The organism is Anoxybacillus sp. LAT27 (genome assembly GCF_022030075.1).
GTDB classification, from domain to species: domain Bacteria; phylum Bacillota; class Bacilli; order Bacillales; family Anoxybacillaceae; genus Anoxybacillus; species Anoxybacillus kestanbolensis.
The window spans coordinates 1-57,426 of record NZ_JAIWYK010000423.1 but is presented as its reverse complement, the minus strand read 5'-3'; the positions used below and the strand labels follow the sequence as shown (position 1 = coordinate 57,426).

Genomic DNA, 57,426 nt, shown 5'->3' with positions numbered 1-57,426 from the left:
TGGGATCGTTGTCATTTGCATCAGAAACAAAGAAAGAATTAACGGGTATTGACGTGAAACCTTGTTGTTTAAAAGCAGAGTTGTCTGCTTTAATTCGAATGAACGGTTCCATTTCATTTTCTAACCGCCGTTTGTTGCTAAACATTCAAACAGAAAATGCCGCAATCGCACGGCGCATTTATACGTTATTAAAAAAAGGGTATGATGTAGTAGTTGAGTTGCTTGTACGCAAAAAGATGCGTTTAAAGAAAAATAACGTATATATCGTACGGGTGGTGGAAGGAACGCACGAACTATTATCAGATTTAAAAATTATGGAAGAAGGATTTTCGTTTGTTCACGTCATTTCGCCAGAACTCGTGCAAAAAAAATGTTGTAAACGTTCGTATTTGCGTGGAGCGTTTTTAGCGGGTGGATCTGTTAATAACCCAGAAACATCGTCTTATCATTTAGAAATTTTTTCGTTATATCGTGAACATAACGAATCGCTTTGTGAACTGATGAACACGAATTTTCATTTACATGCGCGCACGTTAGAAAGAAAAAAAGGGTTTATTACGTATTTAAAAGAAGCGGAGAAAATTGCAGAGTTTTTAAGCATTATCGGAGCGCATCAAGCGCTATTGCGTTTTGAAGATGTGCGCATCGTGCGCGATATGCGTAATTCTGTCAATCGTCTTGTTAACTGTGAAACAGCGAACTTAAATAAAACGATTGGCGCAGCGTTGCGACAGGTGGAAAACATTCGTTATATTGACGAGACAATCGGGCTTGATCAGCTCCCCGAAAAGCTTCGCGAGATCGCAAAATTGCGCATTGAATACCAAGATGTGACGCTCAAAGAGCTTGGAGAAATGGTTTCTGGTGGGAAAATTAGCAAATCGGGTATTAATCATCGCCTGCGTAAATTAGATGAAATTGCTGAACGACTTCGTGCAGGTCAGCCGATCGATTTTCATAAATCTTTATGAACTATGGGAGGAATGCAAAATGGTAGAAAAGCAAGTGGAAGTACGGTTGAAAACAGGGTTGCAAGCGCGTCCAGCAGCGTTATTCGTTCAAGAAGCAAACCGTTTTTCAGCCGATATTTACATCGAAAAAGATGGAAAAAAAGTAAATGCAAAAAGCATTATGGGTTTAATGAGTTTAGCGATTCATACAGGGGCAGTTATCACCATTTATGCGAATGGATCAGATGAACAAGAAGCGTTAAACAAACTTGTTGAGTATGTACAAAAAGAAGCATAAAAACAAGGCGGGAAGGCCGCCTTGTTTTTATTTTTCATCGACGCGTGTTAATACGCGGTCAATTAAACCGTATTCTTTCGCCTTTTCAGCTGTCATAAAGTTGTCGCGATCGGTGTCGCGCTCAATGACTTCGATTGGTTGTCCTGTATTTTCGGATAAGATGCGGTTTAATTTGTCACGCAAGAATAAAATGCGTTTGGCTGCAATTTCGATTTCTGTTGCTTGGCCTTGTACGCCACCGAGCGGTTGATGAATCATGATCTCGCTATTTGGCAATGCAAAACGTTTTCCTTTGGCACCTGCTGCCAGCAAAAACGCCCCCATAGAAGCTGCCATACCGATACAAATCGTCGATACATCTGGTTTAATAAATTGCATCGTATCGTAAATCGCCATGCCTGCTGTAATCGACCCACCAGGGCTGTTAATGTAGAGAGAAATATCTTTTTCAGGGTCTTCAGCGGCTAAAAATAAAAGCTGAGAAACGATTGAGTTTGCGACATGATCATCGATTGGGCTTCCTAAAATGATGATGCGGTCTTTTAATAAGCGAGAGTAAATGTCATATGCACGTTCTCCACGGCTCGTTTGTTCAATAACTGTAGGAATTAAGTTCATACTCTTCCTCCTCCGATAATTCATTTTTTATGTACTTTTATCATACAGGAAAGGTCAATAAAGGTCAAATGAAATACCTTTCATTCATATGTATTCGCCTTTGTTCTTCTGCATCCCTTCTTTCATCGTTTCCGCTTTTTTAAATTTTAAACGTCACCGCTATTGCATTTTTTTTTCTTCTTCACTATAATGGTAAGTGCATTTATCACTATGCCCTCGTAGTGTAGTGGATAGCACGAGAGATTCCGGTTCTCTTAGCGTGGGTTCGAATCCTGCCGAGGGCGTTAATTAACCCCTGCTTGCTATGCAAGCGGGGGTTTTTGTATAAAAAAATAAAGTCCGGTGTACCGCACCGGACGAATAGATGAATTTTGCGAGGCTTGCTCGCTTGTTCTATAAGAATGATAACATGCCTTCGATGCATATGCATAGTAGAAAAAACATCCAATATGTTTTTATCGTCTCTCCGTTAGAGAGATGATAAAATGAGGATGAAGGGAGATGGCATGAATGGAGATGCAATTAACGCAAAGGCAAGAGCTAAAAGTTGCGTTGACAAAAGAGCTTGTTCAAGCGATTGAACTGCTGCAATATTCAATGATCGAACTACAATCGCTTTTACATGAACAAGCGCTTGAAAATCCATTTGTTGAGTTGCATGAACGAAAACGAACAGCTACAAAGCGACGCGATCAAACGAACCGGATGAATTATATTGAAAATGTAAGCGCTTTTAATTGTTCGCTTGCTTCACATTTACATGGCCAACTCGTTGGTATGCGTGTATCCGACGAGGAGAGAAGAGCACTTGATTATTTAATTGCGTCACTTGATGAATATGGTTATTTGCATACAACAATTGCCGAGGCAGCTTGCCATCTTCAGTTAGAAGAAACGACTATATCGCGAGCACTTCATATGTTACGGTCACTTGATCCTGCTGGGGTAGGAGCGGAAAATTTGTCGCATTGTTTATATTTACAACTCATCCGTCTTCCACAAAGGGATGAGCTAGCGGAAACAATTGTGACGGAGTATTTCGAACCGTTTGTCCATAAAAAATGGAAAGAAATAAAATCGAAACTAGGTGTAGAGTTAGCGGACTTACAGCGGGTGTGGGAACTTATTCGTACGCTCCATCCACGCCCAGGAAGTTTGTATAACGATGAACAAATGACGTACATTGTCCCTGATGTCATCGTGTCATATAGTAATGGGGTGTGGAATGTAACGATAAACGAAGAAATTATTCCAACTGTTGTATGGAATGAATCGTATGAACGGAAAGTACGATCGGATGATCCGCACGTTCAAAAATATATCGAGGAAAAACGTCAACAGTTTCAATGGATCCAACGTTGTTTAATGCAGCGAGCAACAACGATTGAGCAAATTGCCTGTGAGTTAATTCATCGACAACGTGATTATTTTGAAAAAGGTTTGCTCCATATGAAGCCACTTACGATGCGCGAAGTGGCAACAGCATTAAACATTCATGAATCGACCGTCAGTCGCGCGGTGAAAAATAAATATATGCAAACGCCTCATGGTTTAATTGACATGCGCCGCTTTTTTACAAGCGGTGTTGATGAACACGCATCGCAAGAAAAAGTAAAAGGTTTAATTGCGGAATTAATTAAGCAAGAAAATGGGCAAAAACCTCTTTCCGACCAAAACATTGCTGATTTACTCGAGCAACGATACAATATTTGTGTAGCGCGGCGGACGGTCGCGAAATATCGTGAACAGCTTTGTATTCCACCGGCTTCGAAACGAAAGCAATATGCATAAAGGGGACAAAACATGAAAATCGTGTTATATTCGAAAGAAAACTGCTGTCTTTGTGATGAAGCAAAAGACATTCTTCGCGAGTTACAAGTCGAATGGGAAGAAGTAGATATTTACAAAGATGAGCGATTACTTGAACGATACCATCTTATGATTCCTGTCATTGAAATGAACGGAGACATCGTTGCGTACGGTCGCATTCACAAAGATGTCATAAGAAAGCGATTACAACAAATACGAAGCAGTTGAATAACGTTTCACTTCCTGTTACAATAAAGTTGTAGCAGGGGTGAATTTTTTTTACGTAAAGTGGGACATAATACGTCATAGCGGGACTTAAAACGTCCTGAAAAAGAAAAAGAGAGTAAAGAAGGAAGAAAAGAGCATGCGACAATGGATTGATGTTCAACGAAAATTGTTGCCTGATCTTCTCGCGATTATGCAAAAGCGATACGAAATTTTGCAGCACATCCGCTTAATGCAACCGATTGGACGCCGAACATTATCCTTAAACTTAGGCATTAGCGAGCGCGTCTTACGGTCGGAAGTGCAGTTTTTAAAAGAGCAAAATTTGCTTGATATTACAACTGCGGGCATGAGTGTTACATCGGAAGGAAACGATATGCTCATTCAACTTGAAGATATGATGCGAGAAGTACTCGGGTTAAAAGAGCTGGAAAGAAAAATAAAAAAGAAACTTCCTGTCAAAGATGTCATTGTCGTTGCTGGAGACAGTGATCGATCCCCTTGGGTGAAGAGAGAGATGGGAAGAGCTTGTGTCTCACGTATAAAACATTCACTAACGGGGAAAGACGTTGTAGCAGTAACTGGTGGAACAACCCTTGCTGCTGTTGCTGAAATGATGACACCAGACGTCAAATACCGAGATGTGTTATTTGTTCCAGCACGCGGTGGACTTGGAGAAGATGTAACGAACCAAGCGAACACGATTTGTGCGCGCATGGCGGAAAAAGCAATGGGACATTATCGTTTGTTACATGTCCCTGACCAGCTAAGTGCTGAAACGTATCAATCAATTATTGAAGAACCAGCTATTAAAGAAGTGCTTGAATTAATTAAGTCATCAACGGTCGTCATTCATGGTATAGGTGACGCAAAAACGATGGCAGAACGAAGAAAAACGCCACCAGAAGAAATGAAAAAAATTGAACACAACAAGGCGGTGGCAGAAGCATTTGGATACTACTTCAATCAACATGGGGAAGTGGTTCATAAAGTAAACACCGTTGGCATTCAGCTCGAAGATGTGCGCCACGTTCCTTGCGTCATCGCAGTGGCAGGAGGCGCTTCGAAAGCAAAAGCAATTCAAGCGTATATGAAACAGGCACATCAGTGCATCTTAATTACAGATGAAGGTGCAGCAAAACAGTTAGTACGGGATGATTCATCCCTCTAAAATATATCTCTATAATCCAAAAGGAGGACGAAAACGATGGCAGTAAAAATTGGTATTAACGGTTTTGGTCGTATCGGCCGTAACGTATTTCGCGCAGCATTAAAAAATCCTGAAATTGAAGTGGTTGCAGTTAACGACTTAACAGATGCAAAAACGTTAGCACACCTTTTAAAATATGACTCCGTTCATGGCACATTAGATGCAGAAGTGTTTGTAAACGGCAATAACATTGTTGTAAACGGAAAAGAAATTATCGTCAAAGCAGAGCGCGATCCAGCAAACTTAGGATGGGGCGAACTTGGTGTTGATATCGTTGTTGAATCAACAGGACGCTTCACAAAACGCGAAGACGCAGCGAAACATTTAGAAGCAGGCGCGAAGAAAGTCATCATTTCTGCACCGGCGACAAACGAAGACATTACAATCGTGATGGGCGTAAACCAAGACAAATACGACCCAGCAAACCATCATGTCATTTCAAACGCATCTTGTACAACAAACTGCTTGGCGCCATTTGCGAAAGTATTGCATGAAAAATTCGGCATCATTCGTGGTATGATGACGACTGTTCACGCGTATACAAACGACCAACAAATTCTTGATTTACCACATAAAGATTTACGTCGTGCGCGTGCAGCAGCTGAATCGATCATTCCAACATCAACAGGTGCGGCAAAAGCAGTAGCACTTGTATTGCCTGAATTAAAAGGAAAATTAAACGGTATGGCGATGCGTGTACCAACACCAAACGTATCTGTCGTTGACCTTGTTGCTGAACTTGAAAAAGAAGTTACTGTTGAAGAAGTAAACTCAGCATTAAAAGCGGCGGCAGAAGGTGAATTAAAAGGCATTCTTGCTTACAGCGAAGAGCCATTAGTTTCTCGTGACTACAACGGCTCAACAGCTTCTTCAACAATCGATGCCCTTTCAACAATGGTTATGGAAGGTCGCATGGTGAAAGTTCTTTCTTGGTACGACAACGAAACAGGATATTCTCACCGCGTTGTTGACCTTGCTGCATACATTGCATCAAAAGGTTTATAATTTTTTGGATTGTTTGCCCAAAACGGTTTATAATAAATAGTTGGACATACCGAGAAGGGGAGCGGGGATCATCCCCACTCCCTTTCTATGTATCACACGAATAAGGAGGCCTTTCCGTCAACTACTCCCACTTAACTAACGCTTGAAGTGGGGGCTTGCAACTCCCCAGAAGTGCAAACGGACTTCATCCTCCTTCCTTGACTTGGGGTTGCATCAGGGGCAGGTTGACGACTACCCAACGACGCAGGTCATGCCTGCATCGTTACCGATTCTCTCGGTGTGTCTGTTGGCAGTACTTGACTTCCACACACAACAGACGGACCTACGCTCGATGTTTTACGGTTACAACGTTTCCTGTAACCAACTCCATACATCGAGTAGCAGTTATTGGAGTGCCTTTATTTAACGGTTTTCTCCACGCCTTTATTATATCATACACAAAAGAAAGGGGGAACGCGCATTCCTCTCCCACTTACTCCCTTTGGTCGTTGAAGTGGGAGTCTCCTGCGCGAAATAGGATGAATAAAAAAACCGTCCGTGACATTGATGTGAAAGGAAAACGTGTATTTTGCCGCGTCGATTTTAACGTGCCGATGCAAGACGGTGCCGTGACAGATGACACGCGCATCCGAGCGGCGCTGCCAACGATCCAATATTTAATGGAACAAGGAGCGAAAGTCATTTTAGCGAGCCACCTTGGTCGTCCGAAAGGAAAAGTTGTTGAAGAGATGCGCTTAAATGCTGTGGCAGAACGTTTAAGTGAATTGCTTGGCAAGCGCGTCGTGAAAACAGATGAAGCGTATGGCGATGCAGTGAAAGCTGCGATTGCTGAAATGAATGAAGGCGATGTGTTATTGCTTGAAAACGTACGTTTCTATCCTGGTGAGGAGAAAAACGACCCAGAATTGGCAAAAGCGTTTGCCGAATTAGCAGATGTATACGTCAACGATGCATTTGGGGCAGCACACCGTGCGCATGCGTCCACAGAAGGCATTGCCCATTATTTACCGGCTGTTGCTGGGTTTTTGATGGAAAAAGAAATCGAAGTGTTAGGAAAAGCATTGTCGAATCCAGACCGTCCGTTTACGGCAATCATCGGCGGCGCCAAAGTAAAAGATAAAATCGGCGTCATTGAAAATTTATTAGATAAAGTGGATAATTTGATTATTGGGGGCGGCTTAGCGTACACATTCGTGAAAGCGCTCGGCCATGAAATTGGCAAATCGTTATTAGAAGAAGATAAAATGGAATTAGCGAAATCGTTCATGGAAAAAGCGAAAGAAAAAGGCGTCAACTTCTACATGCCTGTGGATGCAGTCGTAGCTGACGATTTTTCAAACGATGCGAATAAAAAAGTTGTTAACATCGATGAAATTCCAAGTGATTGGGAAGGACTTGACATCGGTCCGAAAACACGCGAATTGTATCGCGATGTGATTTTAAAATCAAAACTTGTTATTTGGAACGGTCCGATGGGTGTATTCGAAATGGACGCGTTCGCTGAAGGAACAAAAGCTGTTGCTCAAGCGCTTGCTGATGCGAAAGATACATACACGGTCATCGGTGGCGGCGATTCAGCAGCGGCAGTTGAAAAATTTGGACTTGCAAACAAAATGGATCACATTTCGACAGGTGGCGGTGCGTCGCTTGAATTTATGGAAGGTAAACAACTTCCAGGTGTCGTTGCTTTAAATGACAAGTAAGAAAGGAGCGAAAAGCGATGCGAAAGCCGATTATTGCAGGAAACTGGAAAATGCATAAAACGTTAAAAGAGGCGCTTCAATTTGTAGAAGAAGTGAAACATGCCGTTCCTTCAAACGAGCAAGTGGATACGGTTGTATGCGCCCCAGCGTTATTTTTAGCCCATTTAGTTGAGGCGACAAAAGGAACAAATGTAAAAATTGGTGCGCAAAACATGCACTTTGAAGATCAAGGGGCATTTACAGGCGAAATTAGCCCTGTTGCGTTAAAAGATCTTGGTGTGGAGTATGTTATCATCGGGCACTCCGAACGCCGTGAAATGTTTGCCGAAACAGATGAAACAGTCAACAAAAAAGTGCTTGCGGCGTTTAAGCACGGACTTGTGCCAATCGTTTGTTGCGGGGAGACATTAGAAGAGCGTGAAAGCAATCGCACAAATGAAGTCGTTCGTGTACAAGTTGAAAAAGCGCTTGAAGGCTTAACAGAAGAACAAGTAAAGCAAGTTGTCATTGCCTACGAGCCAATTTGGGCGATCGGAACAGGGAAATCGTCCACAGCAGAAGATGCCAACAACGTATGCGGCTACATTCGCCAAGTCATTGCGAACAAATTCTCACAAGAAGCAGCTAATGCGGTACGCATTCAATACGGTGGTAGCGTAAAACCAGAAAATATTGCTGCGTTTTTAGCGGAAGAACATATTGACGGAGCGCTTGTTGGTGGTGCGAGCTTACAACCACAATCGTTTTTACAACTCGTGGAGGCAGGAAAATGAGCAAAAAACCAGTAGCATTAATTATTTTAGATGGCTTTGCTCTTCGTGAAGAAACATTTGGCAACGCGGTTGCACAAGCGAAAAAACCAAATTTCGATCGTTATTGGAACGAATATCCACATGCGACATTAACGGCATGCGGTGAAGCGGTCGGTTTGCCAGAAGGACAAATGGGGAACTCGGAAGTCGGTCACCTAAACATCGGTGCTGGTCGCATTGTGTATCAAAGTTTAACGCGTGTGAATATCGCCATTCGCGAAGGTGAGTTTGAGCGCAACGAAACGTTTTTAGCAGCGATGGATCATGTGAAAAAACACGGAACAAATTTGCACATTTTCGGTCTTCTTTCTGACGGTGGTGTGCATAGTCATATTAACCATTTATTCGCTTTACTCAAGCTCGCCGCAAAAGAAGGCGTCAAACATGTGTATATTCACGGCTTTTTAGACGGACGTGACGTTGGTCCACAAACAGCGAAAACGTACATTCAACAGTTAAATGAACAAATCGCACAAATTGGTGTCGGTGAAATCGCTACATTATCCGGTCGTTATTACTCCATGGACCGCGATAAACGTTGGGAGCGCGTCGAAAAAGCGTATCGTGCGATGGTGTACGGTGAAGGTCCATCATACCGTGATCCGCTTGCGTGCATTGATGATTCGTACGCAAACGGCATTTACGATGAGTTCGTCTTGCCGTCTGTGATCGTCCGTGAAGACGGAACGCCAGTCGCAACAATTCAAGATAACGACGCGGTTATTTTCTACAATTTCCGTCCTGACCGTGCGATTCAAATTTCAAACACGTTTACAAACGATGATTTCCGTTCATTCGATCGTGGACCGAAACATCCGAAAAATTTGTTCTTCGTATGCTTAACGCACTTTAGTGAAACAGTAAAGGGGTACGTGGCATTTAAGCCAACGAACCTTGATAATACGCTCGGTGAAGTATTGTCACAAAACGGGTTAAAACAGTTGCGCATTGCCGAAACAGAAAAATATCCGCACGTCACATTCTTTATGAGCGGCGGACGGGAAGAAAAGTTCCCTGGTGAAGAGCGCATTTTAATTGACTCACCAAAAGTAGCCACATACGATTTAAAACCAGAAATGAGCGCATACGAAGTGACGGACGCTTTACTGAAAGAAATTGAAGCAGACAAATTCGATGCGATTATTTTAAACTACGCAAACCCTGACATGGTCGGTCATTCAGGAAAATTAGAGCCAACGATTAAAGCAGTCGAAGCGGTCGATGAATGTTTAGGAAAAGTCGTCGATGCGATTATCGCCAAAGGTGGTATTGCGATTATTACCGCAGACCACGGAAATGCGGACGAAGTATTAAATCCAGATGGCAGTCCGAATACGGCGCATACGACAAATCCGGTTCCGGTCATCGTGACGAAAAAAGGCATTACACTTCGTCAAGATGGCATTTTAGGGGACTTAGCGCCAACGATGCTTGATTTGCTCGGATTACAACAACCGAAAGAAATGACAGGAAAAACGTTAATTCAAAAATAAACTAAAGGAGAGATGAACGATGCCAACAATTATTGACATTTATGCTCGTGAAGTATTAGACTCTCGTGGCAATCCGACAGTAGAGGTAGAAGTATACACAGAATCAGGTGCGTTCGGACGTGCCCTTGTACCGAGTGGAGCGTCAACAGGTGAGTATGAAGCGGTTGAATTGCGTGATGGCGACAAAGGTCGCTACCTTGGTAAAGGTGTATTACAAGCAGTGAAAAACGTAAACGAAGTCATCGCGCCAGCATTAATTGGTAGCTACGATGTGACAGAGCAAGTTGCCATCGACCGTGCATTAATTGCATTAGACGGTACAGAAAATAAAGGAAAATTAGGTGCAAACGCAATTTTAGGCGTTTCAATGGCTGTTGCACGCGCAGCTGCTGACTACTTAGGCGTTCCTCTATATCAATATTTAGGCGGATTTAATGCAAAAACGTTGCCTGTTCCAATGATGAACATTTTAAACGGCGGTGCGCATGCAGATAACAACGTTGACATTCAAGAATTTATGATTATGCCAGTTGGCGCACCAAACTTCCGTGAAGCGCTTCGCATGGGAGCAGAAATTTTCCATAGCTTAAAATCAGTGTTAAAAGCGAAAGGCTACAACACCGCTGTTGGTGATGAAGGCGGATTTGCGCCAAACTTAAAATCAAACGAAGAAGCGCTCGAAACAATTATCGAAGCGATTGAAAAAGCTGGCTACAAACCAGGCACAGAAGTGATGCTTGCGATGGACGTGGCGTCTTCTGAGCTGTACAACAAAGAAACAGGCAAATACCATTTAGAAGGCGAAGGCGTTGTAAAAACGTCAGAAGAAATGGTTGCATGGTACGAAGAGCTTGTTAACAAATATCCGATCATCTCGATCGAAGACGGCTTAGATGAAAACGACTGGGCTGGTCATAAGTTATTAACAGAGCGCCTTGGCAAAAAAGTACAACTTGTCGGTGACGATTTATTCGTAACAAATACGAAAAAATTAGCACAAGGCATCGAACAAGGTGTCGGCAACTCAATCTTAATTAAAGTGAACCAAATCGGTACGTTAACCGAAACATTTGAAGCGATTGAAATGGCAAAACGCGCAGGCTACACAGCTGTTATTTCTCACCGTTCTGGTGAAACAGAAGATAGCACAATCGCCGACATCGCCGTTGCAACAAACGCGGGTCAAATTAAAACAGGTGCGCCATCACGCACAGACCGCGTCGCAAAATACAACCAATTGCTTCGCATTGAAGACCAATTAGGCGAAACAGCGGTTTACCAAGGAATCAAGTCTTTCTACAACTTGAAGAAGTAAGAAACAAGGATGCCTTCGCATGAGGGCATCCTTTTGTCCGTTGCACAAATGGATGATATTATGTTAAAATAAAACTATTGTGATTGATGTGCGTGGGTGGAGGTGTTGGACATGCATGCGTTGCTTGTTACGTTGTTAGTGATTGTTTCGCTTGGGATGATTGTTGTTGTGTTATTACAATCCGGTCGAAGTGCAGGGCTTTCTGGTGCGATTACCGGCGGTGCTGAACAATTGTTCGGCAAACAGAAAGCACGGGGCATTGATGCGGTGTTACACCGTCTGACTGTTGTCCTTGCGGTGTTGTTTTTCGTATTAACAGTAGCTGTCACTTATTTTGAACTGTAACAGCGGTCCAGCGATGCGGATCGCTTTTTTCATGGAGAAGGGAGGAATCATCTGTGAAACTTGTTGCACCACAACCGTTTACGTTTGAAGCTGGTGAACGCGCTGTTTTATTATTGCACGGATTTACTGGAAATTCGGCGGATGTTCGGATGCTTGGTCGTTTTTTACAATCAAAAGGATATACGTGCCACGCCCCAATTTATAAGGGACATGGCGTGCCGCCAGAAGAACTTGTGCATACCGGCCCGGAAGACTGGTGGCAAGATGTGATGAACGCTTACGAATATTTAAAACAAAACCATGAAAAAATCGCTGTTGTTGGATTATCGCTTGGCGGTGTGTTTTCGTTAAAACTTGGCTATACTGTTCCTGTCGTTGGCATCGTGCCGATGTGTGCCCCGATGTATATTAAAAGCGAACAAACGATGTATGAAGGAGTTTTAGCATACGCTCACGAATATAAAAAGCGGGAAGGAAAAAGTGAGGAGCAAATCGAGCGAGAAATGGCGGAGTTTGCGAAAACGCCGATGAAAACATTGAAATCACTGCAACAACTTATTGCCGAAGTGCGCGATCATCTTGATTATATTTATGCGCCTGTTTTTGTTGTACAAGCGCGTCATGATGACATGATTAACCCAGATAGTGCAAATATTATTTATAACGGCGTTGAATCTCCAGTAAAACAAATGAAGTGGTATGAGGAGTCAGGACACGTCATTACGCTTGATAAGGAAAAAGAGCAATTACATGAAGACATTTATGCATTTTTAGAATCATTAGATTGGTAATCCTCGAAAGGAGGAAGTAAATGAAGGAAAAATTATTGGCGTTTATGCGCGACGAAGCGTATAAACCTCTGACTGTTCAAGAGCTAGAAGAAGCGTTTCATATTACAGACGCAGCCGAATTTAAAGAACTTGTCAAAACACTTGTCGCGTTAGAAGAAGAAGGACTGATTGTTCGGACGAGAAGCAATCGGTATGGACTGCCGGAAAAGATGAATTTAATTCGCGGCAAAGTAACAGGGCATGCGAAAGGGTTTGCGTTTGTCATTCCAGAAGATCCGACGCTTGATGACATTTTCATTCCGCCGTCGGAATTGAAGAATGCGATGCATGGCGACACCGTTCTTGTGCGTGTCAACGGACAAGCAACGGGGGCGCGTCAAGAAGGGACGATCGTCCGCATTATTGAGCGTGGTATTACAGAAGTCGTAGGAACATATACGGAAAGCAAAAACTTCGGTTTTGTTATTCCAGACGATAAAAAAATCGTCAACGACATTTTTATTCCAAAACATGCCGCAAACGGTGCGATCGAAGGGCATAAAGTTGTCGTTCGTTTAACGACGTATCCAGAAGGGCGGATTAGTGCCGAGGGAGAAGTTATTAAAATTTTAGGTCATAAAAACGATCCGGGGGTCGATATTTTATCGATCATCCATAAGCACGGCTTGCCGCTACAATTTCCGGAAGACGTCATTGCCCACGCCAACAGCATTCCGGATACGATTTCTGAAGAAGATTTGCAAGGACGGCGTGATTTGCGCAATGAAATGATTGTCACGATCGATGGTGAAGACGCAAAAGATTTGGACGATGCCGTAGCAGTGACGAAATTAGCAAACGGAAACTATAAGCTTGGCGTTCATATTGCCGATGTCAGCCATTATGTGACGGAAGGGTCGCCAATTGATCGCGAAGCATACGAACGCGGAACGAGCGTTTATTTAGTCGACCGCGTCATCCCGATGATTCCGCACCGTTTATCAAACGGTATTTGTTCATTAAATCCGAAAGTCGATCGATTAACGTTATCGTGCGAAATGGAAATTAACGATCGTGGCGAAGTGGTCAGCCATGAAATTTTCCAAAGTGTCATTCGCACGACCGAACGAATGACGTATTCCGATGTCAACCGCATTCTCGTTGATCACGATGAGGCACTACGAGAAAAATATGCCCCGCTTGTGCCGATGTTTGAGTTAATGGCAGAGTTAGCCGATATTTTACGCAACAAACGCATGAAGCGCGGTGCCATTGATTTTGACTTTAAAGAAGCGAAAGTACTCGTTGATGAAAATGGAAAACCGTATGACGTCGTGTTGCGTGAACGTTCTGTTGCCGAACGATTAATTGAGGAATTTATGCTAGCAGCGAACGAAACGATCGCGGAACATTTCCATTGGATGAACGTGCCGTTTATTTATCGTGTGCATGAAGATCCGAAGCCAGAGAAGTTGCAACGCTTTTTAGAGTTTATTACGAACTTCGGCTATATTGTCAAAGGAACGGGCAATCAAATTCATCCGCGTGCCTTGCAAGAAGTGCTAGAGGCGGTACGTGGTGAGCCAGAAGAAATGGTCGTTTCAACCGTCATGCTGCGGTCGATGAAGCAAGCGCGCTATGACGCTGAAAGCCTCGGTCACTACGGATTATCAACGGAATTTTATACACATTTCACATCGCCGATTCGTCGCTACCCAGACTTAATTGTGCATCGCCTTATTCGCACATACTTAATTAACGGGCAAATCGATGAACAAACGCAACAAAAATGGGCGGAGAAGTTGCCAGAAATTGCGGAGCATACGTCGAATATGGAACGCCGTGCGGTCGAGGCAGAGCGCGAGACAGATGACTTGAAGAAAACCGAATTTATGGAAGATAAAATTGGCATGGAGTTTGACGGCATTATTAGTTCGGTGACAAATTTCGGGCTGTTTGTTGAACTGCCAAATACGGTCGAAGGGCTTGTGCACGTCAGCTATTTAACAGACGATTATTATCATTATGACGAGCAACATTATGCGATGATTGGTGAGCGAACAGGGAAAGTATATCGCATTGGCGACCAAATTACGGTGCGTGTCATTAACGTCAATAAAGAGGAACGCATCGTTGACTTTGAAATTGTCGGTATGAAAGGGCGAAAAAACAAACAGCCAAAAGCGGCGCCTGTTGTCATTGAAGGAAAGCGGAAAAAGAAAAAAGAAGAACAATGGCCAACAAAAAAAACGAAGAAAAGCAAGAAGTTTTTCGAAGACATCCCAAACATGAAAAAGAAGAAAAAGAAAAAACGATAAGGAAAGCCTCCACCGATGAGGCTTTTCCTTTCCTCTCATTTTTGCTAAAATATTCGTTGTCTGAAGGGAGGGAAATCGATGCCAAAAGGGGAAGGGAAGCTCATTGCCCAAAATAAAAAAGCGCATCACGATTATTTCATTGAAGAAACGTACGAAGCAGGACTAGTGCTGCAAGGAACGGAAATTAAGTCGATTCGCGCAGGTAAAGTGAACTTAAAAGATTCATTTGCGAAAGTGGAAAAGGGAGAAGTGTTTTTGCATAATATGCATATTAGTCCGTACGAACAAGGAAACCGCTACAATCACGACCCGCTCCGGACGAGAAAACTGCTTCTTCACCGCCGCGAAATTAATAAACTGATCGGCTATACGAAAGAGCAAGGTTATACGCTCGTCCCGCTCAAGTTGTATATTAAAGACGGTTTTGCGAAATTGTTGCTTGGCGTCGGTAAAGGAAAGAAAAAGTACGACAAGCGCGAAGATATGAAAAAGAAAGAAGCGCAACGCGAAGTCGAACGCGCTTTCCGCGAACGGCAAAAACTGTAGTGACAATATGTTACAATTGCAAACGAGCGGAAATGTGCTATAATAAATGATGTCAGCCAGTTATGAAAGCTTAAGCTGTTTCGTACGTTTCTCTACGGGGACGTTACGGATTCGACAGGGGTAGATCGAGCTTAAGCTGCGAGCCGAGGGGATCGTCCTCGTAAAAACGTCACTTAAAGATAACTGGCAAAGAAAACTACGCTTTAGCTGCTTAATTAACGCGGCTAACTCCTACCGCCATCGCCCATGTGGCGGCCTAGGGGTTCATAACAAGTGGGCTACGCCCAAGTCCGCCGTCTGAGGATGAGGGAAGAGAATAATCAGACTAGCTGCTCGGATGCCTGTCGGTAGGCGGAAGAAGCGGCGAAAGTAAAATATACCGACTACGCTCGTAGACGCTTAAGTGGCGATATCTCTGGACGTGGGTTCGACTCCCACCGTCTCCATACGCTAATGAGAAAACGCTAGAGAGTAAATACCTCTCTAGCGTTTTATGTTTAATAATACCATCCGCCACCATATGGATAAAACGGATATGGACGTGGTGGGTAATAATATGGGCGTGGCGGATAAAACGGATAAGGCGTTAATGCGCTACCGAGCAATCCACCTAAAAAGCCCCCAAAAAACGGTGCACCGAAAAAACCGAAAAACGGTCTGCGACCATACATTTGAGCATTCCCTCCTCGCAAATTCATCATTACATTAACACGATATGCAAGGCGTTTGTCCAATGGTTGGGCGACTTATCGTTTTCTTGAGAAATCAATCACCGTTCCATCATGTTTTTGAACGATGGGGCGCAATGGAGCATGGATATAGTCTGTAAATCCAATGATCGTCGCCCACTCGTACGGACGGATTTGGATCGCTTGACCAACTTTATATAATGTTGTTTTATCTAAAAAAATGCGCAATATGTGAGGGTCTAATTTTTTTCCTCGTTCGTTCCATACCGCTTCTAAAGCTTTAAATGATGTATAACTTTTTTTACCAATATAACCGCCGACAAGTTCATCATAGTATTGTGCGATGGCGATAATGCGACCGTATAAGTGAATCGCTTCCCCCGATTTTTTGTTCGGTGAATAAACGCCATCAAAATGCTCATGATGGTCAAGAATGCCGTAAATGATTTCTTTCTGTCTACAATATGTCGATGTCGAAATAAGTTCAATGGAACGTTTAAGGTGTGAGTGAACTAACTCTTTATCTGCTTTTTCATTATTTAAGTAAGTAACAAATTGTTCTTTTGGGACTTCTGTAAAACCGATATCTGCAAATAATGTCGCTAAACAAAGATTGAGTAAATCTTCGTCACGCAGTTCTAAAGTTAAGCCGATCATTAAAGCGATGGATGTCGTGTTAATGCTATGGATAGCTAGCACGTCGTGGTATCGTTTTATTTTTTCATATAAATTTAAAATTTCCTTGTCTTTTGAAATGATAAGATTTAGCCGTCCATCAATCTCTTTTGCTCGCCGTAGTAAACGAGTGGAATCTAATGTTTTTTCAATCAATCCCCATGTAGGAGCGAAGATGTTTAATTCGGATAAAAAGATTGGTTGTACATCAGTTTCGTCTGCTATTTCTACATCATACATCGCGGCTGTAATGGGAAACTGAATAAATTGTTTATGTACATCAATCAGTTGTTTCATTGCTTCGATAAACGCGCGACTCGCATGTTCGCGAGCAAGCATAAACTCGGCTAGCTGCTGCTCAGATGAAACGACGAGAAATGGGAAATAGTGAGGATAATGTTTTTTTATATGTTGAATAACAGATTCGCTTAGCTTTTTATGTTTTTGGATGAATAGTAATCCGTCTGGTCGATATAAAGGGTGCAAAAGAATGTCGCCTGGAACGAGTTCGTAAGTTTGTTTTCGTTGGAACATATCGATCCCTCTCTCTAAAACATTTACCTTCATTATACAAAAAAACCGACTGCATAAGCAGCCGGCTTTTCTTATTGCATCATATTGTTGTACGGGAATTGGCTCGCATATCCTTGAAATTGTTGATACGATTGTTGTAATTTTTGCTGATCTGCCTGTTCAAGTGCATACCATCCTTTTTTGAACATTAAGTTGTACAATTCACGTTGACAGTTTTGTGTTTCGGTAAACATATGCAATATTTCGTCATACAAATGTTGATGGCTTGCTTCGTTTAAAAATGTACAATAACTATCCGTCATATATTTTTCAGTTGATAACATATCATTAATAAAATCGCGATCGTTCATTTGGGGTGTTTTCGGAATTTGTGTTTCAGTATTTTGCACTTTCATGTCATGGCCTCCTTTATTGCATGTGTGCTGATGGCTGTAATTGATGCAAAAGCTGTTGATAATGGCGTTGATGCATTTGTCCAACACGCTCTATCGCCTGTTTAATTTCTTGATCTTGACATTGAGACGCAAAAAAATGTGCTTTTTTCATCGCAAGCAAATTCCATGAGAGCGCATCTGTTAAATAAAGCGCATCTTTTGTTGAAATCATTTCAGGTGGTTGAGCCATCATCGCATGTTGTTGTGTATTCATTTGTTGTTGCACAATCATCCCTCCATATAAAATCATGTTCGACTGTATATTGCCCACGTGCTGTATAGTTATACGTACGTAGACAAAAAATACGATTATTCGACAAAAACATATTCAATTCATTGAAAACGTGTTACAATACGGGTGGATGCGCTTGCAAAGGGGGTAAAACAGCGATGGAACAACTTATGCGCGACTTTTTCTTATTTTTGTCAAAAAATAAAACGTTAACAAAATTGGCGAAGCGGTACGGTCTTCGTTTCGGTGCGTCGCGTTTTGTAGCGGGAGAAACGATTGAACGGGCAGTAGACGTGATTAAAGAACTCAATCGTAAAGGACTAGCGGTCACCATCGATTATTTAGGGGAATTTGTTGATAACGAACAAGAAGCAAATGAAATGGCGAACCATTCGATTGAGGCGATTCGTGCAATTGGTGAAAACCAATTAAATTCCCAACTGTCGCTGAAAATGACATCGATGGGATTAGACATTTCCGATGAGCTTGTGATGAAAAATATGCGTCGCATTTTAGATGAAGCAAAAGCCTATGACGTATTTGTGACAATTGATATGGAAGATTATTCTCGTTGTCAAAAAACGATCGATATTTTTAAACAGTTGAAAAAAGAGTATGACAATGTTGGGACGGTATTGCAAGCATATTTGTATCGCACAGAAAAAGATATTGAAGATTTAAATGCGTATCATCCCAATTTACGTCTCGTGAAAGGCGCATATAAAGAGTCGCCGGAAGTCGCTTTTCCAGATAAAAAAGATGTAGATGAAAACTTTAAAAAAATCATTAAAATGCATTTGTTAAATGGTAACTATACAGCGGTTGCGACGCATGACGATGCGATTATTGAATATACGAAACAATTAGTCAAAGAACATAACATTCCAAATAGCCAATTTGAATTTCAAATGTTATACGGCATTCGTCCAGAGAGACAAGAACAATTAGTACGTGAAGGATACACAATGCGCGTCTACGTTCCATATGGAACCGACTGGTACGGCTATTTTATGCGTCGCTTAGCAGAACGCCCAGCCAACGTGGCGTTTGTGTTAAAAGGTATATTCAAAAAATAAAGGTGGGCACATCCCACCTTTATTCATTTCCCATATTTTCTTTTCCATATTGTTGATTTTGGCTCGTTTTCTTTCCGCCTCCATCACGTTCCACCGTTGGACCTGCATTTCCTTTCACACTTGCAGCACTTACACCTGCTTTAGACGGGTGTTTTTTCATTTTCATTGCCTCATCACCTCCTTTCGTATCATGTCCTAAATCGTTGACAAAATTCGCTACATTTATTTGTTGCGAAAATTTAAAATATAATTTATATTTAAGATAAAGAAAAAATGAATGACCATTCATTCAATTCGGATAAGGGGGAACGAGCATGCGAATTAAAAAAGCAGCGGTTCTCGGTTCCGGAGTTATGGGATCGGGGATTGCGGCACATTTAGCGAACGTCGGTATTCCGACATTGTTGTTAGATATTGTACCGAAAGAGTTGACAGCTGAAGAACAAGCAAAAGGATGGACGCTTGAACATAAACAAGTGCGCAATCGCATCGTCAATCAAGCGGTTCAACGTTTATTGAAACAAAAGCCAGCGCCACTTATGTCGAAAGCCAACTTAGCATTAATCGAAGTCGGTAACTTTGAAGATGACTTTCATCGCTTAGCCGAATGCGATTGGATTATTGAAGTCGTTGTTGAGCGGCTTGATGTGAAAAAAAGTGTGTTTGAAAAAGTGGATGAAGTCAGAAAGCAAGGAAGTATCGTCAGCTCAAACACGTCCGGCATTTCCATCGAAGCGATGGCCGAAGGACGCTCGGACGATTTTAAAAAGCACTTTTTAGGCACGCACTTTTTCAATCCACCGCGCTATTTAAAATTATTAGAAGTCATTCCGACAAAGCACACTGATCCAGCTGTTGTTACGTTTATGAAACAATTTGGTGAAAACGTGCTCGGTAAAGGGGTTGTGCTTGCGAAAGATACGCCAAACTTTATCGCCAATCGCATCGGTACGTACGGTTTGCTTGTGACGGTACGTGAAATGATGAAAGGCGGTTATAGTGTTGGCGAAGTCGATTCTGTGACAGGGCCATTAATCGGTCGTCCGAAAAGTGCAACGTTCCGCACGCTCGATGTCGTCGGTTTAGACACGTTTATTCATGTGGCCAACAACGTATTCGAAAAAGTAGAAGGTGAGGAAAAAGAAGCATTTACTGTTCCATCTTTTATGAAGACAATGGTTGAAAAAGGATGGCTTGGCAGTAAATCAGGGCAAGGATTTTTCTATAAAAAAGGAAAGGACATTTTTGAATTAAATTATGAAACGCTTGAGTATGAACCAACGAAAAAACTAAAGGCACCGTCCGTTGAAATGAGCAAACAAGCAAAAGGAACAGCGAATAAATTGAAAGCGCTTGTATATGCGAATGACCGTGCGGGGCAACTACTTTGGAACATTTTAAGCCCAACGTTATTATATTCTGCCGAGTTACTAGGAGAAATCGCAGATGACATCGTAGCGATTGACCGTGCGATGAAATGGGGCTTTGGTTGGGAGCTCGGTCCTTTTGAAACATGGGATGCAATTGGCGTAAAACAGTCTGTTGAAAAAATGAAAGCGGAAGGTCGTCAAGTACCATCGTGGGTTGAAGATATGCTTGCGAGCGGACACGAAACGTTTTATAAACACGAGCACGGTCGCGTGTCGTACTACGATCGTGGACAATATAAGCCGGTTGAAGAAAACGAAAAAGTCATTCACATTTCACGTTTAAAAGAACAAAAAGGGGTCATTAAGAAAAATAGTGGGGCAAGTTTAATTGACCTTGGTGACGATGTAGCATTACTCGAATTTCATTCACCGAACAACGCCATTGGGTTTGACATCGTCCAAATGATTAACTACGCGTTAGAAGAAGTTGATCGCAACTATAAAGGACTTGTCATCGGAAATCAAGGAAAAAACTTCTGTGTCGGCGCGAACCTTGCGATGATTTTAATGGAAGCACAAGATGATAACTATTTTGAAATCGAAATGGTCGTTCGTCAATTCCAACAAGCGATGATGAATATTAAATATAGCTCAAAACCGGTTGTCGTTGCGCCATTTGCGATGACGCTCGGCGGTGGAACGGAAATTTGCTTACCAGCTTCACGCATTCAAGCAGCTGCAGAAACATACATGGGGCTTGTTGAGGTAGGTGTCGGTCTCATTCCAGGCGGCGGTGGAAATAAAGAGTTATACATTAAACATTTAAGCGGCATGCCAAACGGTGTGGAATTTGATTTGCAAAAGGTTGCAAATAAAGTGTTTGAAACGATTGCGATGGCGAAAGTATCGACATCGGCAGCAGAAGCGCATGAGTTAAATTTCTTAAATGCACAAGATGGTATTTCGATCAATGGTGATCATCTCATTCATGACGCAAAACAAGCGGTATTAGCGCTATATGAGAGCGGATACAAACCGCCGGTGCGTAAAAAAATCCCGGTTGTCGGAGAAACAGGGTATGCGACGTTACTACTTGGTGCCCAAGGTATGTATCATTCCGGTTACATTTCGGAGCATGATTTAAAAATCGCGAAAAAACTTGCTTACGTCATTGCTGGTGGAAGCGTACCGTACGGAACAGAAGTGGACGAACAATATTTGCTTGATTTAGAGCGCGAAGCATTTTTAAGTCTTGTCGGTGAGCCGAAAACGCAAGCGCGCATGCAACATATGCTTCTCAAAGGAAAGCCGTTAAGAAACTAAGGGGGGATTGACGTGAAAGAAGCGGTCATCGTTGCCGGGGCGCGCACGCCTGTCGGCAAAGCGAAAAAAGGGACGTTAGCAAACGTCCGACCAGATGATTTAGGGGCGATTGTTGTTAAAGAAACGTTGAAACGAGCAGGAAACTATGAAGGAAATATTGACGATCTCATTATCGGTTGTGCCATGCCAGAGGCAGAACAAGGGTTAAATATTGCGCGCAACATTGGCGCACTTGCTGGGTTACCGTATACGGTGCCAGCGATTACAATTAACCGTTATTGTTCATCAGGATTACAAGCGATCGCTTATGCGGCAGAGAGAATTATGCTTGGTCATGCAGATACGGTTATCGCTGGTGGCGTGGAGTCGATGAGCATGGTGCCGATGATGGGTCATGTCGTACGTCCGAACGTGAAGCTCGCAGAAAGTGCGCCAGAGTATTACATGTCGATGGGGCATACAGCTGAGCAAGTCGCGATGAAATATGGGGTGACGCGCGAAGAGCAAGATGCGTTTGCCGTTCGCAGCCATCAAAGAGCAGCGAAAGCGATTGCCGAAGGAAAATTTGTCGACGAAATTGTGCCGGTCGAAGTGACAGTCCGTCATATTGAAAATAATAAATTAGTAGAGAAAAAGATGACGTTTAGTCAAGATGAAGGAGTACGCCCAGATACAAATATGGAAACGCTCGCGAAGTTACGCCCTGCGTTTTCGGTAAACGGAACAGTAACAGCAGGAAACGCTTCCCAAACGAGTGACGGAGCAGCAGCGGTGATGGTGATGGATCATGAAAAAGCGAAAGCGCTCGGTTTACAACCGCTTGGTAAATTCCGCTCGTTTGCTGTTGCAGGTGTTCCACCTGAAGTGATGGGTATTGGTCCGATTGCAGCCATTCCAAAGGCGCTTAAGCTTGCGGGACTTGAGCTTTCTGACATCGGTTTAATTGAACTAAACGAGGCGTTCGCATCACAAGCAATTCAAGTCATTCGCGAACTCGGACTAGATGAAGAAAAAGTAAACGTGAACGGAGGAGCCATTGCTCTTGGGCATCCGCTCGGTTGTACAGGTGCAAAGCTAACGTTGACGCTTTTACATGAAATGCGTCGTCGCAACGAACAATTTGGCATTGTCACGATGTGCATTGGCGGCGGCATGGGTGCTGCTGGCGTATTTGAATTATTATAAGAGGGGGAAATAATGATGGAAAAAACATTGAAAGTTGCACAAGGTGGTAGCTTTTTAATTGAAGATGTGTCACCAACGCAAGTGTTTACACCAGAGGATTTTACAGACGAACAAAAAATGATTGCCAAAACGACAGAAGAATTTGTCGTGAATGAAGTGTTGCCGCAACTTGAACATCTAGAAAATCATGAGTTTGATCGTTCTGTTGCGCTTTTAAAACAAGCAGGTGAACTCGGATTGCTTGGCGCAGATGTGCCTGAAGAATATGGTGGATTAAGTTTAGATAAAATTAGCTCGGCATTAATTGCGGAAAAAATGTCGCGTGCCGGAGGTTTCTCAATTTCACACGGTGCGCACGTCGGGATCGGTTCGCTTCCAATCGTCTTGTTCGGAACAGAAGAGCAAAAACAAAAATATTTACCGGTGCTTGCGACAGGTGAGAAAATTGCTGCTTATGCGTTAACAGAGCCAGGTTCGGGTTCAGATGCGCTCGGTGCGAAAACGACGGCAAAACTCAATGCGGAAGGAACACATTACATTTTAAACGGGGAAAAACAATGGATTACAAACGCTGGTTTTGCCGATGTGTTTGTCGTATATGCAAAAGTAGACGGTGAACATTTTACAGCATTTATCGTCGAGCGCGATTTCCCTGGCGTATCGACAGGAGCAGAAGAAAAGAAAATGGGGATTAAAAGCTCATCGACGCGGACACTAATTTTACAAGATGCGCTCGTTCCGAAAGAAAATTTACTTGGCGAGATCGGCAAAGGGCACATCATTGCATTTAACATTTTAAATATCGGTCGTTACAAACTTGGCGTTGGTGCTGTTGGCGGAGCAAAACGTGCCCTAGAAGTGACGATTCAATACGCCAATCAACGTCAACAATTTAAAACACCAATTTCGAAATTTACATTAACACAAGAAAAATTAGCGACGATGGCGTCGAAATTGTATGCGGCAGAAAGCTCCGTCTACCGTACAGTCGGTTTATTTGAAGCGCGCATGGGACAGTTGACAGATGAACAAGCAAAAGATGGAAAGGAAACGGCGAAAGCGATTGCAGAATACGCGATCGAATGCTCTTTAAACAAAGTGTTTGCGACAGAAATGCTGGACTATATTGTCGATGAAGGGGTACAAATTCACGGTGGTTATGGTTTCATGCAAGAATACGAAATTGAACGCATGTATCGCGATTCGCGCATTAATCGTATTTTCGAAGGAACGAACGAAATTAACCGCCTCCTTGTGCCAGGCATGTATTTGCGCAAGGCGATGAAAGGCGAATTGCCGCTTTTACAAAAAGCGCAACAATTACAAGAAGAATTAATGATGCTTATGCCGGAAGAAGTTGGCGACGGCGTGCTTGAACAAGAAAAATATCTTGTGCGCCATGCGAAAAAAATCGCCTTAATGGTTGCAGGACTAGCAGCGCAAAAGTTTGGTCCGAAACTTGAAAAAGAGCAAGAAGTGCTTGTTAATATTGCAGACATTGTTAGCAACGTATATGCGATGGAATCTGCGCTTTTGCGCACGGAAAAAGCAATTGCGCAATCTGGTGTCGAGAAAAATAAACAAAAAGTATTGTACACACAAATTTTCTGCCAAGAAGCGTTTAATGAAATTGAAGCGCATGCAAAAGAAACGATCGTCGCTGTTGAACATGGTGACATGTTGCGTATGATGTTATCAGCATTACGCAAATTAACGCGTCACACACCAATTAACATCATTGCGAAAAAACGTGAGGCAGCGCAAGCACTAATTGAAGCTGAACGATATGTTGTGTAATAATGGAAGTACCAGACGCATCGTCTGGTACTTTTCCTTTATTATATTGTGCATAGATGAGGTGAGAAAATGGTAACATTTTATTGGTATCCAAAGTGCGGCACATGTCGAAAAGCAAAAAAATGGCTAGATGACAACAACGTTTCGGTACAAGCGATACATATTGTTGAACAGCCTCCGTCAAAAGAGCAGTTGCGGACGTTATATGAAAAAAGTGGGCTTGATTTAAAGAAATTTTTTAATACGAGCGGCATGAAGTATCGTGAACTTGGATTAAAAGACAAATTAAAAACGATGACAGAAGAAGACATGTTGCAATTGTTGTCATCAGACGGGATGTTAATCAAGCGTCCAATCATCACAAATGGCGAGCAAGTTATTGTCGGATTTGACGAACAAAAATATCACGAAATGTTTAAATTATCGTGAAATCATGTCGAAAATCGTGTATGATGAAAAAGAAGATGATATGTTGGAGGGAAAACGATGAGCATTCCAAAAGAGCTACGTTATTCACAAGAACATGAATGGGTGCGTGTCGAAGGAAATACGGTTCGCATTGGGATTACGGACTTTGCCCAGTCAGAACTCGGCGATATCGTATTCGTTGAATTGCCAGAAGTGGGGACACAACTCACAGCAAATGAGCCATTTGGTAGCGTGGAGTCAGTGAAAACTGTGTCTGAATTATATGCTCCAATTAGCGGAAAAGTCGTAGCTGTGAACGAAGAGTTAAACGACAACCCAGAGTATGTCAACGAATCACCATATGATAAAGCGTGGATGATCGTCATTGAGCCAAGCGATTTAAGTGAAGTGGACAACCTATTAACGGCAGAACAATACGAACAAATGATTAACCAAGATTAAAAAAACAACTCACAGGGCACCCTACAACACAGGGGTGTCTTTTTTGTTAAAACAAAAAACAATCGATATTACAAAAGATGTTGTTGGGAAATTTAATGAAAACGGCAACTTTGAGCTGTTTTATGACAACGAATGTGTTGGAGAATTTGTTCAAGAAACGAATAAGTTAAAGTTAAAGCATGGATACGAACAACAAAACGGGCGTATTTTGAAAAGCGTAACAGTTACTGAACATCCAAATATGAAATATGTCGATTGTGATACAGAAGGTGGTTGGTGTTAAGGGCAGCGACATCGCTGTCCTTTTGTATTGGATAAAAGGAGAAAAAGTGTGCGATCAAGAATATAATATACATAAATGAATGTACAAGGTGATGACGATGGCGATTGTTGAGGTAGAAAAAGTGATTATTGTCGAAGGGCGCTCAGATAAACGAAAAATCGAAAGCATCATTAGTGAGCCAGTTGAAATTATATGTACAAACGGAACGCTCGGTACCGCTAAACTTGATGAATTAATTGATGCTTTGTACGATAAAGAGGTGTACATTTTAGTCGATTCCGATGAAGCGGGGGAGAAATTACGTCGTCAACTCCGTCGAGAGTTTCCGCATGCAGAGCACTTATATGTTGATAAAATGTATCGTGAAGTCGCAGCAGCCCCGAAGCATCATATTGCGGTCGTGTTATTAAGTGCAAACATCGATGTACACGCACAATATTTATAGAAAGTTGTGTGATCGTTGTGAAAGTTGTCTATATGTACACGCCATTATGTGGAACATGTCAAGTGGCAAGTCGAATGGTTGATGTACTTGAGCAGTTATTGCCATCTATTACATTTGAGCGTCAAGATTTAAACTATGTCCCAGACAAAGCAGTTGAATGGCATATTGAAAGCGTTCCATGTTTACTTATTTTTCAACATGATAAACTTGTACAAAAAATATATGCTTTTCATTCTGTTCCATATTTATACGAAACGTTGCGAAAGCTGGCTGAATAAAGCCAGCTTTCGACATATTTCTTGGGAAATTGACGAGGGAACGAGACATTTGTCGAGCGTTTATAGCAGGAACTACTCGCATTTATATGGAAACAATGGATATGAGAAATATGGGACGGGGGGCGGTTAAATGAACATGTTAGCGCCGATTTTGCCAAATGATTGTTTATATATTCAACTACAATGGGAGAGTCGAGAAGTATTATTGTGCATATCGAAAGAAGGGATTCGTCGCGTAGAAGAGGTAGATGGAGAGCGAGTCATTACGATTCGTGGTTCGGCACAGGCAATTATGTCGCTATTGCAAGGGTCTTTAAAACTGCAGCAACAACTGCGATTAAACGAATTGTCCGTCACAGCATCGTTTCGTCACATTTTATTGTTAGAGTCGATCTTTTTCCTTGCCAAGCCGTATGATGTTGTTCGTTGACGAACGTATTTTATCGTGTTAAAATTCAAAATATTCGATCATTAGGTTAGGGGGAGAAACGATGAAATTTGAAACGATTGCTGTTCATGGCGGATTGCAAACGGATCCAGTAACGAAAGCACGTGCAGTGCCTATTTATCAGTCGAATGCATACTTGTTTGATAACACAGAACATGCGGCCAATTTATTTGCGCTAAAGGAAGCGGGATACATTTATACGCGCATTCATAACCCGACAGTGACTGTATTTGAAGAACGAGTGGCTAAGCTTGAAGGTGGTGTCGGGGCTTTAGCGGTCGCGAGCGGCATGGCGGCGATTACAATGGCGATTTTAAACGTTGCTCAAGCGGGAGATGATATTGTTTCTGCTTCGACGTTATATGGAGGAACGTACAATTTGTTTGCGAATACGTTGCCGAAATACGGCATTACGACGCATTTTGTCGATCCGTCTGATCCAGAAAATTTCCGTGCGGCAATTACACCAAAAACGAAAGCGATTTTTGCCGAAACAATTGGCAACCCAAGCCTGCATGTGTTAGACATTGAGGCGGTTGCGGAAATTGCGCATGAAGCAGGCATTCCGTTGATTATTGACAACACGTTTGCAACTCCGTACCTTTGCAGGCCAATCGAGCATGGAGCAGATATCGTCGTTCATTCGGCAACGAAATGGTTGCTTGGTAACGGAACGACGTTAGGTGGTATCATTGTCGATGGTGGAAAATTTGATTGGAATTCGCCGAAGTTTCCAGCGTTTACGACGCCAGATCCAAGTTACCATAATCTCGTATACGCAGACATCGGTGCGGCGGCGTATATCGTCAAAGCACGCGTGCAGTTGTTACGTGACTTAGGACCGGCGATTAGCCCGTTCAATGCATTTCAGTTTAATTTAGGGCTGGAGACGTTGCATGTCCGCATGAAAGAACATATTGCAAACACGAGAAAAATCGTCGAGTATTTGGACAACCATCCGGTCGTCAATTGGGTGTTGTATCCTGAACATGACAACCATCCAGCGAAAGAGCTAGCGAAAAAATATATGCCGAAAGGGGCAGGGGCAGTCGTTGTCTTTGGCATTCAAGGTGGCCGTGAAGCAGGGGCTACGTTAATTAACAACGTTAAGCTTTGGTCACATGTGGCAAACGTCGGCGATGCAAAAAGTTTAATTATTCATCCTGCAAGTACAACGCATCAACAGTTAAGTTCAGAAGATTTGAAAGCATCCGGCGTAACAGAAGATATGATTCGTTTATCGGTCGGTATTGAAAACGTGGACGATTTAATCGAAGACTTAGAGCAGGCGATTGAAGCGGCGACAGGGGTACGGTCGATGTATTCGGAAGTGTAGCGTGTTAGCTGTATATAGCTAGCACGTTTATCTATATCAAAAAATTTTTTATTATTTTTCGTTGACACCGTCCTTCTTTCGATGATATACTCACTTTCGTAGTTTAAAAATATCCTTGAACGTATTAAAACGTTAACTGAATAAAGCGTTTAAAAGCGCTCTTATCAAGAGAGGTGGAGGGATGTGCCCGATGAAACCCGGCAACCGTCAGCGCTGCTGAAATGGTGCCAATTCACACAAAGCGTTTGCTTTGAGAGATAAGAGACAGAATGGATCATTACGCCTTTCTGTTCTCTTGAGCAGAAAGGCTTTTTTCATGGAAGGAAGGTGACAACATGATTACTTTATCAAACGTAACGAAAGTGTATAAAGCAGCAAGTGGGAATGTAACGGCAGTCGATCATGTGAATTTGCATATCGAACAAGGAGAAATTTTCGGTATTATCGGCTATAGTGGAGCAGGGAAAAGCTCGCTCATTCGGTTATTGAACGGATTAGAAAAGCCGACGAGCGGTGAAGTGATTGTTGATGGGAAAGATATGGGGAAAATTAGCGGGAAGCAGTTACGCCAAGCGCGCCAACAAATCGGCATGATTTTTCAACATTTTAATTTGCTTTGGTCACGAACCGTGCGCGAAAATATTGCTTTTCCGTTAGAAATTGCTGGCGTGCCGAAAGAAGAACGGATGAAGCGTGTCGATGAACTTATTCAACTCGTCGGTTTGCAAGGGAGAGAAAATGCGTATCCATCGCAACTGAGCGGCGGACAAAAGCAACGCGTTGGCATTGCGCGCGCATTAGCGAACAATCCGAAAGTGCTGTTATGCGATGAAGCAACATCGGCGCTTGATCCGCAAACGACCGACTCAATTTTAGACTTGCTTGTTGATATTAATAAACGTCTCGGTTTAACGATCGTATTAATTACACACGAGATGCACGTGATTCGTAAAATTTGTGATCGCGTTGCGGTCATGGAAAACGGAAAAATTGTCGAAATGGGCGAAGTGCTTCACGTATTCCGCAAGCCAGAACAGCCGATTACAAAACGATTTGTCCAGCAAGTGACAGAGCCGGAAGAAACGAAAGAAGCGATGTTGCATCTTCTTGAACGATATCCGAATGGTAAAGTTGTTCAACTGACATTCGTTGGTGAAGCAGCTGAGCAACCGCTCATCACACAACTCATTCGTCAATTCGATTTAAATATAAATATTTTACAAGGGAAAATTTCGCAGACACATCACGGAGCATACGGGGTGTTGTTCATTCATTTAGACGGTGCGAATGAGGAGATTGAGCGAGCGCTCGCTTTTATTCGCCAGCAAGAAGTTGAAGTGGAGGTGTTGGCGAATGTTCAATGAACTATTTCCGAACGTCGTTTGGGATAAAATATGGGCAGCCACGACGGAAACGTTGTATATGACCGCCGTCTCCGTTGTCGCAACGTTTGTGCTTGGTATTTTACTCGGATTGTTGTTGTTTTTAACGTCTAAGGGAAACATATGGGAAAATCGTTTTATTAACGGTGTGATCGCATCGTTCGTCAACATTTTTCGTTCTATACCGTTTATTATTTTAATTATTTTGCTTATTCCATTTACGAAACTTGTCGTTGGTACAATTCTTGGAGCGGATGCTGCGCTACCGGCACTCATTATCGGGGCCGCTCCGTTTTATGCACGCATGGTTGAAATTGCGCTTCGTGAAATTGATAAAGGTGTCATTGAAGCGGCAAAAGCGATGGGGGCAACGACAGCAACAATTATTTGGAAAGTGCTTCTCCCTGAAGCGTTGCCAGCACTTGTATCTGGTATTACAGTTACAGCGATCGCGCTCGTTGGTTATACAGCGATGGCAGGAGTTGTTGGTGCTGGGGGGCTTGGAAACTTAGCGTATTTAGAAGGGTTTCAACGTAACAATAACGATGTGACATTTGTTGCAACAGTGCTCATTTTAGTGATTGTCTTCATTATTCAGTTTATTGGTGACTTTGTCACTTCTAAAATAGATAAAAGATAAAAAAGGAGGAAGAAACAAATGAAAAAATGGATCTCTTTACTTGTCGCGGCAGTTGTTGTATTAGCGCTCGCTGCTTGCGGAAAAAATGAAAGTGCCGAAGAAAAGACGAATAAGCTTGTTGTTGGTGCATCAAACGTGCCACATGCCGAAATTTTAGAAAAAGCAAAACCGATTTTAAAAGAAAAAGGAATCGAATTAGAAATCGTGACGTTCCAAGACTACGTATTACCGAATAAAGCGTTAGCGGATAAAGAGTTAGACGCGAACTATTTCCAACACATTCCTTATTTAGAAGCACAAATGAAAGAACATGGTTATGACTTTGTAAATGCTGGTGGTATTCATATTGAGCCGATTGGCGTATACTCAAAAAAATATAAAAGCCTTGAGGAGCTACCAAATGGTGCAAAAATCATTATGAGTAACTCTGTTGCTGACCACGGGCGCATTTTATCGATGCTTGAAGAAAAAGGATTAATTAAATTAAAAGATGGTGTTGATAAAACGAAAGCAACAGTTGATGACATCGTTGAAAATCCAAAAAATTTAGTATTTGAAGCAGATGTCGAGGCAGGATTGCTTCCGCAAGTATATAAGAATAACGAAGGAGATGCGGTATTAATTAACGCAAACTATGCGTTAGATGCCGGATTAGATCCAGCAAAAGATCCGATTGCGGTTGAGTCGCCAGAAAATAACCCATATGTGAATATTATCGCCGTTCGTAAAGGTGACGAAAAGCGTAAAGAAATTCAAACGCTCGTCGAAGTATTGCAATCAAAAGAAATTCAAGACTTCATTTTACAAAAGTATAACGGCGCGGTCATTCCAGCGGCAAAATAAGGATGTCCATTTGGGCATCCTTTTATATTTTTTGCAAAACGACGCATGATAAAAAGGAAGGAGGAGTGCATATGTCGATGGAACAATGTTTACACGAATATAAGCAAGGGCTAGGAACATTTACGCAACATATGCCGAAAGTTGGACAAACGTTTAATGCGTTTACAGAGGCATGTTTTGCAGAAGGATCGTTATCCAAAAAAGAAAAACAATTAATTGCTCTCGGTATTAGTGTCGCCAAACAAGATGAATATTGCACGATTTATCATACAAAAGGGTGTATCGATGAAGGGGCGACAGAAGAACAAATATTTGAAGCGTGTGCCGTTGCTGCTGCGTTAGCTGGCGGGGCGACGATGAGCCAAGCGGTTACGCTCGTTCGTCAATGTGTAGAAGAATTTCGGCACGTTCATTAAAAGGATAGGAATTCCCTATCCTTTTTTACATATGTGATGAAATGCACTTTAGAAACAAAAAAGTATCAAAATGCTTGCAATAAGGTTGCTAATACTTTTCATCTGTTATAAAATTGTAATGAGAATAAAATGAGAATTACGTTTCATGAACATAAGCGAAACTGGAGGTATTTTTTTATGGCAACATTAACAATTAAAGATCTTCACGTTGCAATTGACGGAAAAGAAATTTTAAAAGGGGTTAACCTTGAAATTAAAGGTGGCGAGTTCCATGCGATCATGGGGCCGAACGGAACAGGGAAATCGACGTTATCCGCTGCCATTATGGGGCATCCAAAATATGAAGTAACAAAAGGAAGCATTACATTAGATGGTCAAGATGTATTAGAAATGGAAGTAGATGAGCGCGCTCGTGCTGGACTATTTTTAGCGATGCAATATCCGAGCGAAATTAGCGGTGTAACAAATGCGGATTTCCTTCGCTCAGCAATTAACGCACGTCGCGGAGAAGGAAATGAAATTTCATTAATGAAATTTATCCGTCAATTAGATGAAAAAATGGCGTTTTTAGAAATGAATCCAGATATGGCGCATCGTTATTTAAACGAAGGATTTTCAGGCGGAGAGAAAAAGAGAAACGAAATTTTACAATTAATGATGTTACAACCGAAAATTGCAATTTTAGATGAAATTGACTCAGGTCTTGACATTGATGCATTAAAAGTTGTTGCAAAAGGCGTCAATGAAATGCGCAGCAACGACTTCGGCTGTTTAATCATTACGCACTATCAGCGTTTATTAAACTACATTACGCCAGATTACGTGCATGTTATGATGCAAGGACGCATCGTGAAATCTGGTGGTCCAGAGTTAGCACAACGTCTTGAGGCTGAAGGATACGATTGGATTAAAAAAGAGCTAGGCATTGAAGATGAAGTCGTCGAGCAAGAAGCGTAAGCGTTAGGAGGATTTGTGATGATTGAGACGAAACTACCATTCGACCAACAGTATGTCCGCTCTTTTTCTGAAGGGCGTGGAGAACCGGACTGGCTTTTAAACGTTCGCTTACAAGCTCTTGCGCAAGCTGAACAACTTCCTTTACCGAAGCCAGATAAAACGAAAATTGATCGTTGGAACTTTACACAATTTTCTACTCATCTCGTTGAAAGCGCACCGCTTTCGTCGTTAGAAGAGTTGCCAGAAGAAGTGAAAGTGCTTATTGATATCGATGAGGAACAAAAAAATGTATATGTGCAACGCGATCATACATGTGCATACGCATCGCTTGCCGATGAATTAAAAGAAAAAGGTGTCATTTTTACAGACTTAGCGACAGCTGTTCGCGAACATAGCGATCTTGTGGAAAAATATTTTATGAACGGTGTAAAAGTAAATGAACATCGTCTTGCTGCACTTCATGCTGCGCTTGTAAATGGTGGTGTGTTTGTATATGTACCAAAGCATGTGCAAATTGATGTGCCTTTGCAAGCTGTATATGTCCATGAAAAGGCGGAAGCGTTATTTAACCATGTCATTATCGTTGCGGATGTCGGTAGCAAAGTGACGTATGTTGAAAACTATATTTCAACATGTGAACGTTCTGAAGCGATCGTGAACATCATTGCTGAAGTGTTTGCATTAGACGATGCGCAAGTATTTTTTGGCGCTGTGGACAGTTTAGCGAAAGGGACGACGACATACGTAAACCGCCGCGGTATCACAGGTCGTCATGCACGCATTGAATGGGCGCTCGGTTTAATGAACGATGGAAATACCATTTCAGAAAACATTACGCGTTTAATCGGCGACGGTTCGTTTGGTGACACAAAAACAGTTGTTGTGAGCCGTGGAGAACAAGTGCAAAACTTTACAACAAGCGTCATTCATTATGGAAAGCATACGGAAGGCTACATTTTAAAACATGGCGTAGTCAAAGATGAAGCAACATCTATTTTTAACGGTATTGGCAAAATCGAGCATGGAGCATCGAAATCAAATGCAGAGCAAGAATCACGCGTGCTTATGTTAAGCCCAAAAGCGCGTGGCGACGCGAACCCAATTTTATTAATTGATGAAGATGACGTTACAGCAGGCCATGCGGCATCGGTCGGTCGTGTTGACCCGACACAATTATATTATTTAATGAGCCGTGGTATTCCGAAAACGGAAGCGGAACGATTAATTATTCATGGCTTTTTGGCGCCAGTCGTCAATGAAATTCCGATTGAGCGTGTGAAAAAACAATTAATCGAAGTGATCGAAAGGAAAGTTAAATGATGAACGTAAAAGAACTTCGTCAACTATTCCCGATTTTAGATCAACAAGTAAACGGCAAGTCGCTCGTTTATTTAGATAGCGCAGCGACTTCTCAAAAGCCGTTGCCTGTCATTGAAGCGATTGACAACTATTATCGGCAATACAATTCGAACGTTCATCGCGGCGTGCATACGCTCGGTACAAAAGCAACCGACGCATACGAAGGGGCGCGTGAAAAAGTGCGCCGCTTCATTGGTGCCGCTTCGACGGAAGAAATTATTTTTACGCGTGGGACGACAACGGCCATTAACTTAGTGGCGGCAAGTTACGGTCGCGCAAACGTGCGCGAAGGCGATGAAATCGTCATTACGTATATGGAGCACCATAGTAACATTATCCCCTGGCAACAAGTTGCTAAACAAACAGGGGCGACGCTTAAATACATTCCGCTACAACCAGATGGTACGATTCGCTTAGAAGATGTCGAACAAACGGTGACACCAAACACGAAAATTGTAGCTGTCATGCACGTATCCAACGTGCTCGGTACAATCAACTCAGTAAAAGAAATTGCACAAATCGCGCACAAAAACGGTGCTGTCGTCGTTGTTGACGGGGCACAAAGCACGCCGCACATGAAAGTAGATGTGCAAGATATCGACTGCGATTTTTATGCGTTTTCGGGACATAAAATGTGCGGCCCAACAGGCATTGGGGTGTTATACGGTAAAAAGCGCTTGCTTGAGCAAATGGAGCCTGTGGAATTCGGCGGGGAAATGATTGATTTTGTTGGGTTGTACGAGTCAACATGGAAAGAGCTTCCGTGGAAATTTGAGGGTGGTACACCAATTATCGCAGGAGCGATTGGTTTAGGAGCGGCGATTGATTTTCTTGAGCAAGTCGGGTTAGACCATATCGCTGAGCATGAACATCGTTTAGCGCAATATGCACTTGAACAGCTTGCAACGATTGATGGATTGACGATTTACGGTCCGAAAGAGCGGGCAGGGCTTGTGACATTTAATATTGACGGTGTGCATCCGCACGATGTTGCGACCGTCTTAGATGCGGAAGGCATTGCCGTTCGTGCTGGTCATCATTGTGCGCAGCCGCTAATGAAATGGCTAAACGTAACGGCGACTGCACGTGCAAGCTTTTATTTATACAACACAGAAGAAGAAATTGATGCACTCGTTTCAGCATTAAAGAAAACGAAGGAGTATTTCAGCTATGTCTTTTAATAGCCATTTAGATACGTTGTATCGACAAGTCATTATGGATCATTATAAAAACCCGAGAAATCGTGGTGTGTTAGAAGGGGAACACGTCGATATCAACATGAACAACCCGACGTGTGGCGACCGCATTCACTTAACATTAAAAGTAGAAGACGGAAAAATTGTCGATGCGAAGTTTGAAGGAGAGGGATGTTCTATTTCGATGTCCTCCGCATCGATGATGACGGAGGCGATCAAAGGAAAAACGATTGAAGAGGCGCTCAAGCTATCAACGATTTTTTCCGACATGATGCAAGGAAAAGATTATGACGATTCGATTGATTTAGGTGATATTGAAGCACTTCAAGGTGTATCGAAATTTCCAGCTCGCATTAAATGTGCAACGTTAGCGTGGAAAGCGATGGAAAAAGGATTGCATGAGCAACAAGGCTAGTCATAAAAAGGAGGCGAACGAGATGGCGAAAAAAATGCCAGAAATCGGTGAATATAAGTACGGTTTCGCTGATAAAGATGTATCTGTCTTCCGCGCTGAGCGCGGATTAACGCGCGAAATTGTAGAAGAAATTTCGCGAATGAAAGATGAACCAAAGTGGATGCTTGACTTTCGCTTAAAATCGTTAGATATTTTTTACAACATGCCGATGCCACAATGGGGTGGCGATTTATCAAGCTTAGATTTCGATGAAATTACGTATTACGTCAAACCTTCAGAAAAATCTGGGCGCTCATGGGATGAAGTTCCAGAAGAAATTAAAGCGACGTTTGATAAACTTGGTATTCCAGAAGCAGAACAAAAATATTTAGCAGGGGTATCGGCTCAATACGAATCGGAAGTTGTATACCACAACATGAAAGAAGACCTTGAGAAATTAGGTGTCATTTTTAAAGACACAGACTCAGCGCTAAAAGAAAACGAAGAGTTGTTCCGCGAGCATTGGGCAAAAGTCGTTCCGCCGACAGATAATAAATTTGCAGCACTCAACTCAGCCGTTTGGTCGGGTGGTTCGTTCATTTACGTACCAAAAGGTGTAAAAGTTGATACACCGTTGCAAGCGTATTTCCGCATTAACTCGGAAAATATGGGCCAATTTGAGCGGACGTTAATTATCGTCGACGAAGGGGCACACGTTCACTATGTTGAAGGCTGTACGGCGCCTGTCTATACGACAAACTCCCTTCATAGCGCCGTTGTTGAAATTATCGTGAAAAAAGGCGCGTATTGCCGTTATACAACGATTCAAAACTGGGCAAACAACGTCTTTAACCTCGTGACAAAGCGTGCTGTTTGTGAAGAAAACGCGACGATGGAATGGATTGACGGAAATATCGGATCGAAGCTAACGATGAAATATCCAGCAGTTATTTTAAAAGGAGAAGGTGCACGTGGTTTGACACTTTCGATTGCGATTGCTGGAAAAGGGCAACATCAAGACGCAGGTGCAAAAATGATTCACTTAGCACCAAATACATCATCAACGATCGTATCCAAATCGATTTCGAAACAAGGTGGAAAAGTCACATATCGCGGTATCGTTCATTTCGGACGGAAGGCGGACGGATCACGTTCAAATATTGAGTGCGATACACTCATCATGGATAATCAATCGACATCCGATACGATTCCATATAACGAAATTTTAAACGACAACATTTCGCTTGAACATGAAGCGAAAGTGTCGAAAGTATCAGAAGAACAATTATTCTATCTGATGAGCCGCGGTATTTCCGAACAAGAAGCAACAGAAATGATCGTCATGGGCTTTATCGAGCCATTTACAAGAGAATTGCCGATGGAATATGCGGTTGAAATGAACCGTCTCATTAAGTTTGAAATGGAAGGTAGTATTGGTTAATGAACAGCTGATGATCTGTGCTATGCAGGTCATCGGCTTTTTTTGTATGTTATGGTAAGATAAAATGTAGGTGATGAAGATGATTTATGTCGGATTAACAGGTTGGGGCGATCATGATAGTTTATATCCGTCTCGACTTGCGTCAAAAGATAAGCTACAAGCGTATGCCGCTTATTTTCCAACGGTTGAGGTTGATGCGTATTTTTATGCGATTCAACCGCGCCAGAACGTTGAAAAATGGATGGCGGAAACGCCTGCGTCATTCCAATTTGTCGTGAAGGCGTATCAAGGAATGACAGGGCACCAACGTGGCGACATTCCATATGCAAACAAAGACGAGATGTTTACTGCATTTTTACAATCGATTGGGCCGTTTCAACAAGGGAATAAGCTTGCGATGGTGTTATTTCAATTTCCACCTTGGTTCGATTGTAAAAAAGAACATGTTTACTATTTGCGTTGGTGCCGGGAGCGAATGGGGAATGTTCCTGTGGCACTTGAATTTCGTCATCAATCTTGGTTTTCCCCTCCGTTTTACGAAAAGACGTTGCGTTTTATGGAAGAAGAGCGCTGGATTCATAGCATTTGCGATGAACCGCAAGCGGGGGAAGGATCGGTACCGACTGTTCTTCATCCAACAGATCCAAATAAAACGCTCATTCGTCTACACGGACGCAACGTAGCTGGTTGGAATAAACGAGATGACGAAAATTGGCGTGCCGTTCGTTATTTATATCGATACAACGAGCAAGAGTTGCAAGAATGGGTAAAACATATTCGTCTGTTACAAACAAAATGTGAACATATTTACGTGTTGTTTAACAACAATTCGGGCGGTGATGCCGCTCATAATGCAAAACAGCTCTTGCAGATGTTAAGTATCGAGTATACGGATTTAGCGCCGCGGCAATTAGATTTGTTTTCATAATGGGGGATGAAAATGGAATACATACTTCTGTTAGTGATTGGTTTTTTAGCAGGAACGATCGGCAGTCTTGTCGGTTTAGGGGGAGGGGTCATTATCGTTCCCGCGCTTCTTTTTTTAAGCACTGCACATGTATTGCCAGCGATTTCACCACAAATGGCGGTTGGTACATCGCTTGTCGTCATTATTTTTAATGGATTGTCATCAACTTTAACGTATATGAAGCATAAAATGGTGGACTATAAAAGCGGTTTGTTTTTTTTCATCGGTAGTGGACCGGGGGCAATGCTTGGTGCATGGGTAAATCAACATGTGCATATGCAACATTTTTCGCTTTATTTCGGATTATTTTTAATTGCTGTTTCTTTTTTACTTATGTTTCAATCGCGGTTATCACCGTCTAAGAAGCGAACGTTTCCTATGATGCGCACATATGTCACGAATGAAGGGGAGGAAGTGACGTACGGGTATCATCCGCTCATCGCCACATTCATTGCATTTGTTGTCGGATTTGTCGGTGGTTTTTTTGGTATTGGCGGTGGATCGCTGATGGTGCCTGCGATGATTTTATTATTTTTGTTTCCTCCCCACGTAGCCATTGCGACATCGATGTTTATCGTTTTTTTATCATCCATTGTTAGCTCACTAACTCATGTGTTTATAGGAAATGTTGCATGGACGTTTGCGCTTTCGCTTATTCCGGGTGTATGGATTGGAGCGAAATGTGGGGTATGGCTGAATCGGCGATTAAAAGGAAAAACGGTCGTCATGCTATTGCGAACGGTGCTTATTTTACTCGGTGTTCGTCTAATCGTTCAAGGACTTGGATTGTAAAAAGAAAGGTGTGTTGCAAACGTTGAGGGAGACGATACATATTTATCATACAAACGATATGCATAGCCATTTTGAACGATGGCCGAAAATTGTTCGTTATTTGCAAAGCGAGAGAAGAAGGCATAAGAAAAACTACGAGCATATGGTTTTGCTTGATATAGGTGATTTTATTGATCGGTTTCATCCATTGACAGAAGCATCAGACGGAAAAGCAAATGTCATTCTTTTAAACGATGCAGCATACGATGCTGTCACGATTGGAAATAATGAAGGAATTACGCTGAGTCATAAACAGCTCGATACGTTATATGCACATGCTAAATTCCCTGTGATTGTTGCGAATGTTTTTTATGAAAACGGAGAACGTCCACATTGGATGAAGCCGTATGTCATCATGACGTTTGGATGTGTTCGCGTGGCGTTTATTGGGGTGACCGTTCCGTTTCAGACGTTTTATGAGCTGCTTGGATGGCGTGTTGCGGATCCATTTGAGACGGTCGCTCAGCTTGTGGAAGAGCTTTCGGAAAAAGTGGACGCGGTCGTTTTATTATCTCACTTAGGCATAAATGATGATGAAAAAATGGCAGGAATGTTCCCACAATTGACAGCGATTTTAGGTGGTCATACCCATCATGTATTTGAGCATGGCAAATGGGTGAATGGAACGTTACTCTGTGGAGCGGGGAAGTTTGGGCATTATGTTGGGCATGTCACGTTGATGATCGATCAAAAAAGTCGAAAAGTAGATATGAAGGCGCGTGTACAACATACGGAAGCGTTAGAATATGAATGCGAAGAAACAAAACAAAAATTAGATGATATGATTGCACAATCTGCTTGTGTGTTAGCTCAGCCGATTGTACAATTGCGAGAGACGCTACATATTGATTGGTTTGCCCCGTCTCCATTGGCAACCATTCTTGCGCAAGCGTTAAACGAATGGTGTGAGGGCGATGTAGCGATGGTGAATGCCGGGGTGCTACTGTCTTCTCTCGAAAAAGGTGTTGTGACGAAAGGAGACATCCACCGCATTTGTCCACATCCGATTAATCCATGCAAAGTATATTTGCGAGGAAGCGAATTGAAAGAAGTTATTTTACAAGCGGAAACTGAACAAATGAAACAGTTACGGCTGAAAGGATTTGGATTTCGTGGTGAAGTAATGGGACAAATGGTATATGACCGCATTACTGTTGAAAAAGAACAACTGATAGATGGTCAAGCACACGTGCGCCGCATTTTGATTCATCATCAACCAATTGAAGAACAAAAAACGTATGCGGTAGCGACAATTGATATGTTTACGTTCGGACATTTATATCCAGAAATATATCGAGCGAAAAAACAATATTATATGCCAGAAATGTTGCGTGATGTGCTTGCGTGGAAGCTAAAAAACATGTATCAATCGTAGGCACCCTTCGTTCCTTTATTCATACATTGAATAAAGGAAAGGAGCGTGAATATATGATTGAGGTAAAACCGTTATGGATTAACGGAGAACCGTTTACAGCGATTTCTGTTCAGTTGCCTAAAACAACGCTATTAGCTGTTGCAAATGATAAAGGATACATTATGTGCGGGGCGTTAGATGTAGCGCTGTTAAACGAAAAATTGCGTGATCGCGGTATTATCGCAGGAAGGGCGGTAGGAGTGCGAACAATTGACCAACTGTTAGAAGCACCGCTTGAGTCTGTCACTTTTGCGGCTGAACAATTAGGGATCTCACGTGGAATGAAAGGAAAAGACGCTTTGCTTCTCATGAAATAAAATAATAATCCCCTGCTTGATCGCATACATATAGCGTGAGAGGGGGGATTTTTGTTGTATCAGCAACTACGCAAAAGAAGAAAACCGCTACCCGTCCGCTATATATTTTTAATAACGTTCGTTTTTTTTATTATTTCGACTGTTGCGAGCCTTTGGTTTATTAATAGAGGAATTGAGCCGACTTTAATGGCAATTGCGGAAAAAGAAACGCGTCGTTTAGCGAATTTAGTGATTAATAATGCAATTAATCAACAAATCGCGGAAGACGATTTTAATGTCGACAACTTTATTAAAATTGAAAAAGATGAGCATGGAAAAATTTCTGCGATCGATTTTAATGCGACCGTTGTAAATCGTGTGTTAGCCAAAACGACCAACCGAGTACAACGAAATTTAAAAGCAGCATCAGAAGGAAAGCTGTCGGCTCTTGAGTTTCCAGACGTTCAAATTGAAACAGAAAAAGAACAAGGGATCATTTATTATATCCCGCTCGGACAAGCAACAAATAACGTACTATTAGGAAATTTAGGACCACGTATTCCAGTTCGTTTTTATGTTATTGGGGATGTCCATTCAGACGTCAATAAAAACATTCGGCCGTTTGGAATTAATAACGCTTTAATAGAAATAGCAATTCATATCGAAGTCAACGTGCAAATTATTATTCCATTTGCAACAAAAACAGCAACGATTCAAAATGATATCCCTGTGGCGATTCAAATCATTCAAGGGGAAGTTCCACAGTTTTATAATCAAGGTGGAGATGGGAATACGTCCATTGAACTTCCTGTTCAATAATAAAAAATTCTGAAAATTTTATTTTTTGAAATATTATTTTGACAAAAGGCTTGTCCGTTGATATACTTAAAATTAAAATGAAACAAAAAAGTCTGAAAAATTAAAATAATCGAACGAGGAGGTGCTCGTATTTTTTCTACGTGACCATACAAAAAAGTTCGGAATGACTAAGGAGGTAATCTTACTATGGAAAATCGTCAACAATGGGGCACGCGTGCTGGTTTTATTTTAGCAGCAGCTGGCTCGGCAATTGGATTAGGGAACATTTGGAGGTTTCCGGCCGTCGCATATGAAAACGGTGGAGGGGCGTTCTTCTTCCCATATTTATTTGCTCTATTAACAGCAGGAATTCCGATCCTTATATTGGAATTTGCGCTCGGACATAAGTATCGTGGTTCAGCGCCATTAACATTTGCTCGTCTCAGCAAAGGAGCGGAATGGATCGGTTGGTGGCAAGTACTTATTTCATTCGTTATTTCAACGTATTATTCCGTCGTTATTGCATGGGCGATGTCTTATACGTATTTTGCATTTACATCAAAATGGGGAGAAAATACAGGGGACTTTTTATTCGGTGAGTATTTGAAGCTAGCAGAAACACCGGGTACGTTCGGAAGTTTAGTTCCAGCTGTTTTAATTCCACTTCTTCTTGTTTGGACTATTAACTTGGCGGTCTTATATAAAGGTGTTCGTAAAGGAATTGAAGCAGCAAATAAAATTTTCTTACCAACGCTTATCGTTCTTTTCTTTATCATCGTCATTCGTGCGGTTACGCTTGATGGAGCAGTTGAAGGATTAAATGCATTTTTCAAACCAAATTGGGATCAAATTATGAATGGAAAAGTATGGCTTGCTGCATATAGCCAAATTTTCTTTAGCTTATCGATTGCATTCGCTATTATGATTACTTATTCGAGCTATTTACCAAAAAAATCGGATATTACGAATAACGCATTTATTACCGGTTTTGCAAACTCCGGATTCGAGTTATTAGCTGGTATTGGCGTATTTAGCGTCCTTGGCTTTTTAGCGCAGCAGCAAGGTGTTGAAGTAAGCGAGGTTGTTAAAGGTGGCGTTGGATTGGCGTTTGTCGTCTTCCCGCAAATTATTAACCAATTTCCTGCGTTCAATGAGCTTTTCGGGGTATTATTTTTCCTTTCGCTAACATTAGCGGGACTCACATCGCTTATTTCTATTTCAGAGACGTATGTTTCAGCGGTTCAAGAAAAATTTGGTATATCCCGTACAAAAGCAGTTCTTGGCGGCGGCGGAGTGGCTGCACTGATCGCGCTCATATTTGCTTCGAACGGAGGATTGTACTTCTTAGATGTCGTTGACTACTTTATCAACAACTTCGGCGTTGCGCTTGTTGGCTTAGTTGAAGTCGTGACGATTGCATGGGTATTAAAACAACTTAACGCGCTTCAAACACACGCAAACAGCGTATCAGATATTATGATCGGCGCGTGGTGGAAAGTTTCGCTCTCTGTTGTTACACCAATCGTGTTAGGTTATATGATGTTCGATAGCATGAAAACAAACTTGAAAGAAAACTATGGCGGATACGATACGCTCTTTGTTGTGAAGTATGGCTGGACGATTGCAGCGCTCGTCATTGTTCTCGGTTTTGTCCTTTCAGTAAAACGTTGGAAAGATGGTGTATTGTCCGTTCCAACGGATAAGGAGGTTTCGAGCTGATGGAAACAAGTGCATTAATTATGATGTTTGTCGGTATGATTATTATTTGGGGAGGTTTTGCAGCGAGCGTTGCTCATGCAGTAAAGAAAAGCCGTCAATCATAAAAAAGATGAGGGGAAATCCTCATCTTTTTTTCATGCGTTCTTGTCGCTCCCATTGTTTTAAATAAGGATAAGGATCAAACGACCATTCCGTATAGCCGTTATCTTTATACATGCCATAGTGGAGATGCGGTGGGAATTTACCTGACGTTCCAGGTGGACCGTATCCCGAGCTACCAACCGACCCGATTAACATACCAGGCTCTACAATCATTCCTTCCTCTAAACCGTTAGCGAATCCGTTTAAGTGTGCGAAGTAATGATACGTATTGTTTATATCGCGAATACCGATACGCCATCCTCCATATTTGTTCCATCCTTTTAATTCAACGATGCCGTAACACGTTGAACGAACTGGTGTGCCGTAATGAGCAAAAATGTCTGTTCCTTCATGAATACGTCGTCCACCCCAGCCGCGTGCATCTCCCCATGTACTCCGATAGCTATATTCAAATCGTCTTGGAATTGGGAAGGCATATTGATCGAGTTGTATTGTCCCAAAATGTTTATATAGCTTCACTTTTCCTAAAATGATATCGACGGTTTTGCTTCGCTCATAATAATCCCATAGCGCCATTTTAATATGTGTATGATCCGTGCCATATGATCGTAAAAAGCGAGCGAATGCAAATAATACGTCTTCATCGTTTGTCCGATCAGCGATACCGTCTCCATTTCCATCTATCCCTATGCCACCGAATTGGCTAATGGTAAACGGGTTTTGATCTTCTTGATTTTTGTTGAGTGGACCCGCCCAGCGTTCCGGGGGAATATAAATGCCAATGACTCCTGTTGGTTTCGGTAGATCTCTACGTGCTTGGCGAACACTTCGTTCATATTGATCAACAGCGGCGAAATAGTACCATGGAATGAAAGAAATCGCTTCGGCCTTTTTATAAAGTTCCATTCGTTTCTCGTACAAATCATTTGGTGCAGCAGCGAATGATTGTAGCGGAATGAGAAGAAGAAAGATGATGCACCATAATGTTTTCACGCGTTCTTGCTCCTTTCTCCGATATTCATATCATTAGTTTGGGGTAATCGACTGTTTTCATAAATAAAAAATGTTGGAAAAACAAACTGTTTTGTATTGTGAGGCAATAACTCGTATAATGGGTAATGTACATTAACGAGTGGAGCGTGAAAAACATGTCAACAAAAGAACAGCACCTTCGCAAACCAGAATGGTTAAAAATAAAGTTAAATACGAACGAACATTATACAGGTTTAAAAAAAATGATGCGCGAAAAACAATTGCACACCGTATGCGAAGAAGCCCGTTGTCCAAATATTCATGAATGTTGGGCGGTTCGCCGAACAGCAACGTTTATGATTTTGGGTGATGTATGTACGCGCGCTTGTCGCTTTTGTGCCGTTAAAACAGGTTTGCCAACGGAGCTAGATTGGCAAGAACCAGAGCGTGTTGCTGAATCCGTTCGTCTAATGAATTTAAAACATGTCGTTGTGACTGCTGTAGCGCGCGATGATTTAAAAGATGGTGGGGCAGCTGTATTTGCGGAGACAGTTCGCGCCATTCGTCGTAAAAATCCATTGACGACGATCGAAGTATTGCCGTCTGACATGGGTGGCGTGTATGAAAACTTAAAAACGCTAATGGATGCGCGTCCAGATATTTTGAACCATAATATTGAGACGGTTCGTCGCCTTACTCCACGTGTGCGTGCGCGTGCCACGTATGAACGTTCACTCGAATTTTTACGCCGTGCAAAAGAAATGCAACCGGACATTCCAACGAAATCTAGTTTAATGGTCGGGCTTGGTGAAACAAAAGAAGAAATTTTAGAAGCTATGGACGATTTACGAGCCGTAGGAGTCAACATTTTAACGATTGGACAATATTTACAACCAACGAAAAAACATTTGAAAGTGGAGAAATATTATCATCCGCATGAGTTTATGGAATTAAAAGAGATTGCACTAGCGAAAGGATTTAGCCATTGTGAGTCCGGTCCGCTCGTTCGCTCTTCTTATCATGCAGATGAACAAGTACAATCAGCAAAAATAAATGAGTAACGGTACGAAAGAGGATGTCCTCACGATGTAAGCAGGACATCCTCCTCCATTTATTGCATCATGTTCATTTCTTCGCGTTGCACGCCATTTTCGTTTTCCCCGCTACTTACTTTTCTTCCTTGTGGTGATTTAAGCATTTCTTTAATTGTCTGTTGTAAAATTTGATCGATATTTCGGCTATTAGCGTCTAAACGTCCGAAGCGCTCAATATCTTGAAACATGCGCGGATTGTCTGAAACATATACGTGATAATAACGTGGAACGACAGAAATAGCTGTTTTTTTCACTTGATCGGCCGTTTCAAACCGATTTGTACTATCTGTTTTGTAAACGACGAACACTGTATCGTCTGTGACGAGCGTTCCAACGTCATAAACGTTCGGAAGCTGTGTACACAATTTGCTAATTAAGTCCGCAACGTTTTCACGGTTTAATACTGGAATGGTCGCATATTGTGTCGTGTCCCCTGGAATAGGACTTTTTTGATGACGGACGTAACCGAAATTAGTCAGTCGTGAATCCATCCCATTTTTTACGCCATGTTCGTTATATAAATCGTTTCGTGAACGGACGTTAATGGTGGTTCCGCTTTTTTCATACAAGGATGTGGATTCATTCATTTGAGCACAGCCAGATAATAAAACGATGGTGCTAATCCCTGTCCATAACCATGTATTACGCAAAGTAACTCCCCCCTTCTTTTTTATTATTCGTTTTATGGAAAGGATCATAATGGTGATTGCCTGGGAGAAAGACATGTTTTATGATAGAAATGGGAAGAAGAGGTGAGAACTATGATTTGCGTTCATAATACATGTTACGAGCTCGTGGAAAATGTGCGTAACGGGTTCAATGAAGAAGCGTTTCGTGCTCGCTACACAGACATTTTAAATAAATATGACTACATTGTCGGTGATTGGGGATATAACCAACTTCGTTTGCGAGGCTTTTTTGATGACCATAATCAAAAGGCGACATATGATACGAAAATAAGTACGTTATCGGACTATTTGTTTGAATATTGTAATTTTGGATGTGCATATTTTGTGTTGCGGAAAGTGAAAAAATAGGTCAGAACACCTGACCTATTTTTTATGAATATGGTTGTTGTCCGTTCTCGTCTGGATCGTCATGAACGGGATGTGCCCCTGGATCTTGGCCGGAATATTTTGATGGAGCGATTTGTACTCATAATTAAAAGCACTATAATATCGCTGTCCTTCTTGCCACGGGGTACTTTTATTTTGTACCGGCTCATGTTCACCACGCGGCGCACCATATGGACCTTCAGGCAACGTCTCTGGAACGAGAAAATTTTTTCTCGCTTCTACCGTTGAAAAATCATGATATGTCTCATCGGTCATACGAACGCTTCCTTTCGTTTTTTACATAGCGTATCCTTTAACCGACGATTTCATGTAAAAAATTTCGCAGTTCATTTGCTTCCTCTTCATTGATATTGTATGCATGTTCAATATATCCTGGTTCTTGTAAGTCGTCTGAACCGATAATGGCAAACCGATTACTTTGTAAATCAAGAACAAGCACTTTCCCGTAAAAGCGGTCTGTTTGGACGATCGCTAAATCGAACCGTTCATTTTTGCCAACGAAGCTGACAAAACGTGTTTTCGTATCGACTGTATCATCATATAAAAAGAAACGTTCCATATTCAAACCTCCATATGTTTTTGTTTGCTTCTTCATCTTAACAAATTTCTGTTAGATGTGTAAAAGAAAGCGCTATGATACAATAAAATAAAACACTGAGAGGAAGATGGATGATGTATTTTGTTGATCGTCAAAAAATCGAAAAAACATTGCAATATATGGAGCAAATCGTTCATTATGTGGAACAACCGTTTCATACACCGATCGAGAAACTCGCGCTTGAGCGCATTGCACATGTCATTATTGAATCTATTATTGATGTAGGAAACTCAATGATTGATGGTTTTATTATGCGCGATCCAGGGAGTTATGAGGACATTATTGAAATTTTAGTCGATGAACGTGTCCTTTCAGCTGAAGATGGAGAAGCGCTAAAACAAATCATTCATTTCCGTAAAAAGCTCGTTCAACAATACATCGCTGTGCCTCATGACGAATTGTTGGAAGTGTTGCAACGTCATAAGCATGTTCTTCTTTCTTTTCCGCATGCTATTCGCACATACTTACATAATGAACTAGGTCCAGTGTCTGCCTTTTTAAACGAAAATGTTTAAAAATTGTGTGTATAGGGAAAATCGTATAAAATGGAAGAGGGTGAAAATTGATGCGAAAAAAAACCTCTTCTACAAAAGAGCAAATTTTAAAAATGTTAAAAGTGCAAAAACGATTGACTGTCGGTGAGATGGCGGAACAATTGCAAATTACAGAAATGGCTGTCCGCCGTCATTTAAGTGCATTAGAGCGTGAAGAATTGATCGAATCGACGCTTGTTCGCCAGCCGATGGGAAGGCCAACGAACGTATATCAGTTGAGCGCAAAAGGACATCAACGGTTTCCACGCCATTATCAACAAACGATGCTTGATTTTTTAGCTGATTTAGAACAGATGGGCGGGAAGCAAATTGTAGCAGATTTGTTTCAAAATCGACAAGAGCGAATGAGAAAACTATACGAACAACAATTTGGTGATAAATCGTTTGATGAAAAAATAAAAGAACTTGTGGCGGTACAAAATGAGCACGGATATATGTCAGAGTTGTTACAGTACGATGACGGTTCATTCGAGTTAGTGGAACATAACTGTCCGATTGCAGAGGTTGCCCAAGCGTATCCGATTGCTTGTGAGTGCGAACGGAAGTTGTTTGAGACGCTTATTCACGAGGCGGACATTGTGCCAAAAACATGTTTAGCTGATGGGGATGATGCGTGTCGTTACCATATTAAGCGAAAAAAATGAACAATCGTTGACAGTTGCTGCTCTCTTTTTGACAAAAATAGTTGTTTTGCGTTAAAGTTTGAACGTGCAAGTTGTCAAAAGGAGTGGCAAAAGTGAAAACGTATAAAGGATATTTAATTGATTTAGATGGTACGATGTATCGCGGGACCGAACGAATTGAAGAGGCGTGTGCGCTTGTGCATCGCCTTCATGAAAAGGGTATTCCGTATTTGTTTGTCACGAATAATTCTTCACGCACGCCAGAACAAGTAGCTGAAAAGCTACGGAATTTTGGCATCCCTGCAACGAAAGAACAAGTATTTACAACAAGTCAAGCAACGGCCAATTACATTTATGAAAAGAAGCCGAATGCTTCTGTGTATGTGATTGGAGAAGATGGCATTCGTCGAGCGCTTGAAGAAAAAGGGTTTACATTTGCGAATGAAGATGCAGAAGTTGTTGTAATGGGCATTGATCGCAGCATTAATTATGAAAAATTAGCGATCGCCTGCTTGGCTGTTCGCAACGGAGCGATGTTTATTTCGACAAATGGAGACATTGCGATTCCAACAGAGCGTGGACTTCTACCTGGAAACGGTTCACTTACATCTGTTGTCGCTGTATCTACACAGACGAAACCCATTTTTATTGGGAAGCCAGAAAAAATTATTATGGAACAAGCGCTTGAAGTGCTCGGTGTGCCGAAAGAAGAAACGTTAATGATCGGGGATAACTACGATACAGATATTATGGCGGGAATGAATGCCGGAATAGATACACTTCTCGTTCATACAGGCGTGACGACGAAAGAAATGTTACAAACGTATGACCGACAACCGACGTATGTCGTCGATTCGCTACAAGAATGGATGGAACGTATATAGAAAAGGCTAACCCTAGAACGCAAATGCGTCTCGGGGTTAGCCTTGTTTTTTGTTATAAAATATGCAACTTTATATCGACTAGCGGTGAAGGGGAAACAATCATTTATTCAACGTGGGCTGCGCGATGCGCTAAGCGACTCGAAGCGGCAGCGGCAATTGCTCCGACAATATCATCTAAAAACGTATGACATTTGCCAGACGATTTATCATTCAATTGTTGTAAAATACCTGGCTTTTGTTTATCGATGTAACCGTAATTTGTAAAACCAATGGAACCATATACGTTAACGATGGATAAAGCTAAAATTTCATCGACTCCATACAGTCCTTCGTCTTTTTCGATAAACGATTGAAGAGGCTCTTCCAACAATCCTTTTTCCGCTAAAATATCGAGCTGAATGCCGGTAAATAGCGCATTTTGCACTTCGCGTTTTGCAATGACTCGATTGACGTTATGAATACATTCGTCCATTTGTAAGTCAGGATGATATTTAGATTGTAAATAATAAACGAGTTCCGCAATATGTTCAATTGTTACTCCGCGATCTGCGAGCCATTGTCGTGCGATTTGCTCCATTTTTCCTATTTTCTTTTCCTCCATCCAACTTCACCTATTTCATTTTTTATTTTTTACAATGTATGTGCTTTTTTTATGAAACGTGCGTTTATTTCCTCTCTCATATGAAGTTTATACGTATTTTTTAAACATATACATGAAAGAAGGAGGGATGTGCATGGATTATTATTTTCGTGTCGATCATATGGAAACAAAAAATGATCGTTTTCTTGTTCGAAGTGGAAATGACATATATGTTGCGATACCGACGGATGAGAGAGAAAGCGACATACAGCAGTTATACTACGTGGCGATGTATATGCGAACGCAAGGTGACGAAACGATTGCGACGTTGCTTCCGACGAAGACAGGTCGATTTGTTGGAAAGTTACAAGGGATGCAAGTCAGTGTGTGGAAAATGGAAAAGAGAAATGAAACAGACGATTTAGCACAACAGCTTGCATTATTTCATCAGCGCGGGCGCACATATCCGTACGATGTTTCCACAAGAAACCGATTCGGGCAATGGGGCGAGCTGTGGGGACAACGTATTGATCAATTAGAACAGTTTTGGCAATTGCAAGTGAGATCGTCTGAAAAAAGTGAAATGGACGAATTGTTTATTGAGACATTTCCGTATTACTTAGGTTTAGCCGAAAATGCGATTCAGTATGTCGTAGATACGCAATTAGACGAAGTTCCAATGCGTAGCGATATGCGAACCATTTGTCATGAACAATTTGCGCCTGAAGCATGGGAGATGGGGAAAATACCGACGGATTGGGTGTGTGACCATGCAGGTCGCGATATAGCAGAATGGATACGAACGCAATGGCTTATCAAACAAGTAGATGAAACGATTACGCATTTTTTACGGACGTATGAACGGGTGCAAACACTTAGTCGTTTTGCTTGGCGGATGATTTATGCCCGCTTACTATTCCCACTTCATTATTTTCAAGCAATTGAAAACTATTACGGAGCAGCAGGAGACATAAGACAAGGCTATGAACAGCAATTGAGACAAGTGTTTGAAGAGAGTGATATGTATGAACAAAAACTTCGCCATTTTCATGATATGACTACTGTTTCCATTCCTCGTCTTGACTGGTTATAAATGTGCTACAATAAAACGGAGGACAATGTGCGAAAGGGGTTAAAAAGATGGGAAGACCGTATGTGTTTATTACAAGAAAATTACCGGACGATATTGTTGCTCCGTTATACGACAAATATGATGTAAACATGTGGCCACATGAGCATCTTGTTGTTCCACGCGACATATTGCTTCAAGAAGCAAATCGGGCGGAAGCGCTGATTACGATGCTATCTGATCGCATTGATGAGGAGCTATTAAAAAACAGCCCTAATCTACGCGTTGTTGCGAACGTAGCAGTCGGTTACGACAATATTGATGTAAACGCAGCGACAAAACGCGGGATTATTGTTTGTAACACGCCTGATGTGTTGACAGAAACGACGGCGGATTTGACATTCGCTTTATTGTTAGCAACAGCAAGGAGGTTAGTTGAAGCAACAGAGTTTATAAAAAGAGGAGAATGGAAAAGTTGGAGCCCGCTGTTACTTGCCGGGACAGATGTTCACCACAAAACGATTGGAATTGTCGGTATGGGGAAAATCGGGCAAGCTGTTGCGCATCGAGCGAAAGGGTTTCATATGCGCGTGTTATACTATAATCGTTCACGAAATATTGAAGCGGAACAAACGCTTGGTGCAACGTATTGTTCGTTTGACGAGTTGCTTGAGCAAGCAGATTTTGTTGTCTGTTTAACTCCTTTAACGAACGAAACGTATCAATTGTTTAATCGTGAAGCATTTATGAAAATGAAGCGGTCAGCCATTTTTATTAACGCTGGTCGTGGAGCGGTTGTTGATGAAAAAGCGCTGTATGATGCATTAATTGACGGACAAATTGCTGGTGCAGGATTAGATGTATTTGTAGAAGAACCGATTCGTGCGGATCATCCACTTTTACAATTGCCTAACGTTGTTGTGCTACCACATATTGGAAGTGCAACGAAGGAGACGAGATATGCAATGATGCAACTATGTTGTCGCAATGTGATAGCTGTCTTAGAAGGGAGAGAACCTTATACTCCTGTGTAGAGCCAAAGGGCTCTTTTTTTATTTTTTAGAAAATTTTTAAACATAAAGCGTTTTCATATGGTACGATAATGAAAATAAGGATTGTAAAAGAAATAGAGATCCTCTATAATGTCTACTATATAAAAACAAATGTTCATTACAGAAAAACAAGAGGTGGGGAAGATGGTAAAAAGCGTATCAGTTGGATTGTTAGGATTAGGAACGGTTGGTAGTGGAGTGGTCAAAATTATTAAAAATCATCAAGATAAATTGATGCATCAAATTGGCTGTCCTGTTGAAATAAAAAAAGTCGCTGTGCGTGATCGTGATAAAAAAAGAGATGTCGTCCTGCCAGAAGCAGTATTAACGACGAACGTCGAAGAAGTAATTAACGACCCGGACATTGATGTTGTCATTGAAGTCATGGGAGGCATTGAAGAAACGCGCCAATATATATTACAAGCATTAAAAAATGGAAAGCATGTCGTTACAGCGAATAAAGATTTAATGGCATTATACGGTACGGAGTTGCTCTCCGTTGCGTCTGAGTACGGTTGTGACTTATTTTATGAAGCAAGTGTAGCAGGAGGCATTCCAATTTTACGCAGCCTTGTGGACGGATTAGCTTCTGACCGCATTACGAAAATGATGGGGATTGTCAACGGAACGACAAATTACATTTTAACAAAAATGAGTAAATTCAACCGACCATATGAAGAAGTATTAGCGGAGGCGCAAGCGCTTGGTTATGCGGAAGCAGATCCGACGTCAGACGTAGAAGGACTAGATGCGGCACGGAAAATGGCAATTTTAGCTCGGCTTGGCTTTTCGATGAATATTGATTTACAAGATGTATACGTAAAAGGGATTACTGGGATTACGGAAGAAGATTTAAACTATAGCAAACGGCTCGGTTATACAATGAAATTAATCGGTATTGCCCATCGAGATGGAGAGAAAGTTGAAGTGAGTGTACAACCGACATTGCTACCGGAAACGCATCCACTTGCGTCTGTAAACGATGAATATAATGCAGTTTACGTTTATGGTGAAGCGGTCGGAGAGACGATGTTTTACGGTCCGGGGGCAGGAAGTTTGCCGACAGCAACGTCTGTTGTGTCCGATTTAGTTGCCGTCATGAAAAATATGCGTCTTGGGGTGAATGGAAGAAGTGCAGTTACTCCGCAATACGATAAGCAGTTAAAAGACGATAGCGAAATATACTCGAAATATTTTTTACGCATTCATGTGAAAGATCAAGTGGGAGCGTTTGCGAAAATTACATCGCTCTTTTCAGAACGGGGAGTAAGTTTCGAGAAAATTTTACAACTTCCTTTAAAACAAAAAGATTTAGCTGAAATTGTACTCGTTACACATCAAGCGTCCTTAAAAGATTATCGTGATGTATTGCAGCAATTGCGTGATTTAGAAGTTGTCGAAGAAGTGAAAAGCTCGTATCGCGTAGAAGGGGAAGGTGCATTGTAATGTGGAAAGGGTTGTTACATCATTATCGTGACTATTTGCCAGTGACCGATCAAACGCCGCTGTTATCGTTAAATGAAGGAAATACGCCACTCATTCCGCTTATTCATTTGTCTGAAAAACTCGGCATCGAGTTATATGTTAAAACAGAGGGGGCAAACCCAACAGGATCGTTTAAAGATCGCGGAATGGTGATGGCTGTCGCTAAGGCAAAGGAAGAAGGAAGCGATACGATCATTTGTGCTTCGACAGGTAACACGTCCGCTGCGGCTGCGGCGTATGCTGCGAGGGCGAATATGCGTTGCATCATCGTCATTCCTGATGGAAAAATTGCGCTTGGGAAGTTGGCACAAGCGGTTATGTATGGAGCGGAAATTGTTGTGATTCAAGGAAATTTCGATCATGCGCTAAAAATGGTGCGCCGTTTGAGCGAGCTGGCTCCGGTCACGCTTGTTAATTCGGTCAATCCGTATCGCATCGAAGGGCAAAAAACCGCAGCGTTTGAAATTTGCGAACAACTCGGGCAGGCGCCAGATATTCTTGCCATACCAGTTGGAAATGCAGGAAATATTACAGCGTATTGGAAAGGGTTTAAGGAATTTCATGAGAAGCATGGCACAAAATTACCAGAAATGCGCGGATTTGAAGCGGAAGGGGCGGCGGCGATTGTACGTAATAAAGTGATCGAAAATCCTGAAACGATTGCAACAGCAATTCGAATTGGTAACCCAGCGAGTTGGGAATATGCTGTTCAAGCTGCGAATGAATCAGGTGGAAAAATTGATGAAGTAACAGACGAACAAATTTTAAATGCGTATCGTCTACTTGCACGCGAAGAAGGAATATTTGCAGAACCTGCTTCGTGCGCATCTGTTGCAGGTGTAATGAAGCAAGTAGAAAGTGGAGAAATTGCAAAAGGAAGCCGTGTTGTTGCCGTTCTTACAGGAAATGGGTTGAAAGATCCGAATGTAGCGATGGAAGCGATGAAAGTTCAACCGATCGTCTTGCCGAATGATGAGGAAGCGGTGTTTGCGCATATTCAAGGAGCTGTTCTTCAATGAATGATGGGGAGATGTTAAAAATTGTCGTTCCAGGAAGCACAGCCAACCTCGGCCCTGGCTTTGACTCGATCGGATTAGCGGTATCGTTACATTTAACATTGGAAGTCGTGCGTGCAGAATCATGGGAATTTACCCCAAAAACAGATGAAGTAAAAAGCATTCCAACTGATGAAAGTAATTTAATTTATCAAGTAGCAAGTAAATTAGCAAGCGAGTATGGTGTAACGTTGCCGCCTTGTCACGTATTTGTCTCAAGCAATATTCCGTTTACTCGTGGGCTTGGTAGCAGTGCTGCAGCCATTGTGGCTGCTATTGAGTTGGCGAATGAGTTAGGATGTCTTTGTTTGTCGCAAGAAGAGAAAATGCGGGCAGCGAGCGTATACGAAGGGCATCCTGATAATGTTGGCGCCTCTTTGTATGGGGGGCTAGTGATCGGTAGTCATTTAAATGAACGTACACATGTTGTGAACATCCCACATATACCGATTGATTTAATAGCTGTCATTCCAACATATGAACTGGAAACGAAAAAATCTCGTACCGTTCTCCCGAGCGCATTTACGCGTGCGCAGGCGGTAGAAGCAAGCGCAATTAGTAATGTTCTTGTAGCTGCATTGCTTACACACAACTGGTCGCTTGTTGGTGAAATGATGGATGCCGATGTATTTCATCAACCATATCGGGAAAGTCTCGTGCCTGAATTGCAACATGTTCGTACGGTGGCGAAACGAAATGGCGCCTTTGGTGTTGCATTAAGCGGTGCTGGTCCGACGGTGCTATGTTTTGCGGAACGAGGGCAAGGAGAGAAAGTATATCATGCGTTGAAAGTGGCGTTTCCGTATAGCGATGTTCGGATGTTGTCAGTAGAGGAGACAGGTAGCTGTGTATATAAAATGGCGTTAGAGAAATGAAAAGGGTGCCCAATCATTTTTTGGACACCCTTTTTGCTGTTAGAACACTTGTTCAACTTCAACAACGCCAGGGACTTCTTCAAGCAATGCGCGCTCGATTCCGGCTTTTAACGTAATTGTGGAGCTTGGGCAGCTACCGCATGCGCCGAGAAGGCGAAGTTTAACAACTCCATCTTCTACATCAACTAATTCGCAATCTCCGCCGTCGCGAAGTAAAAATGGGCGAAGTTTGTCTAATACTTCTTGCACTTGTTGTTTAATATCTTGATCTGCCATTTTCATCGACTCCTTTCACTAATTTTATTATAATCATCATGATGAAAAAAATCTATTCACGTTACTTAACTTTTTTCCAGGGGAGAGGATGAATGATGATCGAAATATGTGTGTATGGAGCGGATATGATTTGTGCTTCTTGTGTCGGTGCTCCGTCATCAAAAGATACGTATGAATGGCTTCAAGCTGCTGTTTCGCGAAAATATCCGAACCATTCATTTCAGTTTGTGTATGTTGATATTTTTTCACCACCAGAAGATGATGAAAAGCGTCAGTTTGCGCAAAAGATCATCGATGAAGATTTATTTTATCCGGTTGTTGTTATTGATGGTGAGATTGTTGACGAAGGAAATCCGAAATTAAAAAACATTTATGAAGCGATTGAAAAAAGGGCGAAATAACTCGCCCTCATTCATTTTACAAAACACAAATCAGTAATTTGTGCTTCATGTTCAATGGAACGTTTGGAAATCATATCTAACATACGCTCTTGTCTTTTCTGAATTTGTACGAAAAATGTAGGAAATTAATATCCATTATGGTATTTGTACATCCATAAAACACCTGATTTTAGAAGGCGTGGGACGCGACCGGTTAGTGGACGATCAGCAACGAGACCAAATCCATGCTTTTTGCCTAATGATCCTAAAACGCCTTTTAATTTAATTGGTGGAAATTCGCTTGGTGGTTCTTCGCCTTTCCACCGCTTTTGCAACACTTGGGCGATTTGTTCTGCCTGACCTTCAGCAAGTTGAGCGCTCGGGGCATGTGGTAAGCTTGCACAGTCCCCAACGACGTATACATTTTCTATATTCGGTATGTGATGTCTAGGTGTTAACACAACACGTCCTTGATTGTCTTTTTCAACATTCAGTTCGCGGACGACGCGATTCGGTTGAATGCCGGCAGTCCACACAATCGCATCACAGTGGATAGCTTCATCGTGGTTATACAACGTATGTTCTTCGACTTTTGTAATATTGGATTGGCGAATAAGCTCAACACCATGTGAATGAAACCATTGTTCTACGTAATGACTTAGCCGTTCAGGGAACATAGACAAAATACGTGTGCCGCGATCAAACAGTTTCACGTGTAAATCTGGACGACTCTCTACTAGCTCGCTTGCCAACTCCACACCGCTTAATCCAGCTCCAACGACGCCGACAATGCTATGCGGTGGGAGATTGCTTAGCTTTTGGTACGTTTCTCTTGCTTTATCGATAGTTTGAATGCTATAAGTAAAAATGTCTGCACCGGGGACACCGTGATATTTGTCTTCACAACCTAATCCGATGACTAAGTCATCGTACGGAATACACGTCCCATCTTGAAGGTGAACGACTTCGTGATGAAGATCAATTTTTTGGACCTCACCAAACACATAAGAGAGGCGAGGGTGTTCTGGGAACGGGACGCGAATATGCTGGTCGCTAATCGTCCCAGCAGCCAAAGCGTAATATTCGGTTTTTAAGCAATGGTATGGAATGCGATCAATTAATGTAATATAAATATGTTCTGGTAAATTTGGAAGTATGCGGAGTAAAATGCGCATATTTCCGTATCCGCCGCCAAGTAGCACGAGGTTTCTCATGGAAGATTTCCCCTTTTGATAAAATTCGACCATTAAAAGTATAACGAAATTGTGACAAAATAACAACATTTTTTCGAGAAACATGAATGATTAAGGTGTTTTTTTGACAGTAATATTACATCATTTTTTATGAAAGTGTTATAATGATAAGATTGGGGTGAATATAGTGTTAAAACCGATTGTTGAATTTTGTATAAGCAATTTAGCAAATGGTTCCCAACGTGCCCTAGAGCAATTAGAGAAAGATCCTAACTTAGATATTATTGAATATGGCTGTTTAGGGTATTGTGGGAAATGTGCCAATACGTTGTTTGCGATGGTAAATGGGGATATTGTCACAGCAGAGAATGCGGATCAACTTGTCGAACGAGTTTATGCATATATTGAGGAAAATCCAATGTTTTAGGGGGCTATTGTGCCCCCTCAGCTTGTCGACAAAGTCGACAAGCTGTTTTAATATATAGGTATAAGGGTATAGGAGGGGGAAATCGG

At 41.9% G+C, this 57,426-nt stretch carries 65 protein-coding genes, 1 tRNA gene, 1 other RNA gene, 1 pseudogene and 1 riboswitch; of the genes and pseudogenes, 55 read left to right on the top strand and 13 right to left on the bottom strand.

The window, feature by feature from the left end:
• Nucleotides 1-8: 8 nt before the first annotated feature.
• Nucleotides 9-971: a DNA-binding protein WhiA gene (gene whiA / locus LD028_RS11910; RefSeq protein ID WP_035019916.1), complete on the top strand. Its 963-nt coding sequence runs from the start codon at nt 9-11 to the stop codon at nt 969-971.
• A gap of 19 nt (nt 972-990) precedes the next feature.
• On the top strand, nt 991-1,248 hold the full coding sequence (locus LD028_RS11905; protein WP_006320199.1) for an HPr family phosphocarrier protein: 258 nt from the start codon (nt 991-993) through the stop codon (nt 1,246-1,248).
• A 27-nt stretch (nt 1,249-1,275) separates the two neighbouring features.
• On the opposite strand, the gene clpP is transcribed toward LD028_RS11905, so the two are convergent.
• Entirely contained in the window at nt 1,276-1,890 is a 615-nt protein-coding gene (clpP, locus tag LD028_RS11900; RefSeq protein ID WP_304413198.1) for an ATP-dependent Clp endopeptidase proteolytic subunit ClpP, read from the bottom strand.
• A gap of 188 nt (nt 1,891-2,078) precedes the next feature.
• On the opposite strand from clpP, the gene LD028_RS11895 reads away from it, so the two are divergent.
• The 14 genes from LD028_RS11895 (at nt 2,079) to ssrA (ending at nt 15,866) form a co-directional block, all read left to right on the top strand.
• Nucleotides 2,079-2,150 (top strand) — tRNA-Arg (locus tag LD028_RS11895).
• A 226-nt stretch (nt 2,151-2,376) separates the two neighbouring features.
• Complete coding sequence (gene rpoN / locus LD028_RS11890) at nt 2,377-3,657, top strand: RNA polymerase factor sigma-54 (protein ID WP_237811925.1); 1,281 nt, start codon at nt 2,377-2,379, stop codon at nt 3,655-3,657.
• Nucleotides 3,658-3,669: 12 nt separating this feature from the next.
• Complete coding sequence (locus LD028_RS11885; RefSeq protein WP_012576015.1) at nt 3,670-3,903, top strand: glutaredoxin family protein; 234 nt, start codon at nt 3,670-3,672, stop codon at nt 3,901-3,903.
• A 136-nt stretch (nt 3,904-4,039) separates the two neighbouring features.
• Nucleotides 4,040-5,071, top strand: coding sequence for a sugar-binding transcriptional regulator (locus tag LD028_RS11880; protein ID WP_006320212.1), 1,032 nt, complete (start codon nt 4,040-4,042; stop codon nt 5,069-5,071).
• 36 nt (nt 5,072-5,107) lie between these two features.
• Nucleotides 5,108-6,115, top strand: a complete 1,008-nt coding sequence (gene gap, locus LD028_RS11875; RefSeq protein WP_237811924.1) for a type I glyceraldehyde-3-phosphate dehydrogenase — start codon at nt 5,108-5,110, stop codon at nt 6,113-6,115.
• Between the two features lie 518 nt (nt 6,116-6,633).
• Entirely contained in the window at nt 6,634-7,818 is a 1,185-nt protein-coding gene (locus LD028_RS11870) for a phosphoglycerate kinase (RefSeq protein ID WP_237811923.1), read from the top strand.
• 17 nt (nt 7,819-7,835) lie between these two features.
• The gene (tpiA, locus tag LD028_RS11865; protein WP_237811922.1) at nt 7,836-8,591 is read left to right on the top strand and encodes a triose-phosphate isomerase; all 756 of its coding nucleotides are present in this window, start codon (nt 7,836-7,838) and stop codon (nt 8,589-8,591) included.
• The gene (gpmI, locus tag LD028_RS11860) at nt 8,588-10,123 is read left to right on the top strand and encodes a 2,3-bisphosphoglycerate-independent phosphoglycerate mutase (RefSeq protein WP_237811921.1); all 1,536 of its coding nucleotides are present in this window, start codon (nt 8,588-8,590) and stop codon (nt 10,121-10,123) included. Before tpiA ends, gpmI begins: the two co-directional genes overlap by 4 nt.
• 19 nt (nt 10,124-10,142) lie before the next feature.
• A complete protein-coding gene (gene eno, locus LD028_RS11855; protein WP_237811920.1) occupies nt 10,143-11,438 on the top strand; it encodes a phosphopyruvate hydratase in 1,296 nt (431 codons plus the stop codon).
• 111 nt (nt 11,439-11,549) lie between these two features.
• Nucleotides 11,550-11,783, top strand: a complete 234-nt coding sequence (gene secG, locus LD028_RS11850) for a preprotein translocase subunit SecG (RefSeq protein WP_237811919.1) — start codon at nt 11,550-11,552, stop codon at nt 11,781-11,783.
• 53 nt (nt 11,784-11,836) lie between these two features.
• Nucleotides 11,837-12,574, top strand: coding sequence for an alpha/beta hydrolase (locus tag LD028_RS11845; RefSeq protein WP_237811918.1), 738 nt, complete (start codon nt 11,837-11,839; stop codon nt 12,572-12,574).
• A 20-nt stretch (nt 12,575-12,594) separates the two neighbouring features.
• The gene (gene rnr, locus LD028_RS11840) at nt 12,595-14,871 is read left to right on the top strand and encodes a ribonuclease R (protein ID WP_237811917.1); all 2,277 of its coding nucleotides are present in this window, start codon (nt 12,595-12,597) and stop codon (nt 14,869-14,871) included.
• A gap of 78 nt (nt 14,872-14,949) precedes the next feature.
• Nucleotides 14,950-15,417, top strand: a complete 468-nt coding sequence (smpB, locus tag LD028_RS11835) for an SsrA-binding protein SmpB (protein ID WP_183252964.1) — start codon at nt 14,950-14,952, stop codon at nt 15,415-15,417.
• Between the two features lie 96 nt (nt 15,418-15,513).
• Nucleotides 15,514-15,866, top strand: a transfer-messenger RNA (tmRNA) gene (gene ssrA, locus LD028_RS11830).
• A 48-nt stretch (nt 15,867-15,914) separates the two neighbouring features.
• On the opposite strand, the gene LD028_RS11825 is transcribed toward ssrA, so the two are convergent.
• The 4 genes from LD028_RS11825 to LD028_RS11810 form a co-directional block, all read right to left on the bottom strand.
• On the bottom strand, nt 15,915-16,088 hold the full coding sequence (locus LD028_RS11825) for a hypothetical protein (RefSeq protein ID WP_009362281.1): 174 nt from the start codon (nt 16,086-16,088) through the stop codon (nt 15,915-15,917).
• Nucleotides 16,089-16,163: 75 nt separating this feature from the next.
• Nucleotides 16,164-17,315: an HD-GYP domain-containing protein gene (locus LD028_RS11820; protein WP_237811916.1), complete on the bottom strand. Its 1,152-nt coding sequence runs from the start codon at nt 17,313-17,315 to the stop codon at nt 16,164-16,166.
• Nucleotides 17,316-17,386: 71 nt separating this feature from the next.
• The gene (locus LD028_RS11815) at nt 17,387-17,710 is read right to left on the bottom strand and encodes a spore coat protein (protein WP_009362280.1); all 324 of its coding nucleotides are present in this window, start codon (nt 17,708-17,710) and stop codon (nt 17,387-17,389) included.
• A 13-nt stretch (nt 17,711-17,723) separates the two neighbouring features.
• Nucleotides 17,724-17,975, bottom strand: coding sequence for a hypothetical protein (locus tag LD028_RS11810; protein ID WP_009362279.1), 252 nt, complete (start codon nt 17,973-17,975; stop codon nt 17,724-17,726).
• Nucleotides 17,976-18,139: 164 nt separating this feature from the next.
• Here LD028_RS11810 and LD028_RS11805 point away from each other — a divergent pair, with 164 nt between their 5' ends.
• Nucleotides 18,140-19,057 (top strand): proline dehydrogenase family protein, encoded by a 918-nt coding sequence (locus tag LD028_RS11805; RefSeq protein WP_006322721.1) that lies wholly within the window; start codon nt 18,140-18,142, stop codon nt 19,055-19,057.
• Nucleotides 19,058-19,076: 19 nt separating this feature from the next.
• Here LD028_RS11805 and LD028_RS11800 read toward each other — a convergent pair whose 3' ends face one another.
• Entirely contained in the window at nt 19,077-19,223 is a 147-nt protein-coding gene (locus LD028_RS11800) for a YuzL family protein (RefSeq protein ID WP_009362277.1), read from the bottom strand.
• Nucleotides 19,224-19,371: 148 nt separating this feature from the next.
• Here LD028_RS11800 and LD028_RS11795 point away from each other — a divergent pair, with 148 nt between their 5' ends.
• The 26 genes from LD028_RS11795 (at nt 19,372) to LD028_RS11670 (ending at nt 43,149) form a co-directional block, all read left to right on the top strand.
• Nucleotides 19,372-21,750 carry a 3-hydroxyacyl-CoA dehydrogenase/enoyl-CoA hydratase family protein gene (locus LD028_RS11795; RefSeq protein ID WP_237811915.1) on the top strand — a complete coding sequence of 793 codons (2,379 nt, stop codon included), beginning with the start codon at nt 19,372-19,374 and terminating at the stop codon, nt 21,748-21,750.
• A gap of 12 nt (nt 21,751-21,762) precedes the next feature.
• On the top strand, nt 21,763-22,935 hold the full coding sequence (locus tag LD028_RS11790; RefSeq protein WP_006322724.1) for an acetyl-CoA C-acetyltransferase: 1,173 nt from the start codon (nt 21,763-21,765) through the stop codon (nt 22,933-22,935).
• A gap of 15 nt (nt 22,936-22,950) precedes the next feature.
• Nucleotides 22,951-24,732 (top strand): acyl-CoA dehydrogenase family protein, encoded by a 1,782-nt coding sequence (locus LD028_RS11785; protein ID WP_275125002.1) that lies wholly within the window; start codon nt 22,951-22,953, stop codon nt 24,730-24,732.
• 69 nt (nt 24,733-24,801) lie between these two features.
• On the top strand, nt 24,802-25,161 hold the full coding sequence (locus LD028_RS11780) for an arsenate reductase family protein (protein WP_237811913.1): 360 nt from the start codon (nt 24,802-24,804) through the stop codon (nt 25,159-25,161).
• Nucleotides 25,162-25,218: 57 nt separating this feature from the next.
• Nucleotides 25,219-25,602: a glycine cleavage system protein GcvH gene (gene gcvH / locus LD028_RS11775; RefSeq protein WP_035048566.1), complete on the top strand. Its 384-nt coding sequence runs from the start codon at nt 25,219-25,221 to the stop codon at nt 25,600-25,602.
• 34 nt (nt 25,603-25,636) lie between these two features.
• The gene (locus tag LD028_RS11770; protein ID WP_006322730.1) at nt 25,637-25,885 is read left to right on the top strand and encodes a YusG family protein; all 249 of its coding nucleotides are present in this window, start codon (nt 25,637-25,639) and stop codon (nt 25,883-25,885) included.
• Nucleotides 25,886-25,982: 97 nt separating this feature from the next.
• Nucleotides 25,983-26,330, top strand: a complete 348-nt coding sequence (locus LD028_RS11765) for a toprim domain-containing protein (protein WP_237811912.1) — start codon at nt 25,983-25,985, stop codon at nt 26,328-26,330.
• 8 nt (nt 26,331-26,338) lie between these two features.
• A complete protein-coding gene (locus LD028_RS11760) occupies nt 26,339-26,608 on the top strand; it encodes a thioredoxin family protein (RefSeq protein ID WP_237811911.1) in 270 nt (89 codons plus the stop codon).
• A 130-nt stretch (nt 26,609-26,738) separates the two neighbouring features.
• Nucleotides 26,739-27,038 (top strand): hypothetical protein, encoded by a 300-nt coding sequence (locus LD028_RS11755; RefSeq protein WP_035020823.1) that lies wholly within the window; start codon nt 26,739-26,741, stop codon nt 27,036-27,038.
• Nucleotides 27,039-27,099: 61 nt separating this feature from the next.
• On the top strand, nt 27,100-28,392 hold the full coding sequence (locus LD028_RS11750) for an O-acetylhomoserine aminocarboxypropyltransferase/cysteine synthase family protein (RefSeq protein ID WP_237811910.1): 1,293 nt from the start codon (nt 27,100-27,102) through the stop codon (nt 28,390-28,392).
• Between the two features lie 158 nt (nt 28,393-28,550).
• A riboswitch (SAM riboswitch) is annotated at nt 28,551-28,656 on the top strand.
• Nucleotides 28,657-28,727: 71 nt separating this feature from the next.
• Entirely contained in the window at nt 28,728-29,756 is a 1,029-nt protein-coding gene (locus tag LD028_RS11745) for a methionine ABC transporter ATP-binding protein (protein WP_077429560.1), read from the top strand.
• Nucleotides 29,746-30,414 (top strand): methionine ABC transporter permease, encoded by a 669-nt coding sequence (locus tag LD028_RS11740; protein WP_237811909.1) that lies wholly within the window; start codon nt 29,746-29,748, stop codon nt 30,412-30,414. The genes LD028_RS11745 and LD028_RS11740 overlap by 11 nt, the downstream gene beginning before the upstream one ends.
• An 18-nt stretch (nt 30,415-30,432) precedes the next feature.
• Nucleotides 30,433-31,257, top strand: coding sequence for a MetQ/NlpA family ABC transporter substrate-binding protein (locus LD028_RS11735; protein WP_237811908.1), 825 nt, complete (start codon nt 30,433-30,435; stop codon nt 31,255-31,257).
• Nucleotides 31,258-31,328: 71 nt separating this feature from the next.
• Complete coding sequence (locus LD028_RS11730) at nt 31,329-31,673, top strand: carboxymuconolactone decarboxylase family protein (RefSeq protein WP_035048542.1); 345 nt, start codon at nt 31,329-31,331, stop codon at nt 31,671-31,673.
• A gap of 177 nt (nt 31,674-31,850) precedes the next feature.
• On the top strand, nt 31,851-32,630 hold the full coding sequence (sufC, locus tag LD028_RS11725; protein ID WP_006322743.1) for a Fe-S cluster assembly ATPase SufC: 780 nt from the start codon (nt 31,851-31,853) through the stop codon (nt 32,628-32,630).
• A gap of 15 nt (nt 32,631-32,645) precedes the next feature.
• A complete protein-coding gene (sufD, locus tag LD028_RS11720) occupies nt 32,646-33,950 on the top strand; it encodes a Fe-S cluster assembly protein SufD (RefSeq protein WP_006322745.1) in 1,305 nt (434 codons plus the stop codon).
• Nucleotides 33,950-35,170, top strand: a complete 1,221-nt coding sequence (locus LD028_RS11715) for a cysteine desulfurase (protein WP_237811907.1) — start codon at nt 33,950-33,952, stop codon at nt 35,168-35,170. Before sufD ends, LD028_RS11715 begins: the two co-directional genes overlap by 1 nt.
• The gene (gene sufU / locus LD028_RS11710; protein WP_012575968.1) at nt 35,160-35,600 is read left to right on the top strand and encodes a Fe-S cluster assembly sulfur transfer protein SufU; all 441 of its coding nucleotides are present in this window, start codon (nt 35,160-35,162) and stop codon (nt 35,598-35,600) included. The genes LD028_RS11715 and sufU overlap by 11 nt, the downstream gene beginning before the upstream one ends.
• Nucleotides 35,601-35,622: 22 nt before the next feature.
• Entirely contained in the window at nt 35,623-37,020 is a 1,398-nt protein-coding gene (gene sufB / locus LD028_RS11705) for a Fe-S cluster assembly protein SufB (RefSeq protein WP_237811906.1), read from the top strand.
• Between the two features lie 79 nt (nt 37,021-37,099).
• On the top strand, nt 37,100-37,948 hold the full coding sequence (locus LD028_RS11700; protein WP_237811905.1) for a DUF72 domain-containing protein: 849 nt from the start codon (nt 37,100-37,102) through the stop codon (nt 37,946-37,948).
• Nucleotides 37,949-37,960: 12 nt separating this feature from the next.
• Nucleotides 37,961-38,779, top strand: a complete 819-nt coding sequence (locus LD028_RS11695) for a sulfite exporter TauE/SafE family protein (RefSeq protein WP_237811904.1) — start codon at nt 37,961-37,963, stop codon at nt 38,777-38,779.
• A 22-nt stretch (nt 38,780-38,801) separates the two neighbouring features.
• The gene (locus LD028_RS11690) at nt 38,802-40,193 is read left to right on the top strand and encodes a bifunctional metallophosphatase/5'-nucleotidase (RefSeq protein WP_237811903.1); all 1,392 of its coding nucleotides are present in this window, start codon (nt 38,802-38,804) and stop codon (nt 40,191-40,193) included.
• 53 nt (nt 40,194-40,246) lie between these two features.
• Complete coding sequence (locus LD028_RS11685; RefSeq protein WP_077429567.1) at nt 40,247-40,549, top strand: YunC family protein; 303 nt, start codon at nt 40,247-40,249, stop codon at nt 40,547-40,549.
• 51 nt (nt 40,550-40,600) lie between these two features.
• Complete coding sequence (gene yunB / locus LD028_RS11680; protein WP_237811902.1) at nt 40,601-41,347, top strand: sporulation protein YunB; 747 nt, start codon at nt 40,601-40,603, stop codon at nt 41,345-41,347.
• A 186-nt stretch (nt 41,348-41,533) separates the two neighbouring features.
• Nucleotides 41,534-43,045, top strand: coding sequence for a sodium-dependent transporter (locus tag LD028_RS11675; RefSeq protein WP_237811901.1), 1,512 nt, complete (start codon nt 41,534-41,536; stop codon nt 43,043-43,045).
• Nucleotides 43,045-43,149 (top strand): methionine/alanine import family NSS transporter small subunit, encoded by a 105-nt coding sequence (locus LD028_RS11670; RefSeq protein WP_237811900.1) that lies wholly within the window; start codon nt 43,045-43,047, stop codon nt 43,147-43,149. The genes LD028_RS11675 and LD028_RS11670 overlap by 1 nt, the downstream gene beginning before the upstream one ends.
• A gap of 19 nt (nt 43,150-43,168) precedes the next feature.
• Here LD028_RS11670 and LD028_RS11665 read toward each other — a convergent pair whose 3' ends face one another.
• Complete coding sequence (locus LD028_RS11665; RefSeq protein ID WP_309240406.1) at nt 43,169-44,140, bottom strand: M23 family metallopeptidase; 972 nt, start codon at nt 44,138-44,140, stop codon at nt 43,169-43,171.
• A 155-nt stretch (nt 44,141-44,295) separates the two neighbouring features.
• On the opposite strand from LD028_RS11665, the gene lipA reads away from it, so the two are divergent.
• The gene (lipA, locus tag LD028_RS11660) at nt 44,296-45,180 is read left to right on the top strand and encodes a lipoyl synthase (protein ID WP_035020614.1); all 885 of its coding nucleotides are present in this window, start codon (nt 44,296-44,298) and stop codon (nt 45,178-45,180) included.
• 50 nt (nt 45,181-45,230) lie between these two features.
• Here lipA and LD028_RS11655 read toward each other — a convergent pair whose 3' ends face one another.
• The gene (locus LD028_RS11655) at nt 45,231-45,863 is read right to left on the bottom strand and encodes a YhcN/YlaJ family sporulation lipoprotein (protein ID WP_004892383.1); all 633 of its coding nucleotides are present in this window, start codon (nt 45,861-45,863) and stop codon (nt 45,231-45,233) included.
• A gap of 111 nt (nt 45,864-45,974) precedes the next feature.
• Between LD028_RS11655 and LD028_RS11650 the strand changes: the two genes are divergently transcribed.
• On the top strand, nt 45,975-46,250 hold the full coding sequence (locus tag LD028_RS11650; RefSeq protein ID WP_237811899.1) for a YutD family protein: 276 nt from the start codon (nt 45,975-45,977) through the stop codon (nt 46,248-46,250).
• Nucleotides 46,251-46,272: 22 nt separating this feature from the next.
• Here the strand turns inward: LD028_RS11650 and LD028_RS11645 are convergent.
• Both LD028_RS11645 and LD028_RS11640 read right to left on the bottom strand, forming a co-directional pair.
• Nucleotides 46,273-46,544 (bottom strand): annotated as a pseudogene (locus tag LD028_RS11645) (cytosolic protein).
• A gap of 37 nt (nt 46,545-46,581) precedes the next feature.
• Nucleotides 46,582-46,848 (bottom strand): DUF3055 domain-containing protein, encoded by a 267-nt coding sequence (locus LD028_RS11640; RefSeq protein ID WP_035018914.1) that lies wholly within the window; start codon nt 46,846-46,848, stop codon nt 46,582-46,584.
• Nucleotides 46,849-46,961: 113 nt separating this feature from the next.
• Here LD028_RS11640 and LD028_RS11635 point away from each other — a divergent pair, with 113 nt between their 5' ends.
• From LD028_RS11635 to LD028_RS11625, 3 genes are all read left to right on the top strand, one after another.
• Nucleotides 46,962-47,402, top strand: a complete 441-nt coding sequence (locus LD028_RS11635; protein WP_237811975.1) for a DUF86 domain-containing protein — start codon at nt 46,962-46,964, stop codon at nt 47,400-47,402.
• Between the two features lie 50 nt (nt 47,403-47,452).
• Nucleotides 47,453-48,085, top strand: coding sequence for a helix-turn-helix transcriptional regulator (locus tag LD028_RS11630; protein WP_128999755.1), 633 nt, complete (start codon nt 47,453-47,455; stop codon nt 48,083-48,085).
• A 92-nt stretch (nt 48,086-48,177) separates the two neighbouring features.
• On the top strand, nt 48,178-48,948 hold the full coding sequence (locus LD028_RS11625) for a TIGR01457 family HAD-type hydrolase (RefSeq protein WP_237811898.1): 771 nt from the start codon (nt 48,178-48,180) through the stop codon (nt 48,946-48,948).
• A gap of 103 nt (nt 48,949-49,051) precedes the next feature.
• Here the strand turns inward: LD028_RS11625 and LD028_RS11620 are convergent, their stop codons facing one another.
• The gene (locus tag LD028_RS11620; RefSeq protein ID WP_237810689.1) at nt 49,052-49,549 is read right to left on the bottom strand and encodes a phosphatidylglycerophosphatase A family protein; all 498 of its coding nucleotides are present in this window, start codon (nt 49,547-49,549) and stop codon (nt 49,052-49,054) included.
• A 133-nt stretch (nt 49,550-49,682) separates the two neighbouring features.
• On the opposite strand from LD028_RS11620, the gene yutH reads away from it, so the two are divergent.
• The 5 genes from yutH (at nt 49,683) to thrB (ending at nt 55,064) form a co-directional block, all read left to right on the top strand.
• Nucleotides 49,683-50,621 (top strand): spore coat putative kinase YutH, encoded by a 939-nt coding sequence (gene yutH / locus LD028_RS11615; protein ID WP_237810688.1) that lies wholly within the window; start codon nt 49,683-49,685, stop codon nt 50,619-50,621.
• 47 nt (nt 50,622-50,668) lie between these two features.
• A complete protein-coding gene (locus LD028_RS11610) occupies nt 50,669-51,631 on the top strand; it encodes a 2-hydroxyacid dehydrogenase (protein WP_237810687.1) in 963 nt (320 codons plus the stop codon).
• A 162-nt stretch (nt 51,632-51,793) separates the two neighbouring features.
• A complete protein-coding gene (locus tag LD028_RS11605; RefSeq protein ID WP_035020619.1) occupies nt 51,794-53,095 on the top strand; it encodes a homoserine dehydrogenase in 1,302 nt (433 codons plus the stop codon).
• Nucleotides 53,095-54,153, top strand: a complete 1,059-nt coding sequence (gene thrC, locus LD028_RS11600) for a threonine synthase (RefSeq protein WP_237810686.1) — start codon at nt 53,095-53,097, stop codon at nt 54,151-54,153. Before LD028_RS11605 ends, thrC begins: the two co-directional genes overlap by 1 nt.
• Entirely contained in the window at nt 54,150-55,064 is a 915-nt protein-coding gene (gene thrB / locus LD028_RS11595; RefSeq protein WP_237810685.1) for a homoserine kinase, read from the top strand. The genes thrC and thrB overlap by 4 nt, the downstream gene beginning before the upstream one ends.
• Nucleotides 55,065-55,103: 39 nt before the next feature.
• Here the strand turns inward: thrB and LD028_RS11590 are convergent, their stop codons facing one another.
• Entirely contained in the window at nt 55,104-55,340 is a 237-nt protein-coding gene (locus LD028_RS11590) for a NifU family protein (RefSeq protein ID WP_003398276.1), read from the bottom strand.
• A 95-nt stretch (nt 55,341-55,435) separates the two neighbouring features.
• On the opposite strand from LD028_RS11590, the gene LD028_RS11585 reads away from it, so the two are divergent.
• The gene (locus tag LD028_RS11585) at nt 55,436-55,741 is read left to right on the top strand and encodes a YuzD family protein (protein ID WP_193330541.1); all 306 of its coding nucleotides are present in this window, start codon (nt 55,436-55,438) and stop codon (nt 55,739-55,741) included.
• A 125-nt stretch (nt 55,742-55,866) separates the two neighbouring features.
• Here LD028_RS11585 and LD028_RS11580 read toward each other — a convergent pair whose 3' ends face one another.
• The gene (locus LD028_RS11580) at nt 55,867-56,934 is read right to left on the bottom strand and encodes an NAD(P)/FAD-dependent oxidoreductase (protein ID WP_237810684.1); all 1,068 of its coding nucleotides are present in this window, start codon (nt 56,932-56,934) and stop codon (nt 55,867-55,869) included.
• Between the two features lie 166 nt (nt 56,935-57,100).
• Between LD028_RS11580 and LD028_RS11575 the strand changes: the two genes are divergently transcribed.
• The gene (locus tag LD028_RS11575; protein ID WP_237810683.1) at nt 57,101-57,340 is read left to right on the top strand and encodes a YuzB family protein; all 240 of its coding nucleotides are present in this window, start codon (nt 57,101-57,103) and stop codon (nt 57,338-57,340) included.
• Nucleotides 57,341-57,426 lie beyond the last annotated feature (86 nt).

Coding starts and splice junctions, on each gene's coding strand:
- LD028_RS11905 (WP_006320199.1), top strand. CDS start 991: ATGGTAGAAAAGCAAGTGGAAGTACGGTTGAAAACAGGGTTGCAAGCG.
- clpP (WP_304413198.1), bottom strand. CDS start 1,890: ATGAATTATCGGAGGAGGAAGAGTATGAACTTAATTCCTACAGTTATT.
- rpoN (WP_237811925.1), top strand. CDS start 2,377: ATGGAGATGCAATTAACGCAAAGGCAAGAGCTAAAAGTTGCGTTGACA.
- LD028_RS11885 (WP_012576015.1), top strand. CDS start 3,670: ATGAAAATCGTGTTATATTCGAAAGAAAACTGCTGTCTTTGTGATGAA.
- LD028_RS11880 (WP_006320212.1), top strand. CDS start 4,040: ATGCGACAATGGATTGATGTTCAACGAAAATTGTTGCCTGATCTTCTC.
- gap (WP_237811924.1), top strand. CDS start 5,108: ATGGCAGTAAAAATTGGTATTAACGGTTTTGGTCGTATCGGCCGTAAC.
- LD028_RS11870 (WP_237811923.1), top strand. CDS start 6,634: ATGAATAAAAAAACCGTCCGTGACATTGATGTGAAAGGAAAACGTGTA.
- tpiA (WP_237811922.1), top strand. CDS start 7,836: ATGCGAAAGCCGATTATTGCAGGAAACTGGAAAATGCATAAAACGTTA.
- gpmI (WP_237811921.1), top strand. CDS start 8,588: ATGAGCAAAAAACCAGTAGCATTAATTATTTTAGATGGCTTTGCTCTT.
- eno (WP_237811920.1), top strand. CDS start 10,143: ATGCCAACAATTATTGACATTTATGCTCGTGAAGTATTAGACTCTCGT.
- secG (WP_237811919.1), top strand. CDS start 11,550: ATGCATGCGTTGCTTGTTACGTTGTTAGTGATTGTTTCGCTTGGGATG.
- rnr (WP_237811917.1), top strand. CDS start 12,595: ATGAAGGAAAAATTATTGGCGTTTATGCGCGACGAAGCGTATAAACCT.
- smpB (WP_183252964.1), top strand. CDS start 14,950: ATGCCAAAAGGGGAAGGGAAGCTCATTGCCCAAAATAAAAAAGCGCAT.
- LD028_RS11825 (WP_009362281.1), bottom strand. CDS start 16,088: ATGTATGGTCGCAGACCGTTTTTCGGTTTTTTCGGTGCACCGTTTTTT.
- LD028_RS11820 (WP_237811916.1), bottom strand. CDS start 17,315: ATGTTCCAACGAAAACAAACTTACGAACTCGTTCCAGGCGACATTCTT.
- LD028_RS11815 (WP_009362280.1), bottom strand. CDS start 17,710: ATGAAAGTGCAAAATACTGAAACACAAATTCCGAAAACACCCCAAATG.
- LD028_RS11805 (WP_006322721.1), top strand. CDS start 18,140: ATGGAACAACTTATGCGCGACTTTTTCTTATTTTTGTCAAAAAATAAA.
- LD028_RS11800 (WP_009362277.1), bottom strand. CDS start 19,223: ATGAAAATGAAAAAACACCCGTCTAAAGCAGGTGTAAGTGCTGCAAGT.
- LD028_RS11795 (WP_237811915.1), top strand. CDS start 19,372: ATGCGAATTAAAAAAGCAGCGGTTCTCGGTTCCGGAGTTATGGGATCG.
- LD028_RS11785 (WP_275125002.1), top strand. CDS start 22,951: ATGGAAAAAACATTGAAAGTTGCACAAGGTGGTAGCTTTTTAATTGAA.
- LD028_RS11780 (WP_237811913.1), top strand. CDS start 24,802: ATGGTAACATTTTATTGGTATCCAAAGTGCGGCACATGTCGAAAAGCA.
- gcvH (WP_035048566.1), top strand. CDS start 25,219: ATGAGCATTCCAAAAGAGCTACGTTATTCACAAGAACATGAATGGGTG.
- LD028_RS11765 (WP_237811912.1), top strand. CDS start 25,983: ATGGCGATTGTTGAGGTAGAAAAAGTGATTATTGTCGAAGGGCGCTCA.
- LD028_RS11755 (WP_035020823.1), top strand. CDS start 26,739: ATGAACATGTTAGCGCCGATTTTGCCAAATGATTGTTTATATATTCAA.
- LD028_RS11750 (WP_237811910.1), top strand. CDS start 27,100: ATGAAATTTGAAACGATTGCTGTTCATGGCGGATTGCAAACGGATCCA.
- LD028_RS11745 (WP_077429560.1), top strand. CDS start 28,728: ATGATTACTTTATCAAACGTAACGAAAGTGTATAAAGCAGCAAGTGGG.
- LD028_RS11740 (WP_237811909.1), top strand. CDS start 29,746: ATGTTCAATGAACTATTTCCGAACGTCGTTTGGGATAAAATATGGGCA.
- LD028_RS11735 (WP_237811908.1), top strand. CDS start 30,433: ATGAAAAAATGGATCTCTTTACTTGTCGCGGCAGTTGTTGTATTAGCG.
- LD028_RS11730 (WP_035048542.1), top strand. CDS start 31,329: ATGTCGATGGAACAATGTTTACACGAATATAAGCAAGGGCTAGGAACA.
- sufC (WP_006322743.1), top strand. CDS start 31,851: ATGGCAACATTAACAATTAAAGATCTTCACGTTGCAATTGACGGAAAA.
- LD028_RS11715 (WP_237811907.1), top strand. CDS start 33,950: ATGAACGTAAAAGAACTTCGTCAACTATTCCCGATTTTAGATCAACAA.
- sufU (WP_012575968.1), top strand. CDS start 35,160: ATGTCTTTTAATAGCCATTTAGATACGTTGTATCGACAAGTCATTATG.
- sufB (WP_237811906.1), top strand. CDS start 35,623: ATGGCGAAAAAAATGCCAGAAATCGGTGAATATAAGTACGGTTTCGCT.
- LD028_RS11700 (WP_237811905.1), top strand. CDS start 37,100: ATGATTTATGTCGGATTAACAGGTTGGGGCGATCATGATAGTTTATAT.
- LD028_RS11695 (WP_237811904.1), top strand. CDS start 37,961: ATGGAATACATACTTCTGTTAGTGATTGGTTTTTTAGCAGGAACGATC.
- LD028_RS11685 (WP_077429567.1), top strand. CDS start 40,247: ATGATTGAGGTAAAACCGTTATGGATTAACGGAGAACCGTTTACAGCG.
- LD028_RS11675 (WP_237811901.1), top strand. CDS start 41,534: ATGGAAAATCGTCAACAATGGGGCACGCGTGCTGGTTTTATTTTAGCA.
- LD028_RS11670 (WP_237811900.1), top strand. CDS start 43,045: ATGGAAACAAGTGCATTAATTATGATGTTTGTCGGTATGATTATTATT.
- lipA (WP_035020614.1), top strand. CDS start 44,296: ATGTCAACAAAAGAACAGCACCTTCGCAAACCAGAATGGTTAAAAATA.
- LD028_RS11650 (WP_237811899.1), top strand. CDS start 45,975: ATGATTTGCGTTCATAATACATGTTACGAGCTCGTGGAAAATGTGCGT.
- LD028_RS11640 (WP_035018914.1), bottom strand. CDS start 46,848: ATGGAACGTTTCTTTTTATATGATGATACAGTCGATACGAAAACACGT.
- LD028_RS11635 (WP_237811975.1), top strand. CDS start 46,962: ATGTATTTTGTTGATCGTCAAAAAATCGAAAAAACATTGCAATATATG.
- LD028_RS11630 (WP_128999755.1), top strand. CDS start 47,453: ATGCGAAAAAAAACCTCTTCTACAAAAGAGCAAATTTTAAAAATGTTA.
- LD028_RS11620 (WP_237810689.1), bottom strand. CDS start 49,549: ATGGAGGAAAAGAAAATAGGAAAAATGGAGCAAATCGCACGACAATGG.
- yutH (WP_237810688.1), top strand. CDS start 49,683: ATGGATTATTATTTTCGTGTCGATCATATGGAAACAAAAAATGATCGT.
- LD028_RS11610 (WP_237810687.1), top strand. CDS start 50,669: ATGGGAAGACCGTATGTGTTTATTACAAGAAAATTACCGGACGATATT.
- LD028_RS11605 (WP_035020619.1), top strand. CDS start 51,794: ATGGTAAAAAGCGTATCAGTTGGATTGTTAGGATTAGGAACGGTTGGT.
- thrC (WP_237810686.1), top strand. CDS start 53,095: ATGTGGAAAGGGTTGTTACATCATTATCGTGACTATTTGCCAGTGACC.
- thrB (WP_237810685.1), top strand. CDS start 54,150: ATGAATGATGGGGAGATGTTAAAAATTGTCGTTCCAGGAAGCACAGCC.
- LD028_RS11590 (WP_003398276.1), bottom strand. CDS start 55,340: ATGGCAGATCAAGATATTAAACAACAAGTGCAAGAAGTATTAGACAAA.
- LD028_RS11585 (WP_193330541.1), top strand. CDS start 55,436: ATGATCGAAATATGTGTGTATGGAGCGGATATGATTTGTGCTTCTTGT.
- LD028_RS11580 (WP_237810684.1), bottom strand. CDS start 56,934: ATGAGAAACCTCGTGCTACTTGGCGGCGGATACGGAAATATGCGCATT.